Source organism: Streptomyces sp. NPDC002306 (assembly GCF_053593435.1).
Genome location: NZ_JBSFCK010000018.1, coordinates 57,672 through 115,342, shown reverse-complemented (window position 1 = coordinate 115,342; position 57,671 = coordinate 57,672). Strand labels below are relative to the sequence as shown.

Below are 57,671 nucleotides of genomic sequence, written 5' to 3'. Positions count from 1 at the left end.
AATCCGCCGAACCAGTGCGGTCGGCCCTCGACGAGGAAGTGCTCCGCCGTCTCGCTGTTGCGGTAGCGGTCGTCCTCACGCACGAGCAGGCCGAGAGAGGCACAACTGGCCAGAAGCATGCGGGCCGGCCGGTGGTCGAGACCCAGAGCCGCGGTCAGTTCGGCGGCGTTCGCGTCGCCCAGCCCGGACAGGGTGGTGAACAGGCCGAGGTCGACAGCGGCCGCCAGCGCTTTGAACCGCCAGAAGCCGGTGGTGAGTTCCATCAGCGGAATGGGGGTGAGGGCGGGGGCGGGCACTGCGGCGGACGGGCAGGAGGCGGCCGCCAGGGGCATGGTCGACATCGTGGTTTCCGATCGGGGTCGTGGTGGGCCGAAGCACTACGTGTGAACACTTACAGTAGTTGTGTAAACGCAAGACGTGACATTTCGTGTGGGAGATTCTGTGACTCATGGTGCAAAACTTTACGAGTCGACCATGCTCCGGCTGCCGCTCCCCAACGAACTGCCCGCCGGGACAGCCACCGTCGGACGGTCGCTGACCGCGCTGTTGGAACGCGCGCCCGTGGCGTACGAGGCCGCGATGGGCGACGAGCCAGGCGCAGTCGAAGCCCGACGGGCGCTGCTGGACTGGGCGACGACAGCACACGGCGCCGACGGACTGGTTGTCCTCGAGCCGCCGGCCGGCAGCCGCATTCACGACCGGCACTTCGACGTGGAGCGGGTGCGGGGCGACAACGCCGCCCTGCTCGCAACGGCCGTCCTCGTCAGCGACTTGCTCGTGCGGGAGGACCTGGCCACAGCCGGGACCACCCTCGACGCAGAATCCGGCGAGCTGTTGGGCGTCACCGCCTTCCTCACCGGCGGCCTGTCGATGCCCTCCAAGGACCGCGAGTGGGCGCCCGCCGACCCCTCCGCGGCGGCGCACCTGCGCTGGCTGATCGGGCACCAGCGCTTCTTCGTCGTGCTCCAGTTGCTGAGCTCGGCCCTGTCCGGGGTGGACCAGGCGGCCGGCACCGCGCGGGAGGAGGAGGCGGTGCGAGAGTTCACCTGGCTGTGCCGCAATGCCTCGGCCTCCATGCGCTACGCCGCCGACTTCCCCCCGCACTGGTACGGGGAGGTGCGGGACACGATGGTGCCGCCCGCCGTGAACGCCGGATTCAGCGGGCTGCAGACCCGCGACCACCAGCATCTCGTGGCCGTCATGCGCACACTGAAGCGCGGCGGCGGGCTGGACCGCCTGGCGCTCAGGTCGGCCGACGCCGTGCACGCGGGCGTGAGCCAGCTCTACACCGCTCACGTCTGGGTCTGCGACCGATTCGGCGGCTCCACCGAACCCAGTCTCCTGATGGCCCAGACCCGCCAGGGCGTCGACCGGCCCGCCGTCGGCCAGATGCCCGGAACACCGGACTCTCGCGCGCAGGCGGCCGGCGCGCGCACTCGGGCCGAGAACTCAGAATCACGCACCCAGGCCGACATCTTGGAGTCACTCACGCAAACCGAGACCTCGGGATCGCGCACACAGGCCGAGACCTCGGAGTCACTCACACAGGCCGATACCTCAGGGTCGCGCACTCGGCCCCAGGACGGCGTAGCGCCTGAGAGCGGTGTCGTGGCGGCGCGGAAACTCGCCGATCAGCGACTGCGGCAACTCGTGCGCGGGCAGGACTGCGAGCGCTGACCCGGCCCCGACCGCTCTTCGCACGAGAGACCGGAGAAACGGTTCGGGAGACAGAACCGACCAGACCCTCGCCTACGTGCGTCGCCCTCGCCTGAGCCCCGTTGTGTCCGACTCCCCGGCACAGGCGGGGCGGCGCACCTCTTCGTCACGATCCAGGAGACCCAGGTGCCCTCCCCCGAGTCCGACCCCACCATCCTCGTCACGGACAAGCCGTGTCCCTCCTCCGCGCAGGGCACGCCGTCGATGCCCCCGCCCGCTCTGCCCGCCGCAGTGAAATGCGCGTCCTGCGTGCCCACGACCGAAGGGAGTTGCGGGGACGCGGCGCCGCAGCCAGGGTCCGACGTGGAGACGGGACGGTTCAGGCCCCGGAAGGTGGCCGGAGTGCTCCGGCCCACCACCGTCGCGCAGGTGGTGGCGGCAGTGCAGGCAGCCGCCGTCGGCAACTCCGCGCTGCACCCCGTCTCGACCGGCCGGAACTGGGGACTCGGCTCACGCACCCCGGTACGCGACGGCGCCACCGTGCTGGACCTTTCGGGACTGGACCGGATCCGGGAAATTGACATCCGTCGCGGGTACGCGATCGTGGAGCCCGGCGTCACCCAGGGCCGGCTCGCCGCCCACCTCTCCGGGACTCCTCGGATCCTCAACCTCACGGGTTCCTCTCAGCAGACGGCGGTGATCGGCGGCCTGCTGGAGCGGGGCGTCGGTCTGCTGCGGGGGCGCGCGGAGGACCTGGCCGGCCTCGAACTCGTCCTCGCCGACGGCACGATCGCCCGCACGGGCTGGTGGCCGGGCACCGCGGGCACGGTGGTGCGCCCGCACGGACGAGGCCCCTCCCTGAACCATCTGTTCACCCAGTCCGCCTGGGCGGTCATCACCGCGGCCGCCGTCCGCCTCCTCCCCCGCCCAGCCGCCGTGCGCGTACTGCCCCTGCTGCTGGACGAGCGGGAACCGGAACGCGGGGTGGACACCCTGCGAGAGTGGACCGAGCAGAGCCTGATCCCCGCGAACACGAAGATCTACGACCCGGTCGCCGCCCGCACCTACGGGACACCCGGTCGATACCTCGCCCACGTCTGCCTCGCCGGAGACCAGGACATGGTGCGGGCGACGACGGAGATCATCACCGAACGACTACGGGACCGTACGAGGACAGGACTCACCCTCGGCCCGGAGCAGGCCGCCGACCGATGGGTGCAGCAGGCCTACGCGGGCGACGCCGACCCGCACGACACACTCTTCCTGCGGAAAACGGGCCACTGCGCCCACTGTCTGGACCGGGCACGCGGACTGCTGCTTTTCCTGCCCATCGTGCCCTTCGAAGGCACAGCGGTACGCAGGGCGGCCGCACTGACCCGCGCATGCCTCGCGGGCTCGACGACAGCGCCGGGCATCACGATGAACGTGCTGGACTCCCAAGCCCTGGACCACGTCGTCACCCTCGGATTCGCACCGGAGAACCCCACAGCGGTACGGGACGCCCACCACACCCTCGACCAGTTGCACGAAGCCTTCGCAGCCGAGGGATTCGCCGTCTACCGCACCGACATCGACCACCCTGTGACACCGACCGGGCCAGGGCCGGACACGGTCCTCCGCGACCTGCTCGGACACCTACTGGACCCACACGGGGTACTGGCCCCAGGCCGCCACTGAACTCCTGACGAGACGCCGGCACGGCCGACGCGTCAACCGCGCCGGACCGCGCATGAACGGTTCACTGCCCGACGCGTATCACCCGATAGCTCCAGATACCCGCCACTCAGGGCATCGTCCCGCGCACCCCGCCCGGGCGCGGCAAGTCGCAGGTCCCTCCGCCACGGCGCCCCTCCGTTCCAGGCAGCCCATCAACGCACCCGAGTCATCAAGCACGACCAGGAGACCGCAGCCCATGGAGCCCTCTCCCCGCCTCTGCCGCGCCGTCGGACCGGCACACCCGGAGTGGCACACCGTCCACGCGTTCCTCGGATGCGGGTGCACCGACCCCGATCCGGCCGCGTGCACCGGAACTCCCGCCGACCACCCGGGCGCCGGGCCGTGCGGGCCGACCCAGGCCCATCACCAGTGCTCGTGTCACCAGATCCGGACACAAGCCGAGTACCACAAGATCCGCACAGCGGTCGCCGCACGCGAACTCAACGCCTCGCAGGTGCTTTACGACTTCAGCGCTGCCGCGGACCGGTCGCCGCACCCGGACGGCGGCCTGTGGGCTGAAGTCCTGAAGTGGGCGTCCACCCGCATCCGGGGCGGACACGAGAGCATGCTCGCCGACCAGGACTTCGGAGAGCGCTTCGGCACACACCCCTACCGCGCCAGTTGGGCACAGCCTGACCCGCCGCTCTGAACCGCCCCGACCACCGGAGCCGAACATCATCACCGATGATCTGCTGACGGCTTCACAAGGACCATTCCCACAGTGCTCCACTCCGGTCGACGCGGAAGCCCAACGACTCGTTGACATGCAGCATCGCGGAGTTGCCGACCGCGTTCCAGGTCGCCACGGTCGCCAGCTCGGGCTCGTGTTCAACGGTCCACGACAGGTTCGCGCGCTTGAGGACCGCTCCCAATCCGTGGCCCCGGTGCGACGGCAGCACCATCGTGTCCCACTGGCTCGCATGCCGCTGATGCGAGTCGGCCATGCCGAGCGCCGAGTACCCGACCAGCAGACCGGTACGCCGATGCCGTACGGCGGTCAGGTAGGTGCGGTAACCCCATGCGTGCAGAGCCGCGTAGAGCCCCTGGACCTTGTCCTCGTCGAAGTCTTCAGGCACCTCGTCCCCGCCGGAACGCGCAGCCTCTTCGGCGGCGAGACGGGACGACATCGCGGCGAACGCCGCCCGGTGCTCTGCGGGTACGCCGCCTCGCCACTGCAACAGCTCATATCCCGTGCCGGTACCGCTGTCGGCGCTCGACCCGGTCGTGACCGTACGCAGCGACAGCCGCTGATAGCCCAGGCCACGCGCCGCCCTGGTGGCCTCGGCGAACGCATCACCCGGACCGGCGCCGTCCACAGGGCCGGACGTGAAGACCCTCAATTTCTGGACACCAAGTCCCGACAGGTGGCTCGTCGCCGTGGCCAGGAGCCGGCTCCCGACACCCACACGGCGGGCATCCGGATGAACCACGAAGTGCACCACATCCGCTGCCCGTCGCCGGTCGGCTTCCGGCACGCCGATCGCGCACAACCCCACCGGCAGGCCCCCCACCCACGCGCCCCAGGCCAGCACGGAGTTCCCGGGCCGCGGATGGATCATCTCCCCGAGAAAGGCCCTCCCGCAGGACAAAGGACCGTCCGGAAGGTCCACAGCCTGCGCTTGCCGGTGCAGCCGATGGAACTCCCCCAAAGCGTGCTCTTCATCGAGGCGCAACGACTCGATCGAGACGGAATCGCGGGTCATGAACGATGATCTCCTGCCGGGCTGTGCGTGCCTTCCCCAGTCGCCAAGTGAGGCGCGACGGTCCAGTCGCCGACACAACCGCATCGAAGCCCAGTTCACCGCCACGCGCCAAGCGTGGTCGGGATCGGGGTTGGGGTCAGGGCTGGGGAAGGTCTTCCAGAACGGCCACGAGCCTACCCGCTGACGGAACGGAGCCCGGCAGGCCTTGGCGTGATCGTGATCATGTACGCGCAAGGCCGGCCGCCCGTAGCCTGCCGACGTGGCTGATACCTGGGACGAAGAGACACTGATCGCGGACGGGTTCGAGTGTGTGTTCGTCGAGCTGGAATGGTATGACGGCCCTCGCGAGGGCATCGCCGATGTCAACGGCGTCCCGCACTACTTCCACAGCCATGATTACGACCGCCTCGACGACGCTGGCGAGTACTGCGTCTGGCCCGCCAGTGAGGACGCTCTGGCGCTGGAGCAAGAGCAATGGTCGATCTTCGTCAGGTGGAATGAGCGGCACAAGGCGGGGGCAGTCGGACCGGACAGCCACCCCGGGCACGGGGGGATCGACGTGCGATACGACGAACTGACCGCGTTGCTCACACAGCACCGTCAGGCACCCGACGAAGTACGGCAGTTGCTTGCCCAGTGGCGATTCGTCAACGGTGTTCGCTACCGAATCGACGGGGTCGACTATTGGGGCAAATGGAGTCCTTTTGGTGCAGCCGCTGTTGATCATTAGGTGGTAGGCGGACAACCGCCGATCAAGCGGTGGCCTTGGATGCCAGCGTAGGCTCCTGCTCATCGGCAGGAGCCCTTCGACTGCCTGATGAGTCAGGTCGCGGGCGGGTTCAAGGGGATCGAACCCCGGCGTCGGATGCGGCGGCTGGTGCTCGGGCTCTTTCGGACCTGCCGCGCAAGAGCTGCTGGACCATCGCCGAATGGGCCGGGGCCACTACCCCGGACGGTATGCAGCACCTGGTCGGGCGGGCCAAGTGGGACGCCGACGCCGTCCGCGACAACGCGCGGCTACGTGCTGGAGCATCTGCGCGACAACCAGGCGATGCTGGTGGTCGACGAGACCGGTGACGTGAAGAAGGGCGCCGACACGGTCGGCCTCCAGCGCCAGTACACCGGAACTGCGGCAGGATCGAGAATGCTGTCGGCGATCAGGCAATTCCCGGCCCAGACCGGTGTTGGCGTCACGTAATTGGCTCTGGCCGGAGTTTCGTGAAAGGCCAGGTCATTGGACTGGGGGTACGTGGGATCCAGCGCCACTGCGCAGGTCCCTACCCAGCAGCCACCACCTGGCCGGCCGCGACCTGGGGAGGGTTGGGGAGCAGTGAGGCGAGGTTGGCCCGGACGAAGTCCGCCGCCTTCCTGGTCGACTCCTCGGCCCCGGCCTGGTCTTCGAAGACGCCGGTGGAGACCATCACTCCGTCCCCGGCATCGACCCAGTAGTAAGCCACGAATCCGGGGACCTGGCGCAGGATCGCCACGAACCCCTCGTTCACCCGGCGTCCCGCCTCGGCAGGGTCGCTCACCCCTTCGTAGCGCCGAACTACTGCGTACATAGCTGCTCTCCTCATGGGTCCCCGAGGTCACCTTGCGTGACATGGCATACCCCCATCGCGAGTCTCCCGCTCGCGGGACGTCGAAAGAGCGCCCGGGCAGGTGTATTGGTGATCCGGACCGGGTCTCTGCTGTGACCAGGGCTGGGCAGACCGAGGCTTCACGGAACCGCGGGCAGAGCCACGTAATTCCCCACCTTGACGTTCACGGAATTCCCCAGGGGGACGGCGATCGCCGGACGTCGTCCACTGGTACGCGGGCCGCTCGAACCAGGGGTGGCATAAGGTCGCAGCCATGGCCCATCCGCTTCCTTCCCCGGTGTTGAGAGAGTTCCTGGCGACACTCCGTCGCGGGGACGAACGCTCGGGAGTGGTTGCGTCGATCGAGAACTTCGGCGTCTTCGTGGACCTTGATGGAGCCCCCGAGCCTTCGGTGGGCTTCATTCCTCCACCGGAGGTCTCGTGGAAGTGGATCTCTTCCTGCGGAGAGGTCGTGACGATGGGCCAACGGGTGACCGCGGCAGTCCTGGGCGTGGACGCCGAGATGCGCGGGCAGGCTGTCCTGTCCCTCATCGCCCTCCAGCCGAACCCCTGGCTGGCATGGGTCGATCAAGTCGGCAGCGTCCTGCAGGGACGCGTCACGAGGCTGGTCCCCTTCGGAGTGTTCGTGAGCGTTGATGACGGCATGGACGGTCTACTCCACAACTCCGAGTTGTCACAGCTGGGCGGCGACCGCGACATCCAGGTCGGCGACGAGCTGACGGCACGGATCGCCGAAGTAGACCCGGCACGGCGCCGCATCCGCCTCTCACTCCCGACCGAGCACACGGCAGCGGACTGACACGGCGGCTCGCCTGGACCGCCTCAGCCGGACAGCCCCTGGGGAATTGCGTGATCGTCCACAAATACCCAAGCCGTCGCTGTCATGCCTGGTCTACGCAGGTCAGCGAGGGCACGCCGAAGCGAACCCGGAACTGTACGTGCCGCGCTACTGGACTGCCGACCGACCCTGACCGCTGCCTCGCTGCCGGCCTGGTCGAGAAGGCACATCCACTCTCGCGCACGCGATCCTCGCTGTCGTCCGAGGAGCCATGGTCAAGAGTGAGTAAGCTGATTTCAGCTCTCGCTGCGGTGGTTGAGACCGATCCTGGCAGTATTACGGATCCGCTTGGTGCGGCTTGCATCGGCGAGGATCTCGATGGCCGCGATGTTCGTCCCGGCAGCGGTCTTGAGCTGGAGCCAGTTGGATGACGCGAGCAGGTCCTCCGGCTGCCAGGGCAGCTTGAGCGTGATGGCGCGGAAGAGTGACCACTCCCGCAGGCGCTGAGCCAGGAAGGGGTGGTCGATCGTGGCCTGGGTCATCGCCTGCGCCCACCCCTCGTAGGCGGGACCGAGGTAGAGGCCGACGGCTCGACGGTCCAGGTGCCGCAGCACAGCGGACCGGGCCATCGTCCGGTCCGGATCAGTGAGCACACGGCTGACCAGGTCAGCCTCGTTCACGTCGGCAACGTGCTCCAACTTGTCGAGGTAGGCCGCGAAGCGGACGTGCTCGTCCGGGTCCTGCAGGATGTCGTGGACGTTCATGCAGCCCGCTCCTCACGCTCGACCAGGACGCCCTTCTCGAACCGTGCACCGGCGCGGACCAAGGACGCCAGGTGGGCTCCGATGATCGCAGGCCATCGGGCCTGAGCCGACCCGGCCAGCTTGAACACCATCGTCGGGGCGGCCGCCGGGCTGCCCGCGCCGCAGGTGGTCGTGGTGCGGAGCTTGACCGTGGAGAACGTCGACTCGGTGGAATTGGTGGTCCGCAGACACCTCGGTGAGCGCCCGCCACAGGCCCATGACCCCGTCACCGATGACCAGCTCGGGGTCGCGCATGCCGCCTCGGCGGCAGTCGCGCAGCAGGTCGGCCCACGACTCGGTGGACTCGCGCAGGCCTCGACCAGGGCGACCAGCCCCTTCGTACCGCCCAACCGAACCCCGCGCAGGACCAGGACGCACGAATGGGCCTGGCCCAGCCGGACCTTCGGGGTGCACGCCGTCAGCCCGCACGTAGACGAAGCCGCGATCCGGCAAGTCACGATTCTGAAAGGCGGCGTGGCCCTCGCTCCGCTGCCTGGTCAGCCGCGCGAGGTCCAGCGCCTCTTCCCTACACTCGTCCTCAGGCCCGTTCACGACGTCGACCGCCGGCTCGACTGGTCCCATGGGCGACGCCGCCACCAAGCCCGATCGCAGGTCGGCCACTGTCGACTACAAGCCGCCCGAGCGTGAAGATCACGACCTACGGCTGAAGTGGGTCGGCAGGGTGCCCCTGCCACCCGCCTAGGCTGGCGCCATGGACAACCGGCTCGCTCACGAGGGAAGCACCTTCATCAACTTTCGGCACCACATCCCGGATCCGAAGGAGCACGGGTTTCGGTGGGTCGACATCAAGCAGTTCCGCCTCTCTGCTGAGCCCGGGGACGATAGAGGGCTGCTTGCCGCACTGATTGGGCATGAGCAGTTCCGCGACGACTATGCAGGTGGTGGAGTGCTGTCGGAGGGACTCCGGCACGGTCCCTATTGGCTGCGGTTGATCACTCCCTACCTCTATGAGCCCGTCACCCAGGACAAGGCTGTGCAGATCCTGCGGGAGTGGGTGGACCCGCCCCAGGACCTGCCCACCGAGTTGGAGGCAGCTCTGCAGCGGGAGGTGTTCGACCGGCTGACCGCAACTGACGGCATCTACTACCTCAGCGAACTCGGTGATGAGGCGATTCACGACTGGGGGCGTGTACACGAGTACTTCCACGAGTTTGTGCTCATCGACCGCTCAGCTGGGCAGATCACCCTCGTCGTCGCGGCCGACGACTGAGCCAACCAAGCTGAAGTGCGACCCGTCGGCGGCGGACCGCTTTCCCACACGCAGCGCCGCCCGCGCTCCGTTGAGGTGCGCAGCATGACCGCCCAAGCCCCGGCCTGTCCCGAGTGCGGCCAGCCCATGAAATCCGGTGGCTTCGCTCTTTCTGCGCGCGAGGACGAAGGCCTGCGGGCGTGCCGGTCGTTGCGGAGGTGCGCCGGTCGACATCTCTGGTGGCGCTGGGCCGACCGGCCAGAGGAACCCTGGGAAGCATGCCCGGGGCCGCAGTTGTTCCGCTGACATCAACGCCCGCCAGACGGCGACGACATACAGCAGTCACGCATGACACCGGCGCACGAGGCAGGCCCCACCAGCCCGACCTGAGATGGCCTCCTCAACCGATGGCTATTCGCCCACCTGTCGTACGCGGGCGCAGGTGCGGAAGTGGGGTCGCACAGTCCCGGGCCGGCTTCTCCGAGGGAACAGTCCGATCCGAACTGCTCGCGCGAGGTATCCCGCCGCTCCCTTGCCGGCGCGGACCGAGACGGCGCCGCCCGGCGAACCTGCACACGGAGAAGGGCTGCGACGCTGACCGCACGTGCGGTTGGCTCCGCAAGCGGGGCATTCGACACCGCATCGCCCGCTGAGGAATCGAGTCGTGCCATCGGTGTTCGGCCAAGACAAAACTCTGGCGACGGCAATGATCCGGCTGGATACGCTGGCCTTTCATGACCAGCTGAAAGGTGCCGCCGCAATGAGCCAGTACTTCGATATCGGCGACGAGACACTGTGGAATCCGTCCAATGGAGCGTCCCGTATGTTCCAGCGCCACGTAGCAGTCTTCGAAGCGGAGTTGGAACTCCCATCGGGCATCGGACTGATGGAGAACGACGAGTGCCAGATCAGCCCTGCGACCTTCGAAACCTTCGTCAACGCCCTGCTGGCGAAGCACCGAGGAATGAGCCACGCCGTCTGGCTCGCGCTCTCCGAAGGCTTCACTGCCACGGTGTTGGTCCTTGCGGAGCGCGCTGGGATCAAGGTGGACTGGGCACGGCACGGAGCCTCCCCGGAAACCCCGCTCGAAGATGTGCAGGTTTTCACCGTCACTGGGATGTCCACCCCTGCGGAGGGCGCGGCTTGGGCTACGGCCCTGCGCGCGAAGGCACAGGAACTGGGCCGGTGCATGCCCCGCTGACCGCGGCAACCGCGCACGAAACCGCCCGAGGCTGAGAATCATCCGTCAAGCGTCGGATACCTTCGCCATCGATCGATCGGCCGGGAAACCGCTATCCGCTGTTCTCCGCGCGATCTGGTGCGCTTCCTGATGTACTTGTGGTGCGTACCTCTTCGAACCACAGGCGGCAACTACTGGAAGGCACAGTCGCAAACAGCGCTGAAATCTCAGTCGTCGGCTGGTAGGTCGTGTCCCGTCGGCAAGTTCGGATCGTGCATATCCTGGGACAACTGCTCCGCCAACTGGGCGAGTCCCTCACCACGTCCCAGGGCGAAGCATCCGTGAGCCTCGAACCGGGCATGCTCCAAGGCAGCAGCCCGAGCGGCATCCTCGCTTTCGTACCGCGTCAAGTTGCGCCGCTCGTACCCTTCAGGTTTGCCCGGCCTCAAGGGCCCAGCAGCCTTTCCAGCCGTGTAGGCCAGTACCTCCCTGGATGTTGAGCCCAGGAGCCATAGCCACTTCGGCCCCACAGCGACAACGCACCCGCTTTCCGCGATATACGACGGGAATTGCTGCGACCACATACCCACGGGGCTGTAGCTCTCCGCATATCGACGACTCAGCGTGGACGTTTCCTCGGCGGCGTCGACGCAGGCGCTCTCTGTCGGCTTCGAAATCTCCGCCGAGGCACCGGCCCATCCGTCGGGTGCGCGCATCAGCTTCGGTGCCAACCCGGGTGCTGCAATTGTTTGTCAAGGCAGGTGAGTTGGCGCGGAGGTCGATTGACCCGGTGAACGTTACAGGTCCGACGCGTCGATCCAGCAAATCGTCGCTACCAGATCTGGCGCCTTGTCGGTCGCTTCGGCTGCCAGCAGGGCCCAGTCCCGGCAGTCAGCCACGATTCGATCCCAGGGCAGCCGACGGTCAACCTGCCAGTCGATGCCCGGACCGTGGCCTCCGAACGCCCCGCGATCGAGGTTGACCTGCCAAACCTGGAAATAGAGAATCGCCTGACCGTGAACGGCAAGCTCCTCAATGACTTCGGCGAGGTGAACTGTCGGTCAGGCCGGATCCAAGCACTCCACCGACCGTCGCAACGCAGCAGCCCTGGGTGGGAGCACGACGTCACGGGCACCGAGTTCACTCAGCGCCCAGCGAAGGGCCACTCCTTCGCTGTCGTCCGGGGCTTCGCCTCGCCGCCGAAAGGCTTCATTGGTGCGCTGAAGTCCCGGCACTGCACGTTGATTGCCCAGGTCGGCCAAGGCTTCGGCCGCCCATTGGCGAACGGTGGAGTTCTCGCTGTCCAGCAGGTCGACCAGCACGTCACCCGGCTGCGGATCCCGTAGCGCACTGACGACCTCGATCGCACACAGTTGTCCGAAAGGTCCCAGGCCAGGCACTGCTGCGATCAACTCCTCCAGCACTGCTGACCCCATAGCGATCAGCGCATGCTGGGCATCCTCTGCCACCTCGCTCGATTCCGCATCCAGTTCGCCAACCCGCCGGGCAATCATGCCGTCCATCTCCCTGAGTCTGGCTCGGCATCACCCACCATGGCCACTCGATAAACCACCCGTCCCAGGCCCACGACAAGGTGGCCGGCTCGCACCGCGAACGACCGGACGCTCGGTCACAGCATGCAGGGACGGCACGCGACGCGGCTCACACCGTCGGCAGCACAAAACGCAACTCCAAGCAACCATGAAGTGCGAAAAGTCCAGATAACGACCTACGCGTCGGTCAGAATCTCCGCCCGTCATGAGGCAGACCGCAGTCGGCATCGACGCCCGCCCGGCGGTCTTTACGCACATCACAAGGTCGGAGCATCCATGGGCTCGGTTGGAACACAAGGATGTGCGAGCCGATGGGCTTCGGCGGTGACTTCGGCGTCGACCTGTGCCTGTGTTCTGTCGCCGTATTCGAGGATGTCGTACTCGTCGTCCAGTTCGGCGAGTCGTTCGGCCAAGGGCAGCTCGTGCCCGAAGCGCTCGTGGATTCGGAAGGCCAGCCCGCGTGGCGTCAGCTCACCGGCCAGCATCCGGACGGCAAGGGCCCGTACGACAGCTTCCTGTCCGGCATCACTGCCCACTGGGTAGAACGTGAGGCCTAGTTCGTCGAGTGCTGGAGGAAGGAGGTCCGAAACGTCATAGTCCGCCTCGGCACGTGTGCAGGCCGCGAGGATTCTCAAGGCGGGGCTGTCCTGTCCAGCGACGAGCGCGTCACAGGCGGCGTCGACGACGTCGCCGGCACGGATCTCCCCCACGCTCCAGAGAGCGGCACAGTCCTGCAGAATGCTCGCTGCTGATTCGGCCGAGGTCATCTGCAAATGATCAGGGAACAAGGCATCCCGGTCGAGGGGTTTTCACGGAAGCCGCCGCTCAGCTGCTCGCCACAACAGGAATGGCCGACCGTCTGCCAACGTCCGTCGTACGACCCCCGAACTCAAGTCTGTGGGCGGCGCAGCGTCGCAATGGAGACGAGCGGGGAGAATCTCAAACAGCGTCGGTCGTACGACCCCCTCCGGACAGGAGCGGCCACCCACGACAACCTGCACGTCGGCGCGAGGCCCGTAGCCGGAATGCCAACTTCGCATCAACGGACCGCCTTTTGCGAAGCACCCGCGCAATAGCCTCCGCACCCCCAGCCGGACACCGTCCCCCTCCGCCCGAGCCGCGACCCGCTCGGCTTTGCTGCATTCACTCAAGTTTCATCGTTCCGACAGCTCTCCAAGGTCGCCGATATCTCTCACTGCCCCTCGCCAGTGCTCGCGGGGACGTCGCACAGCTTCAGCGCCCACCGCGACACACCACCCCCCGCCGCTCCAGGAACAACGTCACTCTTCGGTCTCGTGCCCCATAGTGGACATCCAGTACAAATAGTAATTAATCATTACAAGCCTGTCTCTTTTTTCCAGGCACTTGACTTATCCCGAGGTGGAGGCGAAGGCTACGGGGAGCCATTCAAACCGGTTTAAACGCCGGCCGGCGCCTCCCACGGCGCCCCGCCGCCGCTCCCGGTCCCCGTGCCGCCCGCGGCGCCCGGACCGCGCGGCCTCGGGATGTCAGGCCCTCTGGGCCGTCCGGGAGGGGCCATGGAGCAGGTCCCGTCGGAAGAAAGCGGTACACGCATGCCTCGTCGTCCCACCATCGCTGATGTGGCGCAGCTGGCCGGTGTGTCCCGCGCGACCGTCTCCTTCGTCCTGAACAACCGGCCCGGTGTCGCCCCGGCGACGCAGGAACGCGTCCGGTCCGCGGCCGAGCGGCTGGGGTGGACGCCGAGCTCCAGCGCCCGGGCACTGTCCACGGGCCGGGCCCGCGCCGTCGGGCTGGTGCTGAGCCGCGAACCCGAGCTCATCGGGACCGACCCGTTCTACCCCGCGTTCATGGCGGGCATCGAATCGGTCATTTCCGAGACCGGCGACGGCCTGATGCTCCAGATGAGCCGTCCGGCCAATGAGGTGAACACCTACCGCAGGCTCGCCGCCGACCGGCGGGTGGACGGTGTGTTCCTCACCGACCTGCGCGGCGACGACGACCGTCCGGCGCTGGTCGCCGAGCTGGGCCTGCCCGCTGTGGCCGTGGGGACGCCGGGGGACGGCGTCGACCTGCCCACGGTCAACCTCGACGACCGGCCGGCCATCCGCGAGGCCGTACGGCACCTGGTCGGCCTGGGCCACCGCGACATCGCCTACGTGGCCGGGCCGGACGAGTTCGTGCACGCCCGGCGCCGCCGTCAGGCCTGGTCGGACGCGCTCGCCGAGGCCGGCCTCGCGCAGGGCGCCTTACTGCCGGGCGGCTTCACCGCGGAGGGCGGGGCACGGGCCACCCGGACACTGCTCGCACGACCCACCCCTCCGACGGCCATCGTGTACGGCAACGACCTCGCGGCCACGGCCGGGATGGCGGTCGCACAGGCAGCCGGACTGCGACTTCCCGACGATCTGTCGGTGGTCGGCTTCGACGACGTGCCCCTCGCCTCCTACACCAGCCCGACGCTGACCACCTGCCGTGCGAACCCCGTCTCCTGGGGCAGGGCGTCCGCCCAGGCCCTGGTCGAGTTGATAAGGACGGGCTCGACCGCCGACGTGGAGCTGGAGCCGGCAGCCCTGGTGGTGCGCGGCACCACTGGGCCCGCGCCGCTGCGCGACAACAGATGACCTGGCGGCACACCGGCGCCTCCGCGCCCCCGGGACGGGGCGGGAGAGGCACACCCCGGCTGTGCCGTTCCGCAAGTGATTCACCCAGCTAGAAACGGAACCTCCAATGAAGAAGGCACTCCTCGCCATGCTGCCGGTGGCGGCCCTGGCGCTCTCCGCATGCGGCAGCGGCGGATCGGACTCGGGCGCTTCCAACGACGCCCGCGGCCCGATCACCATCTGGTACTCCAACAACGCGCAGGAAGTCGCGTGGGGCAAGAAGATGGTGGCCGACTGGAACACCGCTCATCCCAAGGAGAAGGTCACCGCTCAGGAGATCCCCGCGGGCAAGAGCTCGGAAGAGGTCATAGGCGCGGCGATCACCGCCGGCAACGCCCCGTGCCTGGTTCTGAACACCGCTCCGGCGGCCGTGCCCGGCTTCCAGAAGCAGGGCGGTCTCGTGTCGCTGGACGACTTCCCCGACGGCAAGAAGTACCTCGAGGAGCGCGTCGGCGACAGGCTCTCCCAGTACGCGTCGCCGGACGGCAAGTACTACCAGATGCCGTGGAAGAGCAACCCGGTGATGATCTTCTACAACAAGACGCTGTTCAAGAAGGCCGGCCTGGACCCGGAGCACCCCAAGCTCTCCAGCTACCAGGACTTCCTCGCCACCTCGCACAAGCTGGTCGACAGCAAGGCCGCCAAGGCCGCGATCTGGCCGGCGCCGACGTCGGAGTTCTACCAGTCCTGGTTCGACTACTACCCGATGTTCGCGGCGCAGACCGGCAAGCAGCTGGTCGAGGACGGCAAGGCGCAGTTCGCCTCGGCCGACGGCATCAAGGCCGCCCAGCTGTGGAAGACCATGTACGCCGACGGCCTGGCGCCGAACGAGAGCTACAACGGCGACGCCTTCGCCGACGGCAAGTCCGCCATGGCCACCGTGGGCCCGTGGGCCGTCTCCGTGTACGGCGACAAGGTCAAGTGGGGTGCCGTACCGGTGCCCACCTCCGACGGCAGCGCCGGCAAGGGCACCTTCAGCGACGAGAAGTCGATCGGCATGTACACCTCCTGCGAGAACCGCGGGACGGCCTGGGATGTCATGAAGTTCGCCACCGGCAAGGAGCAGGACGGCAAGCTGCTGGAGGCGACCGGCCAGATGCCGATGCGCGCCGACCTGGCGGCCGCCTACCCGGCCTACTTCGCCTCGCACAAGGAGTACGAGGTCTTCGCGCAGCAGGCCGAGCACACCATCGAGGCGCCCAACGTGCCCAACTCCGTCGAGGTCTGGCAGACGCTGCGCGACGCGTACACCAAGTCCGTGATCTTCGGCAAGGGTGACCTCACCGCGTCCCTCAAGGACGCCGCGGCCAAGGTGGACAAGCTCGCGGAAGGCCAGTGAGCACCCGCCATGTCCTCCACCGCCTCTGACACTCGTGGGTCCCGGCGCGCCGCCGGGACCGCGGGCAGGAAGCCGGGGCACCGACAGCCCTGGCGGCTGTGGCTCGGCGGCCACCAGCCCATCGGGATGCTGTTCGTCTCGCCGTACCTGCTCTACCTCGCCGCGATCTTCGTGTATCCCCTCGGCTTCGCCGTGTGGATGTCGTTCCACGACTACTTCTTCGCGGCCCCCGGCGTCCAGGTCGACCGGCCCTTCGTGGGCCTCGACAACTACACGGCGGTGCTCACCGACCCCGCCGTCTGGAACTCCTTCCGCAACATCGCGGTGTTCCTGGTCATCAACGTGCCGCTGACCACGGTCGGCGCTCTGGTCCTGGCGAACGCCCTGAACAAGAAGCTGCCGTTCCGGTCGTTCTTCCGCACGGCGTACTACATCCCCTATGTCACCGCCAGTGTCGCGGTCGTCGGTGTGTGGATGTTCCTGTTCAACTCCGACGGCCTCGTCAACCAAGCGCTCGGACCGATGGCACCGCATCCGTCCTGGCTGGTGAACTCGCACCTCGCCATGCCGCTCGTGGCGGTCTTCGTGGCCTGGAAGCAACTGGGCTTCTTCGTGGTGCTGTACCTGTCGGCGCTGCAGAACGTGCCCCAGGAGCTCTACGAGTCGGCGGCCATCGACGGCGCCGGGCGCCTGCGCACCTTCCTCTCGATCACGATCCCGGCGGTGCGCCCGGCCACACTCCTGGTGCTGATCCTGGCCACCGTGACCGGCGCCAACCTGTTCACGGAGCCCTACCTGCTCACGAGCGGCGGCGGACCCGACGGCGCGACCACCTCGCCCGTGCTGCTGATGTACCAGCGAGGTCTGCAGCAGGGGCACCCGGACGAGGCGGCGGCCATCGGCGTGATCCTCGTCATCCTGATCACCGGCATCTCGCTCGCCTACCGACGACTCGTGGAGAGGGACTGAGATGACCACGGACATCACGCCCGCTCCCACCGAGGAGTCGCGCCCCGTGCAGCACCCCCCGCGAAAGCGTCCGCGGACCATCGGCTCCCGGATCGCGCTGCTCATCGGCGCGTTCGCGTTCCTCTTCCCCTTCTACTACATGATCATCGGCTCGCTGCAGAAGGAGCCCGACTCCAGCCTGTCCGGAGCCTTCCCCAGCCCGGGGAACCTGAGCCTGCACAACTACACGGCGATCAACTCGGCGATCTCGCTGGGACGTTCCCTGGTGAACTCCGGCATCTTCACCGGCGGGGTCATCCTCTGCACCACCGTGTTCGGCCTGCTCGCGGGCTACGCTCTGGCCCGGCTGCAGTTCCGCGGCCGCGGCTCGACGTTCGCGCTGGTGCTGCTGGTCCAGGTCGTGCCCTTCCAGCTGCTGCTGATCCCGCTGTACGTGCTGATCGTGCGGGACTACGGTCTCGCCGACTCCTACATCGGCATGATCCTGCCGTTCGCGATCAACACCAGTGCGGTCTTCATCTTCCGGCAGTTCTTCCTGCAACTGCCGCCCGCGCTGTTCGAGGCGGCCCGCCTGGACGGCGCCGGCGAGCTGCAGATCCTGTTCCGCATCGCGCTGCCGCTGTGCAAGCCGGCCCTGCTGTCGGTCGTCCTGCTCAGCTTCACCGGGCCCTGGAACGAGTTCCTCTGGCCGTTCCTCGTCACCAAGCAGCAGGACATGCAGCCGCTGGCGGTCTCCCTGGCGAACTACATCAGCACGGTCGCCTCCAGCGCCGCCAACCCCTTCGGCGCGATCCTCGCCGGAGCGTGTGTACTCGCCGGGCCGGCGGTCGCGCTCTACATCATCTTCCAGAGCCGCTTCACCTCCACCGACATCGACTCAGCAACGAAGGGCTGACCCCCCGTGTCCCACAGCACCACCACCCCTGTTCCGTACACCCTCACCCGGGTCGGAGTCGTCATGTCCCCGCTGCCCGGCGAGGCCAACGAGACCGAGGGCGTACTCAACCCGGCCTCCGGCCGCACCCCCGACGGCACGCTGCACCTGCTGCCGCGGCTGGTCTCCGAAGGCAACGTCTCCCGCGTCGGCCTCGCCGAAGTCACCCTCGAGGACGGCGTGCCCACCGGCGTCGAGCGCCGCGGCGTGGTCCTCGCCCCCGACGCCGGCTGGGAGCGCGGCAAGAACAACGCCGGCGTCGAGGACCCCCGCACCACCTGGATCGAGGACCTGGGCCGGTACGTCATGTCGTACGTGGCCTACGGACCGCTCGGCCCCAAGCCCGCCCTCGCCGTCTCCGAGGACCTCCTCACCTGGGAACGCCTCGGCCCCATCCAGTTCGCGTACCAGCCCGACCTGGACACCGATCTCAACCTCTTCCCCAACAAGGACGTGGTGCACTTCCCCGAGCCCGTGCCGGGCCCGGACGGCGCGCTGTACTACGCGATGCTGCACCGCCCGATGTGGGACCTCGGCTGGTTCCGGCCGGGCGAGGGCGTGCACCTGCCCGCCGGCGTGACCGACGAACGCCCCGGCATCTGGATCTCGTACGTACCCGTCGACGAGGTGAAGCAGGACCTGAGCGCGCTCACCCGCCCGCGCCACCACCGGCTGGTCGCGCTGTCGGAGCACCCCTGGGAAGACCTCAAGATCGGCGCCGGTCCGGCCCCGATCCGGGTCGACGAGGGCTGGCTGCTCATCCACCACGGTGTCTCCGGCACCATCGAGGACCCCTTCGCGCAGGTCCAGACGGTCAACTACGCGGCCGGTGCCATGATCCTCGACCCCGCCGACCCGGCCCGTGTCATCGCCCGCACCGCCGAACCGCTCATGGCCCCGGAGACCGAGGAGGAACGCTCCGGCACCGTGCCCAACGTGGTCTTCCCGACCGCGATCGAGGAGATCGACGGCGTGCGCTACGTCTTCTACGGCATGGCCGACGCGCACATCGGCGTGGCCCGGCTGGACCGGTCCGAGTGAACCCCGGCCCGACAGGGCCCGCCGTCGCACTGGTCGGCTGCGGCGCCTTCGGTTCGTTCGTGCTGGACGCGATACGCGACATCCCCGCACTGCGTGTCGTCGCGTGCGCCGACGCCGACCGGGGGCGGGCCCAGACGCTCGCCGCCCGCCATGGCGCGGCCGTCCACACGAGCGTGGAGGAGGTGTCCGCGCTCGCGGACGTCGACGTGGTCGTCCTGGCCACCCCGCCGGCCGCGCACGCGGAGGCCGCCGTGACCGCCCTGCGGGCGGGCAAGCACGTCTTCTGCGAGAAGCCCATGGCGCTGACCGTCGAGGACGCCACGCGGGTCGAGGCGGCCGCCCGCGCCTCGCGTGGCGTGTTCGTGGTCGACCACGTACTGCGCTACAACCCCCTCCTGCGCCTGCTCCAGCGCCTGGGGCAGGAGGGTCTGCTCGACCCGCTGCGGCGGTTCGCCTTCGAGAACGACGCCTCCGACGAGGACCTCGGCCCCGACCACTGGTTCTGGGACCCGAAGCACAGCGGCGGCATCCACGTCGAACACGGTGTGCACTTCTTCGACGCCGCCAACGCCCTGATGGGCGCGGGCCCGCTGGAGATCCAGGGCACCGACGTACGGCGGGAGGGCGGCCCGGTCGACATCGTGGTGGCCACGGCCATCCATCCCGGCGGCGCCGTCGCCACCCACACCCACTCCTTCACCCACGCCCACCGCGCCGAGCGCCAGTTGATGCGCCTCGACTACGGCTTCGCCGAGGCCCGGGTCACCGGCTGGATCCCGACGTACGCCACGCTCACCGCGTGGACCGACGACGCGGGCGCCGCCCGCTGGGAGGCGCTGCCCGCGCGGGCAGCCGAACTGCTCGCGGTTCCCGGACTGCGGCCGCACGGCCAGGAACGGATCACGGTGTCGGTGGCACGCGACGCCGGATCGTCCCGGCCCGCCCGCGGCAGGGGGATCACGCGCAGCGTCCCGCACCGGGTCGACTGCGTCGTCGACCTGGGCGGCGAGGCCCGCAAGCCGCACATGTACACCGAGAGCGTGCGGGCCGCGATGACGGACCTCCTGCACTGCGCCGCCCACGGCGGCACACCGCGGGCCGACGCCCACACCGGGCTGACGGCCGTGGCCGCGGCACAGGCCGCGACCCGGTCCGCACAGACCGGCCGTACCGTCACCCTCACCGCGCCGACCCCGGCCGGAGGCGACCGATGACGGCGTCCACGACCCGTGCGGACGGCGGCCGTACCCCGTGGTGGAGGGAAGCCGTCTGCTACGAGATCCATCCGCGTGCCTTCGCCGACGCCGACGGCGACGGCATCGGCGACCTCCCCGGAGCCACCGCCCGCCTGGACCATCTGGCGCACCTGGGCGTCGACGCGGTGTGGATCACCCCGTTCTATCCCTCCCCGCTGGCGGACGGCGGCTACGACATCGCCGACCACACCGGCGTGGCCCCGGACCTCGGGACACCCGCCGACTTCGACGCCCTGGTGGCGAAGGCGCACGCGCTGGGCATCAAGGTCCTGGTCGACGTGGTCCCCAACCACACCTCCCACCGGCATCCGTGGTTCCGCGACGCACTCGCCGCCGGGCCCGGATCCCCGGCCAGAGGCCGCTACATCTTCCGCGAAGGCCGCGGCGAGAAGGGCGAACTGCCGCCCAACGACTGGCAGTCCGCGTTCGGCGGCCCCGCCTGGACCAGAGCCGTCGAGGCGGACGGCCGACCCGGCCAGTGGTACCTGCACCTCCACGCACCCGAGCAGCCCGACCTCGACTGGCGTCACCCCGAGGTGGTCGCGGACTTCGAGCGGATCCTGCGGCACTGGCTGGACCGCGGTGTCGACGGGTTCCGGGTCGACGTCGCCCACACCCTGTTCAAGGCCGAGGGCCTGCCGGACGCGGGCCCCGGCCAGCACCAGGACATCCACCGCAACCACCTGATGCCGTACTACGACCAGGAGGAACTGCATCCGCTGTTCCGCCACTGGCGAGCCCTGCTCGACCGGCACCCCGCCCCCGCCGGAGCGGTGGCACCGGCCGAGCGCGTGATGGTGGCCGAGGCGGGCATCTTCGACCGCGAGCGCCTGGCCCGCTACGTGGCCCCGGGCGAGATGCAGCAGACCTTCAACTTCGCCTTCCTCGAATGCCCTTGGGACGGACGGGCGATGCGCGAGGTCGTCGAGCAGTCGGCGCACGCCATGCAGGCCGTCGGCGCTCCCGTCACCTGGGTGCTCTCCAGCCACGACGCGGTCCGTCCGGTCAGCCGCTACGGCGGCGGCCCGGTCGGTGAACGACGCGCCCGCGCAGCGGCTTTGCTGATGCTGGCGCTGCCCGGCGCGGCCTACGTCTACCAGGGTGAGGAACTGGGCCTGCCCCAGGCCCACATCCCCGACGACCGGATCCGCGACCCCCTGTGGGAGCGCTCCGGTCACGTGCACCGCGGACGCGACGGCTGCCGCGTACCCCTGCCCTGGTCGGGAAGCACACCTCCCTACGGCTTCAGTGACGCCGCCGCGGAGGACTGCTGGTTCCCCCAGCCCACCGACTGGGCTCCGCTCACCGTCGCGGCACAGCGCGAGGACGCGCGGTCCATGCTGGCCCTGTACCGGGCGGCACTGCGGCTGCGACGCGCCCACCCGGCTCCGGACACCGCACTGCGGATCCAGGGCCCCGAGAACGGCGACTGGTTCGCCTTCGAACGATCTGCCGGATTGCGCTGCCTGATCAACTTCGGAGCGCGGCCCGTCCCCCTGGACGACCGCGCCGAGGTACTGCTGGCCAGCGCACCGCTCGACGGCCGCGCGGTCCCCCAGGACACCGCGGTCTGGATGACCTACGAGGAGTACCCGCAGTGAACCCCGCAATGAACCCCACAGTGAACAAGGGATCGGAAGTCGACCTGTCCGGACTGGTCAAGGCGTACGACGTCCGCGGCGTCGTCCCCGACCAGCTCGACGAGAACCTCGCCCGGCTGTTCGGTGCCGCCTTCGTCGAGACGACCGGCGCGGACGCCGTCGTGATCGGACACGACATGCGGCCCAGCTCACCCGCGCTGGCCGAGGCCTTCGCGCGGGGCGCCGCCGGGCAGGGAGCAGACGTCGTCGAGATCGGCCTGTGCTCCACGGACGAGCTGTACTTCGCCAGCGGCGCCCTCGGCCGGGCCGGAGCGATGTTCACCGCCAGCCACAACCCCGCCCGCTACAACGGCATCAAGATGTGCCGGGCCGGAGCGGCACCCGTCGGCCAGGACACCGGACTGCGCGAGATCCGCACCCAGGTGGAGCACTGGGCGGCCGGCGCGCCGCTCCCCACCCCGCGGCGCGCGCCGGGCTCCGTCACCCGCCACGACATGCTCGGGGAGTACGCGGCCCACCTGCTGGGCCTCGTCGACGTCAGCGCCGTACGACCGCTCAGGATCGTGGTGGACGCCGGCAACGGCATGAGCGGACTGACCGTACCGGCCGTCTTCCGCGACGTACCGGTGGAGATCATCCCCCTCTACTTCGAACTGGACGGCACCTTCCCGAACCACGAGGCCAACCCGCTGAACCCGGCCAACATCGTCGACCTGCAACGCGCGGTGCGTGAGTCGCGGGCCGACCTCGGCCTGGCCTTCGACGGGGACGCCGACCGCTGCTTCGTGGTCGACGAACGCGGCGAGGCCGTCGCACCGTCCGCCGTGACCGCGCTGATCGCCGCCCGCCTGCTGGCCGCGCACCCGGGCGGCACCGTCCTGCACAACCTGATCACCTCCCGGGCCGTGCCCGAAGTGATCCGCGAACACGGGGGCGTCCCGGTCCGCACCCGGGTCGGCCACTCCTTCATCAAGGCCGAGATGAACCGCACCGGTGCCATCTTCGGCGGCGAGCACTCGGCGCACTACTACTTCCGCGACTTCTGGAACGCCGACACCGGCATGCTGGCCGCCCTCCACGTGATCGCCGAACTCGGTTCGCAACCGGAGCCGCTGTCCCAGCTGGTCCACCGCTACCAGCGCTACGCGGCCTCGGGAGAGATCAACAGCACCGTCCACGACCAGAGTTCCACCCTCGCCACCGTCCGCGACCTCTTCACGGCACGCCCCGGGGTGAGCACCGACGACATGGACGGCCTGACCGTCTCCGCCGCCGACTGGTGGTTCAACCTGCGCCCCTCCAACACCGAACCACTGCTGCGGCTCAACGTGGAGGCGACGGACACGGACACGTTGGCCCGGGTGCGAGACGAGGTACTGGCACTCGTCCGCGCGTGACGGGGAGAGGGGGGGCGTCGTCGGGGTGCACCAGCATGGGTGACATCTGATCTCGGTGGTGGGGACCGCCCTGAGAAACGCCGAAGCCCCCTGCGGATTTCTGCTGTGCCCGTTCCCGCGGCGCGCACAGCGCTAGCGTGGGGTTCCATGATCGTATGGCTCAACGGGACTCACGGCGCGGGCAAGACGACGACCAGCACGCTGGTGCGGCAGTTGATCCCGGACTCGCGGGTGTTCGACGCCGAGAAGGTCGGCGAGACACTCATGGACATCACACCGGAGCTGCCCTGGACCGGCAATTTCCAGCACTGGCCGCCGTGGCGACCGCTCGTCGTCGAGACCGCTCGCCACGTACTCGAATACACCGGCGGCACTCTGGTGATGCCCATGACCGTCCTGGTCGAGCGGTACTGGCGTGAGATCAGCACCGGCCTCGCCCAACATGACATTCCGGTACGGCACTTCGTTCTTCACGCCGATCAGGACACCCTCCGTGGGCGCATCGAGAACGACGCTGTTCTCGGCCCCTCCCCCTTCCGTCTCCAACACCTCGAGCCCTACGCCGAAGCGGCCCGCACATGGCTCCATGCCGAGGCCGAGGTCGTCGACACCACGCACCGCACGCCGGCCCAGGCCGCGCTGCACATCGCGGAGGCCGTCAGGAGCTGAGGTCCATCCGCCACGCGAAGACAGCCGCGGGCGCGGCGAACGATGCCCTTCGGGTCACCAGGTGTGGGCGACATCGACCACCAGACGGTCGGGGAGCTGGGACACCCGGAACGGCAGCCGGGCCCGGACACCGAGGCCCACCTGCGTGACCCCTTCGAAGCTGGCCCCGAACTTCGCCTCGCGGAAGGTGCGGTAGCCGGTCAGGTCGACGCCCGGAAGCACTTGGCCGCCCCGGCCCGGATAGGTCTCCGCGTGGGTCTCCGGGTCGTAGGCGGGGGCGGACACCATGATCTCGATGATCGCCCCGCCGGCGATCGGAATGCGTGTGCCGGACGGGTCCTGATAGAAGACGTCGACGTAGTGCACGGTGTACCCGATCGGCTCGTCGCCCGCCGAGGGTACGTCGAAGACCATGCGGTCGTAGCAGTCGTGTCGGCCGGTCCTGATGTCGGTCAGCGATCCGGTGTCGATGTCAGCGGCAGTCTTCGGAAGGCTGCCCCACCCGGTCGGGCACACGACAGCCGCCGTGGCCGCTCCCGCCGTCGCGGGCGCGGCCACGCCCACGCCCACGCAGGCCATCGTCAGGGCGGCCAGGACCGCCCCGTATCGACTTGTACGCATCGTTCCCCCTTGTCCTCCAGCTCGTTGTTTCCTGCTATGTGCGACTTGCCGGTCATGAGATTGGTTGTACGGGGCGCCTCGAAAGTGGTGATCCACTGCTCACCGACCGCTCCGGTGCGAACGACGCCGCCGACGACTACGGGGGTGGGACCCGTGCGGCACGGGGGTCAGGCCCGTGCCGCACGGGCGGTCAGTGGCCGCTGTGCGCGGCCTCGCGCGGACGCTCAGAACCGGTGCGCAGGACTCCGGCGGTCACGGCGGTGATCGCGCAGAGCAGCGTCATCAGCAGGAAAGTCTCGTTCAACGGCATCAGGTGGGTCAGCCAGCCGATGACGCCGGGGCCGGCGAGCATGCCCAGGTAGCCGAGCCCGGCGACGCGCGAGACGTTGGCGCCGGCCGCCGAGGGGTCGGCGTGCCCGGCCGCACTGAAGAGTTGGGGGACACAGCCCGACAGGCCCAGGCCGAACAGGGCCCAGCCCGCGAACACGGCCCACACCCACGGTGAGAGGGCGACGACGGTGATGCCGACAGCGGCCGTGACCGAGCCGTAGCGCAGGATCGCCACGGGCCCGAACCGGGCGCTCAGGCGGTCGGCGAGCAGTCGGCCGACGGTCATCGCCGCGGCGAAGGCGCCGTATCCGAAGGCGGCGGTCGTCTCGGGTGCGCCGAGGACGCTCCTGAGGTGGAGCGCGCTCCAGTCGTTGGCGGCGCCCTCGCACAGCATGACCATCAGGGCCAGCGCGGCGAGGACCCAGATCCGGGTACCAGCGGCGCGCTGTGCGGCGGGGGTCCGCGTCTCGGCGTCGGCCGCGTCCGCGGGGGTGAAGGGCAGCAGGCCGCGCGCGGACACCAGGGCGGTCGTGACGCCCGCCGCCGCGACCGCCGTGAATGTCCACGCGGTGGACATTCCGCCGCCGGCGGCCGCGGCTCCGACGACCGCGGCGATGACACCGCCGACGGAGAAGGTGGCGTGGAAGGCAGACATGACGGGACGGGCGTACGCCTTCTCCACGTGTACGGCGTGGGCGTTCATGCTCACGTCCAGGCAGCCGTTGCCGAAGCCGAAGATCAGCAGGGCGGCGGCGAGCATCCAGGGCTCCTGGGCGAGCCCGGGCAGGACCAGTGTCGCGCTGCACAGCACGCCGGCGGCGGGGACCACGACACGCGTCCCGAAGCGGTCGGCCAGTCGGCCGGACACCTGCATGCCGAGGAAGGCTCCGCCGCCCAGCAGTACGAGGAAGCCGCCCAGTGTCGCGTGGCTGATGCCTACGCGCTCCTCGACGGCGGGGATCAGCACCACCCACGTGCCGATCAGGGTGCCGTTGAGGATGAAGTAGACGAACGTGGCCACACGGGCGGCGCGGAGCGAATGATCCATGCCGACCACCGTAACGAACAAATGTTATGTTCGTAAAGACGAGTTTCGAACGGCCTATCTGTTCGTTCAGAGGTGGTGTTCAATCCAGGTATGAGTAACGCAGACCGTCACCGGCTGATCGTCCGGACCGTCAGGGAATCCGGCGGCGCCACGGTCGGGGATCTCGCCGCACTGTCCGGCGCGTCGGAGATGACCATCCGGCGTGACCTCGACGTACTCGCCGCACAAGGCGTCCTCGAACGCGTCCGCGGCGGAGCCCGCATCCTGCAACTCAGGGGCGAGGAAACGCCGTTCGTGCTGCGCGCCCACGAGGCGGCCGACGCGAAGCGCCGCATCGCAGCCGAGGTGAACACGCTCATCGCCGACGGCGAAAGCGTCCTTCTGGACAGCGGCACCACCTGTCTGGAGGTCGCCCGCCTGCTGCGCGGCCGGCCGGTCACCGTGATGCCCCTGTCCCTGCAGGCCATCCACATCCTCAGCGACGCGCCGGGGCGCACCACGCTCATGGTGCCCGGCGGGCGTCCCCGCTCAGCCGAAGGAGCCCTCACCGGGCCCCTCACCCTCGCCTCCCTCGCGGCGCTGCGCTTCGACACCGCCGTCATCGGCTGCTGCGGCATCAGTGCGGCCGAGGGCCTGACCGCCTACGACCTCGACGACGCGGCGGTGAAGAAGGCGGGCATCGCCTCCACGCGCCGCATCGTCGCCGTCGCGGACGGCAGCAAACTCGGCCGCACCGCTTACGCCCACGTCGGCCCGGCCACGCTCCTGGACACCCTCGTCACCGACACCACCGCCCCGGCACACGAGATCAGCGCCTTCGAAGACGCCGGCACCGTCGTCAGGACCGTGTGAGGGCCGCCTGAACAGCTCGGCTCTCGGCGATCACGGAGGTGAGACCCCGTGTCCGCCGGTGCGGGCAGGAGGGAGATCGGGCTCCAGGCGACGGGTGAGGGCCACCCGGGAGCGCACTCCGAGCTGGGTGAAGATGTTGCGCAGGTGGTACTCGACGGTACGGGTGCTGATCGACAGCTGACGTGCCACTTCGCGGTTGGTGGCGCCCTGGGCCACCGAGTGGGCGATGCGCCGCTGCTGTGGAGTGAGCCGGGTCAGCGGTCCCGTCCCGGATTGGGTGGAGGGTACGACGGTGGGCGTCTCCCCGGCTGCTCGGAGCTCGGCGTCGGCCTGGGCGGTCCACACGTCGGCCCCGCAGTGGTCGAACCCCATGACGGCACCGCGCAATGGGGTGCGCGCCTCGACGGGACGACGGCGGCGCCGTAGCCACATCCCGTACGCGAGGTGGGTCCGGGCGTGCTCGTAGGGGCCGTCGACCTTCTCGTGGCGCGCCAGGGCCTCGGTGAAGAGGTCTTCGCTGTCGTCGTTGTTCGCCACCAGGGCCCGGCAGCGCAGGACGACTGCCGGGGCCTGCGGATCCGCGCCCAGAGAGGCCCACTGGGCATACCGGTCGATCAGGCTTTCCACGTCCGCGTCCACCTCGTGGCCGGCGAGGACCGCGGCCTCGACATAGCAGGGGACCGCCATCGCCCACAGCCCGAAGTGGCCCTGGCGCGGCCCGGGTCGGACGAGTGGGGCCAGTCGCGCGGCGGCGCGTTCGGCGTCGCCGTGGCCCAGGTCGGCGCGGGCCCGGGCCCACTCGGCGAGCGTTCTCGCCTGGCTGAGTCCGTGGGCGTGGGCGATGTGCAGGGCCGACTGCGCGTGCGTGTCCACCAGGGCCGGGTCGCCCGCGATGGAGGCGGCCAGGGCGAGGACCGCCGACAGGCCCGCCGTCACATTGCGTTGGGGGTGCGCGCCGGCGGCCTCCAGACCGGTCTCCGCGTGCACGCGGGCCTGGTGGTATCTGCCCTCCCGCAGTTCGGCGTAGGCGAGGTGTTCCAGGATGCGGGGAACGAGCGCCGGTGCCGGTTCGGAGCGGGCGGTGGCCAGCGCGAGGCCGAGGATCTGCCGTCCGGCCGCCAGGTCGCCCAACATGAGCGCGATCGTGCCCGCGGACAGGAGCCGCGAGGCCTCCCGTTGTGCTCTCAGTACGTTCAGTACGGGGCCGAGCAGCGCGTTGGCGCGTGCGAACTCGCCGTGCAGGACACTGTGCATGCCGTCGCGGTAGGCACGCCAGAAGGCCGCGACCGGATCGTGGCCGTCTTCCGCGGGAGATTCCCCGCCGGGGTGTGCGGCTGGAGGGCACAACGCTTCGAGCGCCGTGAGGTATCCGTCGCGGTCGCCGCCGGACCAGGCCGCCAGGGATGCCTGTACTCCCGCCTCGCGCGAGCGGGCCATGTCGTTCGTGCGCAGGGAACCGGAGGCGAGGAGCAGGAGGTTGTGGGCGTCGGCGACGGGACCGTCACGCAACAGACGCAGGCCGAGCGCCATCTCCTGTTGTGCGGGCGGCAGTTGCTCGGCTCGCGCAGCTGGGGCGTCCCGTCGGCCGGGATCCGTGCTGATCACCTCATGCCCCACGCGCACCACCGTTCTCTGTGGTCCTGCTGTGCCGATGGTAGCGAGCGGCCGGCGGGCGCGGACCCGGTTCCGCGGCATTGCCGACCGCCCGTCCACCAGTCCTGCGCCGGTGGTCGACCGGTGATTCCACCGATGCGTGAGAGACGCGGCGCTTCCTACGGTGCTGTTGCGCCCGGCGAACGGATCCCGTCACGAGCGCTCGTACCACCGCTGGAGAAAGAGGAACCCCATGTCCCGTCACTCGTCACGGCGTCGTCGCACCCTCCTGTCCCTCGCGGGCGTCGGCGTTCTCAGCGCGGCCGGCCTCTCCCTGCTGCCCTCCATGGCGTCCGCGGCCCCGTGCTCCGACGTCGAGGTCGTCTTCGCCCGCGGCACCGGAGAGGCCCCTGGCCTCGGCATCACGGGAACCCCGCTCGTGAAGAGCCTCAAGAGTGCCCTGCCGGGCAAGTCCGTGTCGTCGTACGCCGTCGACTACGCGGCGAACTTCTCGCAGACGAGTGCCGGACCCGGCGCCACCGACATGACCGACCGCGTCAAGGCCACCGCGGCCAACTGTCCCGCCACCTCCTTCGTGCTGGGCGGCTACTCGCAGGGCGGCAGCGTCACCGACATCGCTCTGGGGATCCCCACGCGGTTGGGCACCGGCCGCACCATCCCCGCAGGGCTCGCCGTTCGCGTCAAGGCGGTCGTCGTCTTCGGCAATCCGCTGCGGCTGTCGGGCCGCACCATCGCCTCGGCCAGCGAGCTGTTCGGCCCCAGGGCCAAGGAGTTCTGCAACACCGGCGACCCGGTCTGCGGCAACGGCCGCAACAGCGCCGCGCACCTGACCTACCACCTCAACGGCAGTGTCGAGCAGGGTGCCCGGTTCGCCGCCGGGCGGATCGGCCGGGGCTGAGTCGCCATGGGCGCCCCCGCGGCCTCAAGTGGCTGAAATCCTGCCGAACCTGTCTCCCGCAGCCCCCGCCCCGTCGCCGCGGAACCCGGGCTGCGGGAGACCAGGAACAGGTTTAGTGGATGAGCCACTCACCCACCTCTTTACTGAGCCGTAGCCATGCCTCACTCTGTGGTGTGCCAGGCCGCGCCGCGGTCGGGCTTCTTGGCCGTCGCCGCGAGTAAGGCAGGGACCCCTTGACTCGTTCGTCTCACTTCCGTCGCATTGGCATGTACCTGGCAATCGCTGGGTCGTTGTGCGTCACCGCTCTCGTACCGGGAACCGCATCGGCGGCTCCGCGCTCCCCCGCGGTGTCCGAAACAGCGCGCACCGAGTCGCTGATCGGGCCGTTCACCGAACCCTCCTTCGGCGCCACCTGCGACTGGCACCGCTTCGGCGAAGGGGAGACCCCGCCGTGGTGGCTGATGTTCCGCAACCCGCTGTGCGTCGAGTACAGCAAGCGTGACATCACGTTCGACAACGGCGGCGCCTTGCGCTTCCTGATCGCCGAACCCTCACGCTTCGCCCTGGCCATGCTCACGTGCCGCTACTACCAGAAGGACCACTGGAGCGTGCAGACCACCACGGGCTCCACGCCCTGGGTGACATGGGACGGCCAGTACTGGTGGGACAAGTCCGAAGAGCGGGCCGGAGCGAGGCTGAGCGGCTTCCGCGTCCACGGCCAGAGCGTCGGCATCGGAGACGCCGTCGCCGCGCTGCGCCCCGTGTACCCCGACCTGGCCGACGCTCTGGACGATTACGGCACGGAGGCCGGGGAGACGGGCCTGACCACACCCCTGCCGTACTCGCCCCTGTGCTCGTTGGTCGGGTGAGCGCCGTGCCCTCGATCGACCGAAGGGCGGTCCTCAAAGCGCTCGTCGCCACCTCGGGAGCCCTGTCCGCGCTGCCGTTCCCGGCCGTCGCCCGCGCGGCCGGCGCCGACACCGCCGCCGCCGCCGCGGCCGCGGCGAGCTGGACCGTCCAGACGATGGAGGCGTTCGCCGACACCCTGATCCCCGGTGAGCGCCGCTTCACCGGCGACCTTGCCATCGCGGGAGCCGTCACAGGCCCGGGCGCCGTGCAGGCCGGAGTGGTCAGCATCCTCACCTCGCCCGAGCTGCCGCTGGCCCCCGTACTGCCGGAGATCGCGGCCCTGCTCAACGCCCGCGCCATCGCCTACGCCGCCGCCCACCTCATCCTGCTTCCCCTCACCAGCCCGGCCTTCGTGGGACTGTCCTTCCGCGACCGCACCGCCCTGGTACGCGGACTCTTCGGCCCGTCGGACCTCGACCGCCCGATCTGGCAGGTGCTCAGTCTGCTGACCGGCCTCGCCTTCGACACCGCGGCGCACCTCGACACGCGCCAGGCCCTCGCCACCGGCCATCCCGGACTGGCCTGGCTGGACTTCCCCCCGCCCGACCCCGACGGTCTGTGGCGCTTTTCCGCCTACTCCTACGGCAGGGCCCTCGCCGCCCCGCACCCCGCGACCACCGCGTCAGGGAGCCCCGCATGAGCGCGCAGACCACGGATGTCCTCGTGGCCGGAAGCGGCTTCGGCGGAGCGATCCCCGCCTACTACCTCGCCGCCGGGGGCGCACGGGTCACCGTCCTCGAACGCGGTCCCCGCCTGGCGGCGAACGACTTCGTCCACTCGATGCGACTGGGAACCTACAACCGCATCGTCGACGTCGTGCGCGGCGACGGCATCGCCGTCGTCGCCGGCAACTGCGTCGGCGGCGGCAGTGTCTCCTACTTCGCCGCCTCGCTGCGCGCCCCCGCCTTCGTCTTCGAGCGCCGTGGCAGCATCGGCCGGCGCATCTGGCCGGCCGCGCTCACCCGCGCCACGCTCGACCCCTGGTACGACCGGGTCGAGGAGGCCATCCCGGTCACCCGCACCGGCTGGCCGGACGTGTCCTACGCCGGCGGTGTGCTGGCCGCCGCCTGCCAACGCGCGGGCCACACCTGCAATCCCGTACCGGTGGCCGTCGACACCGAACGATGCACCAACTGCAACTGGATGCTGTCCGGCTGCCGCCTCGACGCCAAACGCTCGATGCTGCTCAACTACCTGCCGGCGGCGGAGGCGCACGGCGCGACGATCCGGCCGCTGCACGAAGTGCAGACCATCGCGCCCTCCTTCGAACCGGGCTACCGGTACGCCGTCACCTACACGGTGCTCGACCCCGACGACTACACCTGCACGCTCCAGATCGGCACCATCCACGCCAGGACGGTCGTCCTCGCCGCCGGGGCCGTCGGCACTCCCGTCGTCCTCCAGCGCTCCGCCCCGCTGCTCGGCGGCATGCCGTCGGCGGTGGGACGGTACTTCTCCGGCAACGGCGACCGGGTGAGCGTCGCGGACATGGACGAGGCCAAGGTGAAATCCCTTCTGGGCCTGTCGCGTCCCGACGGCGTCCCGTACGAGGGTCTGCCGATCGGCCGCCCCATCACGGCGGCGACCTACGACTTCCTGGACGCCGCGCAGCCCGAGTTCAGCCGCTTCATGCTCCAGCAGATCTACTTCCCGCCCCTCACCAACGTGCTGGCGCAGGCCGCCGACCCGCCCTACTGGTTCGGCATACCGGGTCGTGTCCTGCGCTCGCGCTGGAAGTCCTGGCTCACCCTGCTCGCCATGACCGAGGACGACAACGAGGGCGTTTTCGCGGCCCTTCCCCCGCCCACCGGCAGCTTCGTGCGTCTCGCTCCCGGGCTCGGACTGGGCACGATGACCTATCGCCCCACCACCCGCACCCGCGACGGCTGGCGCAAGGCCGACGACGCGCTGCGCGCCATCCTCGAGAAGGACGGCCTCGCCCGGGTCCGGCCCTGGCAGGAGGACGTCGCCGGAGGCGTGACCGCCCACCCCATCAGCTCGGCCCGCATGGGAGACGCTCCTGCCACCAGCGCCCTCACCGACACCAACGAACTACGCGGCCACCAGGGCCTGTTCGTCACCGACGGCTCCGCCGTCCCGACCTCCCTGACCGTCAACCCCTCCCTCACCATCGCCGCGCTCGCCGAACGGGCCGCGCCCGCCATCGCCCAGCGCCTGGCCGAGACGGGCGTCCCGGTCCGCTACGGGGCACCCGTGCCCGTCCCCTGAGTCCGCTCAGGTGACGACAACAGGGTGAGCGACTGCGGCAGCCTCAGCCGCTCACCCACGTCGAACAGCGCTTCAGACCCCCCGATCCGGCCCACCCGATGCCGAACACGGAGGCGGCGGAACGGCTCGGGCGACAGCACAGGGTTCTCCGCGACTGCTTCCACCGGCCGCGCCACAACACCCCTGTCCGGTCGCCCGCTACCCCGCACCACGCCCCCGGCGCACACGTGGAAATCCTGTGGCAACGATGTCCGAGGTACCGCCTATGCTGCCTCGAACGATCAAGCAGGACCATGGGGAGGCGCGGGATGTTGGGGAAGCTGTTCGGCAGGGGCGGGGAGAGACCGGCGGCGGATCCGTACGCCCTTCCCGTACCGCGCAAGCACAACGGGATGTACAAGCTCCAGACACTCGGGGACACCCGGGTCATGGCGCTGGTGGTGGCGGCGGAGTCGGGTGACTGGGACGCGGTCAAGATGGCGTCGGCCCCGTTCGATCTCGGCCGCGACCACCAGGTGCTGGGGGAACTCTCCGACGTGGACGGGTTGCAGGACTGGATCGGCCGGGCCGCCGAGGAGGACAAGGAGAACCGGGCGACGGCCCTGCTGATATCCGGCGCGCGTCACATCGTCTGGGGCTGGGAGGCACGCACCTCCGCGCGTGCCTCGAACGTGTCCCGTGAGCAGTGGCGTACCTTCCACCAGCGGCTCCACATCGCCGAGGAGCACCTCCTCGAAGCCGCCGAGCTGCGGCCGGACTGGATCACTCCGTGGCGCCGGCTGCTCACCTCCGGCCGTGGTATGTCGCTGGGTGACGCGGTCAACGAGGCACGGCTCGACGCCGCCCTGCGCCGCGACCCGCTGGACCTGGCGACCCACATCGAGTGGGTGTCGCACCTTCAGCCGCGATGGAACGGCGAGCCCGGCCAGGCCCTGGAGTTCGCGCGCAAGGCGTTCGCCGAAGCCCCCGAAGGCCATCGTCTCGGCTGCGTGGTCGCCCTGGCCCATATCGAGGACTGGGTGGAGTCGGACGACAAGGACTGTCTCGACACCCCGGAGATCCAGCGGGAGTTGAGGGATGCGGCCCAGCGCAGCATTCTCCATCCCGCCTACGAGCGACGCCTGGGCTGGCAGGAGGACTTCAACTACTTCGCCATGGCCCTGTCCCTGGCCGCCGACAGCGTCGTCGCCCCCCGGGTCTACCACGAGCTCGACGGAGCCTTCACCGAGTGGCCCTGGACGTACATGGCTCAACCGGAGAAGTCGTATGCCCGTTTCCGGCGCCGCGGCTGAGCCGGCCGCCGGCACCGGTGCCTCTCGCACCGCCTGACCGGCCGCCTCACACACCTTCCTCTCACCGCCCTTCGATCACCCCACCCCGGACTCCTCGATGACTCTGCCCCATACCCCCGTGAGCCCGGCCGGCGCCGACCGCACCTTTCAGGTGGACCTGCGCGGCCTGGTCGATCTCCTCTCCCACCACCTCTACTCCAGCCCTCGCGTCTACCTGCGCGAACTCCTCCAGAACGCCGTGGACGCGCTCACCGCGCGCCACAGCCTCGACCCGGCGGCCTCCGCCGACGCCTTCGGTATCCGCCTGTTCGCCGACGGCTCGGTGGTCCGCGTCGAGGACGACGGCGTCGGTCTCACCGAGGCCGACGTGCACACCTTCCTCGCCACGATCGGCCGCAGCAGCAAGCGCGCCGTGGGGGTCCCTACGGAGGAGCCCATCCGGGGCTGGGGGCAGATCGCCGAGCAACGCGCCGACTTCATCGGCCAGTTCGGCATCGGCCTGCTCTCCTGCTTCCTGGTCGCGGACGAGATCCACGTCCTGAGCCGGTCCGCCCGCACCCCGGACGCCCCCACCGTGGAGTGGCGAGGGCGCGGCGACGGCAGCTACACCGTCCGTACACTGCCGTCCTCCGCCCGTCCCAGCCCCGGCACCACCGTCACGCTCACCCCGCGCGCGGATGCCGCCGAGTGGACCCGGCCGGCCCAGGTGCACAAGCTGGCCAGGCACTTCGGTTCGCTGCTGCGCCACCCGGTGACCTTCCAGGACGGCACGAGCGGCCCCGGCGCGGCCGTCAACCCCGAGCCCGCGCCGTGGACGCGCACCTACCCCACCCCGGGGTCCCGCTCCCGCGCGCTGGCCGCCTACGGTGAGGAGGTCTTCGGGTTCGCACCGCTGGACACCATCGAGCTGGACCTTCCGGCCGTGGGCCTGAAGGGCATCGCGTGCGTGCTGTCCGAGGCCGTACCGGCGGGCCGGCGCCACGGCCATCGGGTGCACGTCAAGGGCATGCTGCTGTCCGAGCAGGCGGAGGAGATCCTGCCCGAATGGGCGTTCTTCGTGCGCTGTGTCGTGGACGCCGAGAGCCTGCGTCCGACGGCGTCGCGCGAGGCGCTGTACGAGGACGACACCCTCGCCGCGGTCCGTGACGCCCTCGCGGAGTGCCTGCGGGCGTGGATCGCGCGCACCGCGGCCAGCGACCCCGACCTCTTGTCCCGCTTCCTCCAGGTCCACCACCTGGCCGTGAAGTCGCTGGCGGTGCACGACGACGAGATCCTGCGGATGCTGCTGCCCTGGCTGCCGTTCGAGACCACGGACGGGCACGCCACCCTCGACGAGTTCGCCCGCGCCCACCGCACCGTGCTGGTGACCTCCAGCGTGGAGGAGTTCCGGCAGGTCGCCGCGATCGCCTCGGCGGCCGGCCTCGGCGTCGTCAACGGCGGCTACACCTACGACCGTGAACTGGTCCACCGGCTGCCCGAGATCCGGCCCGAGATCAGCGTCGCCGACCTCGACCCGGCCACCCTCACCGCCCACCTCGACCCCGTCGACCGGGAGACCGAGCTGGCCGCCGAGCCCTACCTGGCCCTCGCCCGCGACGCCCTCGCCGTGTTCGACTGCGATGTCGCCCTGCGTACCTTCCAGCCCGCGAGCGCTCCCGCCCTCCTCCTCGACAGCCGCGAGGCCCGTCACGAGCGCACCCGCTCCCAGCTCGCCCGCGAGCAGCAGGGCGGCCTGTGGGGCGACATCCTCGGCCACCTGCGCCAGGAGGCACCCCGGGCCCAGCTGATCCTCAACCAACTCAATCCGCTGGTCCGCACCGCCGTCACCATCGACGAGCCCGAACTGGCCCGCACCAGCGCCGAAGCCCTCTACGGGCAGGCCGCGATGCTGTCGAGGCGTCCGCTCAGGCCCGCCGAATCGAGCCTCATCAACCGCTCCTTCCTCGACCTTCTCGCCCACGCCCTGCGCAAGGACAGCTGACGATGCCGACCACACCCCAGACCACCGACGAGCTGTACGAGGCGCTCCAGGAGAACGACCGGCGCCCCTACGGCCGCACCCGCACCATCACCGCCGAGGAACTCGTCGACGCGGCCGAACAGTTCGCCGAGCCCGTCCCGCTCGTCCACGCGCTCATGGAGCTGCAGGAGGCGTACACCTACGGCGCCGAACCCCGTAAGTCTCCGGTCGTCTTCGCCCGCCTGCTCACCCTCTTCGACGAACAGCCCGACGCCTTCGACCCGCGCCTGCGCCGCACCTTGTTCTGGCGGTTCAAGTGGGTGGCGAACGCCCTGCGCGCGCTGCCCGAGATCCCGCTGGCCAGCCTGCGCCAGTGGCTGACCGAGATGCGCGACCGGTACGAGAAGGCCGACCTCGACCTCCAGCCCTACTACGGGCAGGCATACCAACTCGCCGCCCACACCGGCGAGGACACCACCCTGGCCTACGAGCTGTGGGCGGGGCGCACGCGAAGCGATCTCAGCGACTGCGAGGCGTGCGAGATCTGCGAGCGTGCCCTGTTCCACCTGCGCGCGGGCGACGACGAACGGGCGCTGCGCGTCTGGGGACCCGTGCTGGCCGGCAAGGAGTCCTGCCAGGAGGAACCCGCCCGCTCCATCTCCTACGCGCTGCTGCCGCTGGTACGCACCGGACGCACCGACGAGGCCCGCCTCCTGCACCTCGCCGGGTACCGCGGCTGCCGACGCAACCCGTCGATGTCCGGTGAGGTCGGCCGGCACCTGGAGTTCTGCGCGCTGACCGGCAACGAGGCACGCGGCCTGGAACTCCTCTCCGAGAACCGCGCCCTGTTCGAGGACGTCGACTCGCCCCTGGACCGACTCACCTTCCTCACCGGGGTGGAGGTCCTCCTCCAGCGCGTCGAGGCCCTGGGCCACGGCGCCCTGCCCGCCGCCGGACCCGCGGGCCGCACCTGGACGGTGGCCGCGCTGCGCGCCGAGGTGAGGGAGCGCGCCGCGGAACTCGCCGCCCGGTTCGACAGCCGTAACGGCACCACCAACCACACCGACCGTCGCACGGCCCGCCTCGACCGCGCTCCGCTCCTGGACGCGCTCGAACTGACCCTGCGCACCCGCCACCTCGACGAGGTGACCCCGGCCGGACCCGTGGCCGTACCGAACTCCGTCGCGCCCGCGGGCCTACCCGACGCGTTGCCCGATCTCATCCTTCAGGCACGGGCGTTGGAGATGGACGGGCACCCGGACGCGGCGGCGCACTGGACGCGGCTGCGCGCACTGGTCGCCGCCGCCGACTACACCCACCCCGAGGACACGGCCGTGGGGCCGCTCGCCCGGTTGCGCGCCGACCTGTTGACGGAGGACGCGCACAAGGCCGGTGAGAAGGACGAGTTCACCGTCGCCGCGGCCCTCCTGGAAGAGGCCGCGGGCCTGTACGACGAGGCCGGACAGCCGGCTCACGCGCTGTTCGCCCGGGCCGGCGCGCTGCTCGCGACCGCCGAGGCTCCCCCACAGGACTCCGAGACGCCGGAAGCGCAGACCGCCGCGCTGACCGACGCCTACGCCTCCATAGTCCGTATGCACGAGGAGGCGTCCGGCCTCACCCCGATGTTCGAGGCGCGACTGCTGCGGCTGCGCGCGTCCGCGCTGGGCCTGCGTCTGCAGGGATCGAGGGACAAGGAGTACGCCGCGCCCGCCCTCGCCGAGGCGGACCTCCTGCTCGCGTACGCCGTCGAGCACGACCTCGCCGGACAGATCTCCAGCGCCATGCTGCTGCGGGCCGGCACCTACGCCCTCTCCGGCGAACTCCCCACCGCGGTCGAGGAGATCGACGGTCTCCTCGACCGTCTCAAGACCCAGGGCCCCGCCTGGCACCTGCCGCGTGCTCTCGCGCTCCGGGGCCGGCTCCACCTCGGCCTCCGCGACGCGCAGACGGCCCACGCCGACCAGACCGAAGGCCTGCGCGTGGCCGCCGAATGGCCGGCCGGCACGATCAACACCTCGCGTCTGCACAGCGACTTGGCCGAATCCTCCATGCACCTGGGCCGCCCCGACGAGGCGCTGCGGCACCTGACACGGTCCGCGGAGCTGGACCTGCGCCACGGGAGCCGCACGGACGCGTTCTGCACGTACAGCAACGCGGCCCAGCTCACCCTCGACCTCGGCCGCGTCGAGGACTGCATCGCCCTGCTCGACTCCCTGCTCTCCGAACCGGACGTCACCGCGCGGGAGGTGGACGACCGGCTCACCGCGCAGTTGCGTCTGACCCGCGCTCGCGCCCTGCACACGGGCGAGGACCTCAAGGCCGCCACCGCGGAATTCATCGCCCTGGCCGCCGAGTCGGCCGACTGGGACGACGACCCCGGAAGCCACGCCATGATCGCGGCGGAGACCGCCATACTCCTCGGCGAATCCGGCGAGTTCGGCCGGGCCCGCGAGGTCGTGGACCAGGCACTCGCCGCCCATGCCCGGGAGGCACGCTACGAGGCACTCAGCAACTGTCTGCGTGAACTCGCCCGTCTCCAGGCTCAGCAGGAGGGCCCCGACGGTCTCACCGACGCCCTCGTCTTCCTCACCGACGCGGGCCGCGTCGCCGACGAGGCCCGCGCCGCGGCGTACGAGACCCGCGGCCGATCCCTGGAATCGGCCCTCGCCTACGAGTACGGCCGGGTCAACGCCTACGCGGGTGAGTACGAGGACGCGCTGACCTCCCTGCACAAGGCCCTCGGTCTGCTCGGCGAGCCGGGCCCCGAGGACGACCACATCGGCGAGTGGGCCGAATGCGTCCGCCTGTCCGGTGTCGTCGAGGGCCGCTACCTGGAACGTGCCGCCCCCGCCCTCACCCGACTCGACGCCGCGATCGGCCACCTGACCGCCCTGGGCCACCAGGAGGAGGCCGAAGCGCTGACCTCGCTCGCGGCCCAACTGCGCGACGAGAAGTGACCGAAGGGTGTGGTGCCGGAGCGGACCTTCGCCCCGGCACCACACCCGCGGCCGTCCCGAAGACGGAGAGCCGACGCTCTCGGCACACGAGATCCGACAGCGATCCGTGTTTTGCGCCTTCTTCCCTCATGGCTCCCCGACACCTTCCCGGGGTGGGGTGGTTGGTCCTATGAAGGCGGGCCCCTGTGTGCGATGTGGCGCGCACAGGGGCCCTGGAAGGTCGGGGGTGTGGGTGTCCGTGGGCGGGTGGGTCAGCTGTTGGCGTTGAGGACGGGGTAGAAGCCGGAGGCCTGGCCGGTGGCGGTGGGGTGGTAGGACTCCCAGGTCGGCGAGATGACTATGGAGTGCAGCCAGTTGGCGCCGGAGCACAACTCGTGGCCGTTGAAGGTGTTTCGGACGTCGCCGAAGACGAAGCCGTGCGCGGCGGCCCTGTTCTGGATGACGCTGTCGAGGACGTCGGAGGCTTCGTCGATCTTGCGGTGCTTGGTGTCGCTGAGCCCGATGCAGAAGACGTTGAGGGTGTACAGGCGCGGGTAACCCAGCACGACGACCTTGGCGTTGGGGGCTTTGGCCCGGATCGCGTTGTAGGTGGCGTCGAGGCGGGCGGGCAGCGTGTTCTGCGCGTAGCTCTCGGCCTGGTTGACCCGGCTGACACAGTCGGCGTCCGAATCCGTCGCGCAGGCCGTCATCACGTCGGCGAAGCCCGCGTCATTGCCGCCGACGGTGAGGGAGACCAGGGTGGTGGCGGAGCTCAGCGGGCCGAGCTGGGAGTTCGTCACGTCCGTGGTGACCGCGCCCGAGCAGGCCGTGTCGGCGAAGGATGACGGGGCGTGCGCGTTCTTCCACAGGTAGGGGTAGGCGCTGAGGCTGCGGTGACAGGCGCCGCTCGCGCTGTCGTAGTTGCCCGCACCGTTGCCGGCGGAGTAGGAGTCGCCGAGTGCGACGTACACGGGGCCGGCGGCCTGGGCCGGTGCGGCCAGGCCGAGGCTGAGCAGCACTGCGGCGCCCAGGGCTGCGAGCACGGACAGCGGCTTGGTCGATCTCACGGGACCTCCAGAAGTGGAATGCCACCTTCCGACGGATGCCGGACGGCAGGCGACAGAGCTGCATGAATGGCGTGGGCATGACAGAACAACCCTCTTGCTGGACTCCGCGTTCACACCCTGACCTCACGGGGATGGGGCCAGGGGCGTGCCGAAGGCGGAGGGCCGCCGCGAGAAGGTGGCGGGATGCCCCGGGCAGGCCGATAGGGGCGACATGGGTACCGCGAGGACGTGGTCGACGGACCGTCAGCGCAGGTCGGTGCCGGGCGTGTTCGGCGCCCCGGTCACGGGCGGGAAGCCGAGTGCCAGGGGTGCGCGGCTCGGGCGGCGTTGCCGCCGGGGACTAAGGCGAGCAGTGCGGCATCGCGCGGCGCTGGAACGGACGACCGATCAGCGCGGCCGTCGACGGTCGTCACGGCGTCGAGGACTCCGTACGGGCCGTGGGCGCGGTGCGCGGCGCGGAGGCGGGTCAGCCGGTGCGAGGTGCTGTCGCCGCCGGACGGTTGCTCGGAGGTTCCGCTCGCGCGTTCGGCGCGGGACGTGTTCCCGCAGGGAGCTTCGGCGGCGGATTCGGGTGCGGGCTCGGCGGACGGCGGGTGAATCCGCTGCCGGGACCCTGTCGTGGAGGTGGTCCGAGTGGCGGGGGTCGGGGGCTCGATCGCTACGAACAGGCCGGTCGCTGTGGCGATCGGTCCCGTACGTCTCGCAGTGCTGGGCTTCGTGATCCGCATGCGTTCCTCCTGTGGGGGGATGCGGGTCAGAGGGGCGAGCGGGTACAGCACGAGCCCGCCTGTGGGCGGGTCGGACGTGCTCCTGACAAGTTCAATGCTGAAGTATTGTGAGTTCAGGGGGCATCGGCAAGCCATTGGCGGCAGGAATTTACGCGCGTAACACCTGGCTCGCCGCTCGCCACCTCGGACCGCCGGCCGACTCCGACCACCGGCCGGCTCCGATCGCCGTCGGCCGCCTCTCATCGCCGCGGGCCGCCGGCGGCCGCCGTCGCGGGCGCAGCGGGTCGGGACGCTTGCGGGGCGGTCCTCCGCCAGGCGCGGATCGGCCGAGGTCCGCCCCCGGTCGCGGGAGACCTCGCCTGCGCGGTCACCTCACAGCTACGAGCCGCCCGCCGGACAGGCCGCATGCGGCACCGGCGCGAGCGCTCCAACGGGGCTTATCAGCCAAAGTGGTGAGTGGAACCGCCGTATCCGCGACAGCTTCGAGTGCCGTCGAGGAGACGGAGACCGGCCACACCCGACTCCCGCCCCAGCGCCCCCGCCCGGGCGCACCCAACTCCCCCGCCAGCGCCGCCGACAGCGGCCCCCCCCGGCGCCCAGTCGATCACCGTCGCTCCAGCCGCGTACGGCTGGATGTCGGCGTACCGGGGAACCTCACACGGCACCTCAAACCCCACGCCGCACCCCAACATCATTGTCGACGGGCGCCGTTGGACCGTGGCGAGATGCTGATCTCCCCCGGACGACCGTCGCACACGCGTCCACGGCATGTCCCAACTGGGCTTTCTCCGCAACCAGTCGGGTGATCGTCCGGTCTCTGGCGCACTCTCGCCATAGGCGGTCACCACCCGATGGATCAGGCTTCAAATCTTGAGCACAAATTACACACATCCCTCTCTTCAACCTGGCCCCGATGGTCTAGATTGACCATGCTTCAGCTGTTCGAACACGAGGCGACCAATAATGATCAATAGGTCCGGCGCTACGGAGAGACAGTGGTCTCGTCCGGTGCGCCAGACGTGGGGGTGATCGATTTTTGGGTCCCGAACGGGGCCTTGGGTGCAGGGAGCGCCAAGGGTTTCGACGGGTCTCACGCCTCGAAGGGCCGGCAGGACATTCAAGTCCCTTGCCGGGAGGGTGGGTTGTTCGCGTAGATCTGCAATCGCCGGGATGTCATGCCCAGGGCAGGACTTCCCGCGGAGAGGAACGGTGCGTCGCGGGGCGCAGGGGGCGGGGGTCTCCTGCGGGGGAGCAACAGTGCTGGGCGAACACGTCGAGCCACTGGGGACCTGGGGGGTTCTGTGCGGCAAGGGGGACTGGTCGGCCCGTTTCCGTCAGCGCGCGAGCGCCTGACGGACAACTCAATCAGACAGCCCGCGATCGAATGGGAGCAGCGCTACCGCCGTGCCGTGATCACGAGCGACACGGTGGCCACCGCCTTCGTGGTGGCGGCGATCGGCAACTTCTTCGGAGCCCGGGACGCGGCCAACTGGCATGAGAAGTGGGGGATTCTCGCGTTCGGGACCTGGCTGCTGGTGCTGGGAGCGCTCGCGGTGAGCCGGTCCTGGACGCCGGCCGTGCTCGGCCAGGGCGCCGAGGAATTCCGCCGGCTCGGACGTGCACTGTTCACGGCGACCGTCGTACTGGCGCTCGGCGGGATCGCTCTCACCTCACGCAACATCAAGCTCTGGATCTTCGTCGCGATCCCGGCGATCGCGCTCATCACCATGCCGGCGCGGTATCTGCTGCGGCTCTGGCTGCACAAACAGCGCAAGGAAGGGCGGTGTCTGCGACCGGTGCTCGCCGCTGGAAGCCCGACCACCGTGCGGGACCTGATCAGCAGAACCCGCAAGTTCCCGCACCTCGGCTGGCGGGTGGACGCGGTGTGCACGACGGACGGACTCGGGCTCGACGGTGACCGATTGGACGGAGTGCGCGTCGTCGGCCGGCTGACGGACGTCGCGAGCCACGTCCGCCGCGACGGCTACCGTGTCGTCGCGGTCACACCGGACCCGCACTGGTCACCGGACCGGCTCCAGCGGCTGGCCTGGAACCTCGAAGGCAGCGACGCCGAGATGGTCGTGGCCCCCGTGCTGATGGAGGTGGCCGGTCCACGGCTGCACATCGACGCGGTGCTCGGCATCCCGCTGCTGCGGGTCAGCATGCCGACCTTCACCGGGGGGCGCCGGGCGGTCAAGGGGGTCGTCGACCGGATGGGCGCGGCGATCCTGCTGCTGCTGTTCGCGCCGCTGATGGTGTTCGTCGCGCTGCTCGTGGTGACGGACAGTCGGGGTGGCGCGCTCTACCGCCAGCGCCGGGTCGGCAAGGACGGCCGCGAGTTCACCATGCTGAAGTTCCGCACCATGATCGCCGGGGCTGACGCGGCACGTGCCGCGCTGGCCCACCGCAACGAGGGCGCAGGCCTGTTGTTCAAGCTCCGCCGGGATCCGCGGGTGACCCGGGTGGGGACGGTGTTACGCCGGTACTCGATCGACGAACTCCCGCAGCTCTTCAACGTGCTCGCCGGATCGATGTCACTCGTCGGACCGCGGCCGCCGCTGCCGGAGGAGTCCGCCGCGTACGGCCCGGACATCCGCCGGCGCCTGCTGGTCAAGCCCGGACTGACCGGCCTGTGGCAGATCAGTGGCCGCAGCGACCTGTCGTGGGAGGAAGCGGTCCGGCTGGACCTGAGATACGTGGAGGACTGGTCACTCGCCCTGGACACAGTGATCTTGTGGAAGACGCTGCGTGCGGTGCTCTACGGACAGGGGGCTTACTGATGCGCGGGGGTCATCGTCCGGCCGACGCACGGACCGCAGGCGGCGAAAGCCTGCTCGGGGGGAGGAACGGGTCATGAGAGTCAGCGTTTTCGGGCTCGGCTACGTGGGCTGCGTGTCGGCCGCGTGCCTGGCCAGCATGGGTCACGAGGTCATCGGGGTGGACGTCAACCAGGTGAAGGTCGACCTGGTCAACGACGGCAAGGCCCCGGTGGTGGAGGAACGTATCGGCGAGCTCATCGCCGAGGTGGTGCGGACCGGAGCGTTGCGCGCCACCGCGGACGTCCGTGAGGCGATCATGGCCAGCGAGGTGTCGCTGGTCTGTGTGGGCACCCCGTCGGAGCCCAACGGCAGCCTGTGCACGACCTACTTGGAGCGGGTCACCGCGGAGATCGGTGCCGCACTGGCGGAGGGGGCCAAGCAGGGGGGCAGGCACACCGTCGTGTTCCGCAGCACCATGCTCCCGGGCACCTGCCTGAACCTGCTGGTGCCGATCCTGGAGAAGTACGTCGGCGGCACGGCCGGGGTGGACGTCGGGGTCGCGGTCAACCCGGAGTTCCTGCGCGAGGGCACGAGCGTGCAGGACTTCTTCGATCCGCCCAAGACCGTCATCGGCGAGCTCGACGCGGCGAGCGGCGACACGGTGGCGGCGCTGTACGACGGTTTGCCCGGCGAGGTGTTCCGGGTGCCGGTCCCGACGGCCGAGGCGATCAAGTACGCGGACAACGCGTTCCACGGACTCAAGATCGGCTTCGCGAACGAGCTGGGCGCGGTGTGCCAGGCGCTCGGGGTCGACTCGCACCAGGTGATGGACGTGTTCCTGGCCGACCGCAAGCTGAACATCAGCCCCGCCTACCTGCGGCCCGGCTTCGCCTTCGGCGGCTCCTGCCTGCCCAAGGACCTGCGCAGCCTGGTCCACGCGGCGCAGCGGGCCGATGTCTCGGTGCCCATCCTCTCCCACGTGCTGCCGTCCAACTCCGACCATCTGCAACGGGCGGTGGAGCTGGTCGAGCGCACCGGCAAGCGCCGGGTGGGCCTGTTCGGCCTGTCCTTCAAACCCGGCACCGACGACCTGCGCGAGAGCCCGCTCGTCGAGCTGGCGGAGAGGCTCTTCGGCAAGGGCTACGACCTGCGGATCTACGACGCCAACGTCAGCCTCTCGCGGCTGCTCGGCGCGAACCGCGAATACATCGAGACCCGGCTGCCGCATCTCGCACAGCTCCTCGCGGACTCCGTCGAGGAGGTGCTCGACCACGCCGAGGTGTGCCTGGTCGGGACCAAGGATCAGGCCGTGCTGTCGGCGCTGCCTCCTGGCGGCGACGGCCCGGTGATCGTCGATCTCATCCGCCTTCCCGACGCGGAGACGCGCCGGACCGAACCGGGGTACATGGGCCTTGCTTGGTGAAACGACCAGCGGCGACCGGCCAGACCGGCGTGCGCTGATCCTGGTGGAAAACCTGTCGGTGCCGTTCGACCGACGGGTGTGGCAAGAGTGCACGACACTGCGCGACGCGGGCTGGACGGTGCACGTCATCTGCCCCCAGGGCAGCAAACGGGACACCGAGGCGGAGGCGGAGATCGACGGGGTGCGGATCCACCGCTACCCGTTGCGCGCGGCCACCGGAGGGCCGGCCGGCTACCTGCGGGAGTACGGATCGGCGCTGTGGCACACGATCCGGCTGGCCCGCAAGGTCGGCCGGGTCGACGTGGTCCACGCCTGCAATCCGCCCGACCTGCTGTTCCTGCCCGCCCTGTGGCTGAAGCGACGCGGCGCGCGGTTCGTCTTCGACCAGCACGACCTGGTGCCCGAGCTGTACCTCTCCCGGTTCGGCCGCGGCGAGGATCTGCTCTACCGTGCCGTGTGCGCGCTGGAGCGGCGGACCTACCGGGCCGCGGACGTCGTGCTCGCCACGAACGAGAGCTACCGGGACGTCGCGGTGCGCCGAGGCGGCCGGCGGCCGGAAGACGTCTTCGTGGTGCGCAGCGCGCCCGACGTCGACCGGTTCCACCCCGTCCCGCCCGTGCCCGAGTTGAAGCGCGGCAAGCCTCATCTGCTGTGCTATCTGGGCGTCATGGGCCCGCAGGACGGCGTCGACTACGCCTTGCGGGCCCTCGCGAAGCTGCGTGACGAGCTCGGACGGACCGACTGGCACGCGGTGTTCGTCGGCGCGGGCGACACCTTCGACGCGATGGTGGAGCTGTCCCGACAGCTCGGGCTCGCGGAGCAGGTGGAGTTCACCGGGCGCATACCGGACGCCGATCTGGCGCGCTACCTGTCCACCGCGGACGTCTGCCTCTCCCCCGATCCGCACAATCCGCTCAACGACGTGTCGACCATGAACAAGGTCCTGGAATACATGGTGATGGGCCGTCCGATCGTCTCGTTCGACCTCCGGGAGGCACGGGTCTCCGCCGGTGAGGCAGCCCTCTACGCACCCGCCAACGACGAGGCCGAGTTCGCGAAGCTCGTCGCCCTGCTGCTGGACGACCCGGAGCAGCGGGCCCGGATGGGCAAGATCGGCCAGGAGCGGATCAGCGGGTCGCTCTCCTGGCAGAACTCCCAGCGATCCCTGCTCGCCGCCTACGCCGCCGCCTGCCGTGACGACGTTCCGGCGCCGGCGGACGACCGGACCGGCCAGGGTGGAGGCCGCACCGTTGAGCGATGACACGATACGCCTGGTCACGATCGGGCGGATAATCCGCCGGCGCCGACGGCTGCTCACCATCCTCACTCTGGTGGGTGCGCTCGTCGGCTACGGCACCTCCTTGCTGATTCCGCCGCGGTACACGACGTCGGCATCGGTACTGCTGCCGGGGGCGTGGGAAGAGCGCGAACTGCTGACTCAGGTGGAGGTCGCCACCAGTTCGGTGGTGATCGACCGCGCGGCCGACACACTCGGCTGGACCGGGGTCAGCGGCGGCGAACTGCAGGATCAGGTGAGCGCCAAGGCCGCCGACGGGAACATCATCAAGATCTCGGGCACCGCCGACACTCCGCAGCGCGCACAGCAACTCTCCGACCAGGTGGCCCAGCAGTTCGTCACCTTCGCCGCGCGGATCGTGGACGACAACACCGACCCCGAAGCGGCGGCGCGGCTCGAGGAACTGCAGCAGATGGTGGTGCAGACCAGCCGCCGCATCACCGAGCTCGCCGACGCGACCGATCCGGGACAGACCGTGGAGAGCGTGCAGACCCGCACCGACCTCGAAAAGCTGCGCACCTCGCTGCAGGAGGCCATCAACAAGCTGGATGAGGCCGACCCGGCCGCCACCAAGGCCAACATGGTCGTCATGGGGCCGGCCGCCCGGCCGTCCGGCGAGGCACCGCCGACGCGCGTACAGCTCATCGTCGCCGGGGCCCTGCTGTTCTTCCTGCTCGCGGTCGTCGGCCACCTCACCGCAGCGCGGATGAGCCGCCGGCTGCGCACCCAGGCGGAGATCACCGCGGCGCTGCGCTCGACGCTGCTGGGCAGCGTGGACGTACCCGCCGAACGGGCGGCGCACCGGTCGCAGGACCGTGGACCGCGGGGGGCCTGGCTCCGCCGGCTGCTGGGCGTCGACACCCGGTGGGACATACCGACCCCGCCGGCGTCCGGCGACGAGGCCGCCAGGCAGACCCGCTACCGGCGGGTGTGCGCCCGTCTCCGGGACCAGCTGCCGGCCCCCCGAAAGCTGCTCGTCGTCGTCCCGGACGGCGACGAGATCGCCCGCCGGGCCGCCGGGCAGCTCGTCGCCGCGGCGGAGAGCGATCCGCTGCTGCGACTGGTCGAGGTTTCGGTGTCCCACCCGCTGGTCCCGGACCGCGACCACGAGTCCGGTGTCCTGATCGTGCTCAGTGCGGGCAGCTGGACCGCACCTGAGCTCAACGGCATCGCCGAGGCGTGTACGGACGCCCAGCACGAGGTCGTCGGCATCGTCCTCGCCGGCACGGTCCGAGCCACTTCGACACGGTCCCCCGGCCGTCCCCGGGATGACGCCAAGCCGGCGCTCGCGATCAGCGGCGACGCAACGGGAGGAGCAAGGTGACGACGAGTACATCTGCGGAGTCGTCAGCCGCCGCTCCGCTGCTAGACCTCCAGGCACTGGTGGTGGCGGTGCGCAGGCGGCGCCGACTCTGGTACGCCATGGCGCTGCTCGGGCTGCTCGTCGGCGCGGCGCTGGCGGTCCTGCTGCCACCACCGCCGACCGCGGTGACCAAGGTGCTGGTCGCGCACCAGGAGGACCAGCCGAACGACCCCGGAACGCTGATCCGCACCGACGTCGCGCTGCTGCAGACCACGCGGATCGCCGACACGGCCCTGCGGTCCCTCGACTCCCCCGACAAACCCGAAGACTTCATGCGCGACTACGGGGCACTCGGCCTGACCAACAACCTGCTGCAGATCACCGTGACGGCCGACAGCGACGCGGAAGCGGTGGCCCGCGCCAAGGCCCTGGCCGACGCGTTCGTCGCGGACCACGTCAGGCGGATACAGGAAGCCGCGAACGCCGAGTCCAAGGCCCTGCTCGACCAGCGCGACCGCATGCAGGACGAGCTGGACCAGGTCAACAAGGCGATCGCGGACGGACAGCCGGGGAGCGGGCCGAACGCGTCGGCGGACCTGGAGTCCCTCTTCGCCCGCCGGGCCGAACTCACCTCACGGATCACCGACTTCAGCCAGCGCGCCGCGGAAGCACGCATCGGCACGCCCCAGCTCATCGCCGGCACACAGATCGTGGACGCCCCACGCGCCGTGGACCACTCCCTGCCCAGGACCGCCGCCACCAACGCCGCGGTCGGGCTCCTCCTCGGACTCGTCCTCGGACTCGCGCTGGCCACGGTCGGCACGGTGGTGGCGGACCGTCCCGTTCTGCGCCGGGACATCGCGGCGAACCTCGGCGCCTCCGTCATCACGGAGCTGCCCCGCCGGTCGGGCAAGCTGTGGCAGCGCCGCCGGATCCGGGCGGCACGCGAACGGCTCACCACGTCCCTGGTCCGTACCGTGCGCAATTCCGCGGAACCGATGTCGCTGCTGGAACTGGGCTGTGCGCGCAGCGCCGCCGCGATCGCCCTGGACCTCGCCAGGGCACTCGCCGCGGACGGGCCGGTGGTCGTCGTCGACGCTCTGCCCGGCCGGCAGCTCGCGGGCCGCCGCCCGAAAGCAGGGGACCCGACCGTGGTCACCGGCGAGCGCGCCGCGGCCGAGTCGCCCGGGGAACGCCGGCTCGGCGTCGGCTCGGTGGCGCCCGGCACGGCGTGGACCGATCTCCAGTACCTCGGCACGCAGACCGTTCTCGTCGTACGCGCCGGGCACGGCAACGCCGCCTGGCTGCACACCGTGGCACGCCAGCTCGCGGACCAGCGCATTCCGGTGATCGGTGTGGTGCTGATCGACCCCGATCCGCGTGACCGCACCGACGGCACGCTGTGGGACGGGCTGCACACCGCGCTGCGCGGCGAGAACGAGCGCCTCGCCCGGCAGATCGGGACGGGCCGACGGCGGGCCGAGCAACTGCCGATGCGGGCGGCACGGGTCCCGGACAGCGACCAGGAGGCGCGCTAGACATGTGTGGCATCGCAGGCACTTACCACTGGCCGGACGGGAAGGCCGTGGCCGACCGGCTCACCGACACCCTCGCCCACCGCGGTCCGGACGGGGCGGGCCGCTACAGCCACCCCGCCGGTGACGGCGAAGTCCACCTCGGGCACCGCCGGCTGGCCATCATCGACCTGTCCGAGACCGGCGCGCAGCCGATGCGCTCGGGCGGCCTCGTCCTGACGTACAACGGCGAGCTGTACAACGCGCCCGAGCTGCGGGCCGAGCTGTCGGCCGCCGGGGTGAGCTTCCGCGGCACCTCCGACTCCGAGGTGCTGCTGGAGGCCTGGCGGCGCTGGGGCACGGACTGCCTGCCCCGGCTGCGCGGCATGTTCGCGTTCGGGATCTTCGACGAGCGCACCGGTGAGCTGGTGCTCGCCCGCGACCAGCTCGGCATCAAGCCGCTGTTCCTGCTCCGTCGCGGCGAGGGTCTGGTGTTCGCCTCCGAGCTCAAGGCGCTCGCCGCCGTGACCGGTGGGTCGCTGGAGGTCGACCACGCGGCGCTGGTGGCCTCACTGCTGTACTACTGGGTGCCGGACTCGCGGTGCGCGTTCCGTGAGGCGGAGAAGCTGCCGCCGGGGACCTGGCTCAGGTGCCGGCCCGACGGCCGGGTGGAGCGCGGCCGTTACTGGCACCTGAGGGACGTCGCGGCCGAGGGCCGGGAGCGGATCCGCAGCGGCGAGCAGCCGGATCTGGCCGCCGTCGTCGAGGAGTCGACCCGGCGGCACATGCTCTCCGACGTACCCGTGGCGACCTTCCTCTCCGGCGGTCTCGACTCCAGCTATCTGACCGCGCTCGCGGCACGGCACCAACCGGGGATCTCGGCTTACACGATCGGGTTCCGTCCCGAGGACGCCAAGTTCGAGGCGATGCCGGACGACCTGCGCTACGCCCGGCGGGTGGCCGAGCGGTTCGGCGTCGACCTGCACGAGATCGAGATCGCTCCGAACGTCCTCGACCTGCTGCCGCAGATGACGTACGCCCTGGACGAGCCGATCGGCGACCCGGCCGCGATCAACACGTTCCTGATCTGCTCGGCCGCCCGGGAGGCCGGGGTCAAGGTGATGCTCTCCGGGATGGGTGCCGACGAGCTGTTCGCCGGATATCGCAAGCACCTGGCGAATCTGATCGCGCTGCGCTACCAGCGCGTCCCGCGGCCCCTGCGGCGCGGCCTTTCCAGTGCCGTGGACCGGCTGCCGGTCGCCACGGCCCGCCGGGGCTACCGGTCGGTGCGCTTCGCGAAGCGGTTCCTGTCCTTCGCCGATCTGCCGGAGGAGACCGCGTTCCGGCGCAGCTACACCATGTACGACCAGGACGAGCTGCTCGCCCTCATCGATCCGGACCTGGCCGGGACGGTCGACGACGTGCTGACCGAGCACGCGGACGTCTACCAGGACAACGATCTCGACGACTTCGTCAACCGCATGTGCCTGGGCGATGCCCGGATGTTCCTGCCGGGCCTGAACCTCGCGTACACCGACCGGTCGAGCATGGCCGCGTCGACCGAGGTACGGGTGCCGTACGTGGACGTCGAGGTGGTCAAGGCGGCGTTCGCCGTGCCCGGCGACCGCAAGATCGTCGGCCGGCAGGGCAAGGCCGTCCTCAAGGAGGCGGCCACCTCGGTCCTGCCCCGGGAGATCGTGTACCGGCCGAAGGGCCTGTTCAGCGCCCCGCTGCGGGCCTGGATGAGCCGGGATCTGGCACCGCTGGTGCGCGAGGTGGTCAACGACGGCGTGCTCGTCAACTCAGGGTTCCTGCGCCGCGACGCGCTGGCGCGGATGGTCGCCGAGGACGCCGCCGGACAGCGGGACTTCTCCAAGCATCTGTGGCATGTGCTGACCCTCGAGTACTGGTACCGCGACGCGACCTCCGGGTCCGGCCACACCGCTCGGTCAGCGGCGTAGAAGACGGCGTAGAAACAAGGGGACTTCGGGTGAAGCAGGTTGTGCAGAACTACAAGAGCGGCGAGCTGGCGGTGCTCGACGTGCCGGTCCCGGGGTGCAAGCCGGGCGGGGTGCTGGTCCGCACCGCCTACTCGCTGATATCCACCGGGACCGAGCTCATGAAGGTGTCCGAGGCCGGCATGTCGATGCTGGGCAAGGCCCGCTCCCGGCCGGACCAGGTGGCGAAGGTCATGCAGAGCGTGGCCACCAACGGGGTGCCCGCCACCTACCGCAAGGTGATGGGCAAGCTGGACTCCTACACGCCGCTGGGCTATTCGCTGTGCGGGGTGGTCGAGCAGGTCGGCGCCGGGATCGACGACGTGAAGGTCGGCGACCTCGTGGCATGCGCGGGCAACGAGCACGCGCTGCACGCCGAGTTGAACTGGGTTCCGAAGAACCTCTACACCCCGGTGCCGGACGGTCTCGCGCCGCGGCACGCGGCCTTCGGCACCGTCGGGTCGATCGCGATGCAGGGCGTCCGCCAGGGTGAGCCGCAGCTCGGCGAGGTGGCGCTGGTCATCGGCCTCGGACTGATCGGGCAGCTCGTGGTGCAGCTCCTCGCGGCCGCGGGGGTCCGCGTCGTCGGGGTCGACCCCGACCCGGTGCGCTGCGAGCTCGCCGAGCGTCTGGGTGCCGCGGCCTGCGGCGATCCCGCGTCCGCGGCCGTAGAGGCCGCCGTCGCCGAACTCACCGACGGCCATGGCGTGGACCAGGTGTATCTGGCCGCCGGCGGCGGCAGCAACCAGCCCGTCGAGCTGGCCGCGCGGCTCTGCCGCGACCGCGGCCGGGTCGTCGACATCGGCAAGTGCCGCCTGGACCTGCCGTGGAACGCGTACTACGAGAAGGAGCTCGACGTCCGGTTCTCCCGCAGTTACGGCCCCGGGCGCTACGACCCGGAGTACGAGCTCGAAGGGCGGGACTACCCGATCGGTTACGTGCGCTGGACCGAGCGCCGCAACCTGGCGTGCTTCCTCGATCTCCTCGCCCGCGGCAGCGTCGACGTGGAGCCCTTGGTCTCCCACATCGCCGACTTCGATGACGCCGTGTCGACCTATCAGCGCTTGAAGGACGGCGAACTGAAGGCTGTGGCCGTGCTGTTCCGGTACCCCGGGCAGAAGGAGGAAGCGGCGCGGGCGGAGGCCCCGGCGGTCACCGTGCCGGCGGTGCGAGGCGGCGGCCGGGCGTCCGCCCCGGCCCGGTCCGCCGAGGCGCCGGTGCGGCTGGCGTTCGTCGGCGCGGGCAACTACGCCACGTCGATGCTGCTGCCGCACCTGGCCCGGCGCGAGGGCGTCGAGTTGTCCACGGTCGTCACCACGACGGCACTGTCCGCGGCCAACGCCCAGCGCAAGTTCGGCTTCGCCGAGGCGAGCACCGATCTCGACGCCGTGCTCGGCGACAAGTCCATCGACGCGGTGTTCGTCGTCACCCGGCACAGCTCGCACGCCGAACTGACCCGCAAAGCGCTGCTGGCGGGCAAGGCGGTGTTCGTGGAGAAGCCGTTGGCGCTCACCGAGGACGAGCTGGCCGGCGTGCTCGCGGCGGTCGAGGAGTCCGGCAACGACCGGTTGCAGGTCGGCTTCAACCGCCGGTTCGCGCCCCTGTTGCAGGAGGCCAGGAAGCGGTTCGGCGCCCGGACCGGTCCCGCGAGCCTGCGCTATCTGGTCAACGCAGGCCGGTTGCAGCACGGCAGCTGGTACCTCCGCGGAGATACGGAGGGCTCGCGGTTCGCCGGCGAGGGCGGACACTTCATCGACACGGCGAGCTGGCTGCTGGAGGCCGACCCGGTCTCGGTGTACGCCATCACGACACCCGGCAACGAGGACCTTCAGGTCGTGCTGCGCTACCCGGACGGGTCCACCGCCACCATCAGCTACGTCACCACCGGCGCGCCCAACTTCCCCAAGGAGACGCTGGACCTCGTCGCGGACGGCAAGGTGCTGCGGCTCGACGACTTCGTCCGTGCCTCGGTCCACGACCGCAAGCGCTGGGTGAGTTCGCGGCTGCCCAAGGCCCGGGACAAGGGCCAGTCCGCCGAACTGGCCGCGTTCGTCAAGGCCGTGCGGACCGGCGGCCCGATGCCGGTGCCACTGGAGTCGCTGGTCGCCACCACGGCCGCCACCCTCGCCGTGCAGGCCGGCCTGGCCGGCGGCCTGCCCGTGACGTTGGCGAGGACGCGATGACCATGAGCGCGGGCTGGTACCTGCGACGGCTGTCCCGGATGGGCCCGCGGGAGGTCGGCGGCCGGGTGAGCGACGCGGTGCGCAGGCGGCGGTGGCGGTCGGCGCGGCCGGCCTGCCCGAGCGTGAGCGGCGCCCGGTTCACCGCGGCACTGCCCGCGGGGACGATCGCCGCGGTGCCGCCGGACGCCGCGAAGCGGCTCATCGCCGAGGCGGACCGGCTGATGGCCGGACACGCCGAGTTCTTCGGGGTGGACCGCGACGATCTGGCCGACCCGAACTGGTGGTACGACCCGAAAACCGGGCGCCGCGCTCCGTGGGGCTACGCCTTCGACGTGCCGTACCGCGACGAGGCCGCGGTCGGCGACATCAAGCAGATCTGGGAGCTGTCCCGGCACCAGTACCTCACTGTGCTCGCCGCCGCCTACGCGATCACCGGGGACGAGCGGTACGCCGAGCGGGTGGCCGAGCACCTGCGGTCGTGGTGGACGGCCAACGCGCCGCTGCGCGGAGTGCACTGGACCAGCGGCATCGAGCTGGGCATCCGGCTGCTGTCCTGGGTGTGGATCCGCCGGCTGCTCGACGACTGGCCGGGCGTGGCCGCGCTGTTCGAGGACAATCCGGCGGCGCTGAACCAGATCTGGCACCACCAGCGCTGGCTGGCCGCCTTCCCCAGCCGGGGTTCCTCGGCGAACAACCACGTCGTCGCCGAGGCCGCCGGGCAGTTCGCCGCGGCCTGCGCGTTCGGATGGTTCCCCTCCTCGGCGCGTTGGCGGGCCGACGCGCTGCGGTCGCTGGAGCGGCACCTGCGCGGCAACACCTTCGACTCCGGCCTCAACCGCGAGCTGGCGACCGAGTACCACGGGCTGGTGCTGGAACTCGGCCTGGTCGCGGTGGCCGAGGCGGACGCCGCCGGCGTGCCGGTCCCCGCCTCGATCCGGCTGGTGCTGCTGCGGATGACCGACGCGCTCGCTGCCGTCGTGGACAACCGGCTGCGGCCACCGCGCCAGGGGGACGCGGACGACGGGCACGGGCTGGTCGTGGACGGGGCGGGCACCGACCGCTGGGGCTCACTGCTGGCCACCGGCGAGACCGTGTTCGGCCGGCTCGCCTGGTGGCCGACGGTGACCGGCACCGATGTGCGCACCCCGCTGCTGGCCGCGCTCATCCGGCCGTACGCGCGGGACACCACCGCACCGGCCATGTCCCGCCCGGCGAGCCGGCCGGCCCATTTCGCCGACGCGGGCATGACCATCCTGCGTGGTCCGGCGGAGATCTGGTGCCGCTGCGACGGCGGTCCGCACGGTTTCCTGTCCATCGCCGCGCACGCCCACGCGGACGCGCTGTCCGTGGAGGTCCGGCACGACGGAGTCGACGTCCTCGCCGACCCGGGGACGTTCTGCTACCACGGGCAGCCCGAGTGGCGGCAGTACTTCCGCTCGACTCTCGGCCACAACACGCTGCAACTGGACGGCGGTGACCAGTCCGTCTCCGGCGGCCCGTTCCTGTGGACCCGCCAGGCCCGCAGCACCGTCCTGGTCGCGGACACGGCGGACGCGGCGGACGAGGGAGTGGTCCGCTGGTCCGCCGAGCACGACGGCTACCAGCGCTCCGTGCACCGCCGCCAGGTGGAACTGACTTCCGCGAGCCGTGAGTTGAGGATCGTCGACGAGGTGCGCGGCCCGCGCCGGGCCGTGCGCCTGGCGTTCCACCTCGGCCCGGCGATCAGCGCCGACCTGGTGGGTGACCGGGCGGTGCTCACCTGGACCCGGGACGGCGAGGACCGCTCCGCGGAGTTGGAGCTGCCCGCGCGCCTGAGCTGGCGGGCGCATCGCGGGGAGAGCGACCCGCCCCTGGGCTGGTACTCCCCCGGCTTCGGGCGCAAGGAACCCTCCACCACGCTCGTCGGCAGCGGCTTCGCCGACGGCTCGGAGGGGTTCACCACCGTACTCAGGTTCCACGGCTAGGGAGGACGCTTGCGGATCAAGTGGCGGCACGGGGCGCTGCCGGCGGCACTGCTGGCACTGGCCCTGTCGGCGGCGACCGGCTGCGACAGCACGCCGGACGCACAGCCGAAGCCGACCGCCGCGCCATCCACCTCCGTGGCCCGGATGTGCGCCAAGCCCGCGGCCGGGCCGGCGACGGCGCCGGCGGGCGCGGTGACAGTCGACCCCTCGGTGACAGGTGACCTGGCTGCGAAGACCGAGAGCAACCCCCCGAACACCACGTTCTGGCTCGCACCGGGCAAGCACAGACTCGACCCGAACCGCTACTCCCAGGTCCTCCCGAAGGAGGGCGACCAGTACCTCGGCGCGCCCGGTGCGGTGCTCGACGGCCGCAGGACCAACCAGTACGCGTTCGGCGGCACCGCCTCCGACGTCTCCATCCGCTACCTGACCGTGCAGGGCTTCGTCGCGCCGCGCGACGAGGGCGTGGTCAACCATGATTCGGCCAACGGCTGGGTGATCGAACACGCGACGGTCCAGAACAACTCCGGCGCCGCACTGATGGCCGGGGCCCGCCAGCAGGTGCGCGCCAACTGCCTGCGCGACAACGGCCAATACGGCATCAACGCCTACAAGGCCAGCGGTCGTATCAGCGGCCTGGTGGTCGAGGGCAACGAGATCGTCGGCAACAACACCGACGACTGGGAACGGCGGCGGCCCGGTTGCGGCTGCACCGGAGGCGTCAAGTTCTGGGCCGTCGACGGCGCCGACATCCGCGGCAACTGGGTGCACGACAACCGGGGAGCCGGGTTGTGGGCCGACACCAACAACAACGACTTCCGCATCGAGGGCAACGTGCTCGAGGCCAACGACGGCGCCGCGCTGATCTACGAGACCAGCTACAACGCGGTCATCCGCAAGAACATCATCCGCCACAACAACTGGGTCGAGGGCCGCAAGTACGCCGACAGCGGAGACAGCTTCCCGTTCGCGACCGTCTACCTGTCCGAGTCCGGCGGCGAACCACGCGTGCCGGCCCGCACGGACAAGATCGAGATCTATCGGAACGTGCTGGACGACAACTGGTCCGGGATCACCCTGTGGGAGAACGCCGACCGGTTCTGCAACAGCCCGGCCAACACCTCCTCCGGCGACTGCACGTTGCTGGTGAAGGACACCCACCGCTGCGCACAGCCGGCGATCGCCACCGCACCCCTCTACGCCGACTGCCGGTGGAAGACCCAGCGGGTGGACATCCACGACAACCGCTTCGAACTGGACAAGTCCGTCGTGAACTGCATAGTGAAGTGCGACCGCATGGCGGTGCTGGCCAACTACGGCACCTACCCGGACTGGTCGCCGTACCAGGGCGAACGGGTGGCCGAGGCGATCACCCACGCGCAGGACAACCACTGGCACGACAACGTCTACGTCGGACCCTGGAAGTTCGTCGCCCACGACCCGAGCCGGGTCCTCGACTCCGGGCAGTGGCAGACCGCGCCGTACCAGCAGGACGCGGGCAGCACCTTCCGTACCCGGAACGGTGGTTGAGATGGAAAGGGACCACACGTCGAAGGTCGTCGGGACGGTCTGGGGACTGCTGATCCTCAACACGCTCGGCTCCGCCGGGGCCAAGACCATCGTCCCGCTGCCACGCTCCCTCATCCAGATGGTCACGATGGGCGCACTCGTCGCCGCGTTCGCCCTGGCGCTCGCCGTCAATCTGCAGCTGCGCATCCGCGCCAGCTCCTTCGTGTTCCTGCTCACCCTGCTGCTGGTGCCGAGCGTGATCTCCAGCGCCGACCTGGAGTCCGGGTTCGGGGCGCTGTTCCGCTGCGCCCGGCTGGCTCTCTTCGTCGGCACGCTGTGGCTGCTCAGCCGCTGGTGGGACGGCAGCCCGACCTTCGTCCGGCACCACATCCGGATCTACTTCGTGGTCCTCGGGTCGGTGGCCGCCGGCGCGATCATCTCACCGGGCGCCGCCCTGCCCGACCTCTACGGCGGACGGCTGGTCGGCGCGCTGTGGCCGCTCACCCCGCCGCAGATCGGACAGTACGCGGCGGTGATCATCGGGCTCACGGCGCTGCTCCTGCTGGGCCGCCGGACCGACCGGACCAGCGCGGCGGTGGTCATCGTGCCGTCACTCGTCCTGCTCGCGCTGACCCACACCCGCACGGCGACGCTCGGCCTGCTCATCGGGCTGACGCTGGCGATCAGCTCGCTCGTGCTGACCAGCGCCGCCGCCCGCCGGTTCTTCGCCTGGGCGGTGCTGTGCGCCACCGTGGCCGCGGTCGGGTTCGCCTCGGCGCTGCAGACGTGGTTCCTGCGCGGGCAGAGCCAGGCGAACTTCAGCAGCCTCACCGGACGGGCCAAGGTCTGGCACGCCCTGCTGGCGGCACCCCGTACCACCCTGGAGTACCTGTTCGGGACGGGCCTGGGCGACAAGTCGTTCAACGGGCTGCCGATCGACAACAGTTGGCTGGCCGTCTACAACGAGCAGGGCATGACCGGCGTCGCCCTGGTGGCGGCGATCATCATCGTGCTGGGCGCCGTCGCGTTGCTGCGGCCACCGTCGCTGTCGAGGGCCTGCGCGATCTTCCTGATCAGCTACTGCGCGATCGCGTCGTACACCGAGGCCGGTCTCGGTGACGCCTCGCCCTATCTGCTGCACCTGGCCGTGGCCGCCTCGCTGCTGGCGGTACCCGCCGAGGCCGCTCCCC

At 70.2% G+C, this 57,671-nt stretch carries 43 protein-coding genes and 4 pseudogenes (2 of these 47 cut by a window edge); 36 read left to right on the top strand and 11 right to left on the bottom strand.

Going from position 1 to position 57,671, the window contains the following annotated elements; genetic code table 11:
• Nucleotides 1-341, bottom strand: the 5' portion of a protein-coding gene (locus ACWCQK_RS28470; protein ID WP_451159698.1) for a methyltransferase. It extends 733 nt beyond the left edge of the window; the window shows 341 of its 1,074 coding nt (coding positions 1-341); the start codon lies at nucleotides 339-341; the stop codon falls past the left edge of the window.
• A gap of 133 nt (nucleotides 342-474) precedes the next feature.
• Between ACWCQK_RS28470 and ACWCQK_RS28465 the strand changes: the two genes are divergently transcribed.
• The 3 genes from ACWCQK_RS28465 (at nucleotide 475) to ACWCQK_RS28455 (ending at nucleotide 4,021) form a co-directional block, all read left to right on the top strand.
• Nucleotides 475-1,677, top strand: coding sequence for a hypothetical protein (locus ACWCQK_RS28465; RefSeq protein WP_451159696.1), 1,203 nt, complete (start codon nucleotides 475-477; stop codon nucleotides 1,675-1,677).
• Nucleotides 1,678-1,842: 165 nt separating this feature from the next.
• Nucleotides 1,843-3,333, top strand: a complete 1,491-nt coding sequence (locus tag ACWCQK_RS28460) for an FAD-binding oxidoreductase (protein ID WP_451159694.1) — start codon at nucleotides 1,843-1,845, stop codon at nucleotides 3,331-3,333.
• Nucleotides 3,334-3,568: 235 nt separating this feature from the next.
• Nucleotides 3,569-4,021 (top strand): hypothetical protein, encoded by a 453-nt coding sequence (locus ACWCQK_RS28455; protein ID WP_451159692.1) that lies wholly within the window; start codon nucleotides 3,569-3,571, stop codon nucleotides 4,019-4,021.
• A 52-nt stretch (nucleotides 4,022-4,073) separates the two neighbouring features.
• Here the strand turns inward: ACWCQK_RS28455 and ACWCQK_RS28450 are convergent, their stop codons facing one another.
• Nucleotides 4,074-5,075: a GNAT family N-acetyltransferase gene (locus ACWCQK_RS28450; protein WP_451159690.1), complete on the bottom strand. Its 1,002-nt coding sequence runs from the start codon at nucleotides 5,073-5,075 to the stop codon at nucleotides 4,074-4,076.
• A gap of 259 nt (nucleotides 5,076-5,334) precedes the next feature.
• Here ACWCQK_RS28450 and ACWCQK_RS28445 point away from each other — a divergent pair, with 259 nt between their 5' ends.
• Both ACWCQK_RS28445 and ACWCQK_RS28440 read left to right on the top strand, forming a co-directional pair.
• Nucleotides 5,335-5,805: a hypothetical protein gene (locus ACWCQK_RS28445; protein ID WP_451159688.1), complete on the top strand. Its 471-nt coding sequence runs from the start codon at nucleotides 5,335-5,337 to the stop codon at nucleotides 5,803-5,805.
• Between the two features lie 87 nt (nucleotides 5,806-5,892).
• Nucleotides 5,893-6,207 (top strand): annotated as a pseudogene (locus ACWCQK_RS28440) (transposase); the annotation flags it as partial.
• 145 nt (nucleotides 6,208-6,352) lie between these two features.
• Here ACWCQK_RS28440 and ACWCQK_RS28435 read toward each other — a convergent pair.
• A complete protein-coding gene (locus ACWCQK_RS28435; RefSeq protein WP_365770400.1) occupies nucleotides 6,353-6,637 on the bottom strand; it encodes a hypothetical protein in 285 nt (94 codons plus the stop codon).
• Between the two features lie 292 nt (nucleotides 6,638-6,929).
• Here ACWCQK_RS28435 and ACWCQK_RS28430 point away from each other — a divergent pair, with 292 nt between their 5' ends.
• The gene (locus ACWCQK_RS28430; protein ID WP_451159686.1) at nucleotides 6,930-7,475 is read left to right on the top strand and encodes a S1 RNA-binding domain-containing protein; all 546 of its coding nucleotides are present in this window, start codon (nucleotides 6,930-6,932) and stop codon (nucleotides 7,473-7,475) included.
• A 275-nt stretch (nucleotides 7,476-7,750) separates the two neighbouring features.
• On the opposite strand, the gene ACWCQK_RS28425 is transcribed toward ACWCQK_RS28430, so the two are convergent.
• Both ACWCQK_RS28425 and ACWCQK_RS28420 read right to left on the bottom strand, forming a co-directional pair.
• Entirely contained in the window at nucleotides 7,751-8,218 is a 468-nt protein-coding gene (locus tag ACWCQK_RS28425; protein ID WP_451159684.1) for a hypothetical protein, read from the bottom strand.
• Nucleotides 8,215-8,767 (bottom strand): annotated as a pseudogene (locus ACWCQK_RS28420) (transposase); the annotation flags it as partial. The pseudogene ACWCQK_RS28420 and the gene ACWCQK_RS28425, both read right to left, overlap by 4 nt.
• On the opposite strand from ACWCQK_RS28420, the pseudogene ACWCQK_RS28415 reads away from it, so the two are divergent.
• From ACWCQK_RS28415 to ACWCQK_RS28405, 3 genes and pseudogenes are all read left to right on the top strand, one after another.
• A pseudogene (locus ACWCQK_RS28415) lies at nucleotides 8,765-8,905 on the top strand (IS701 family transposase); the annotation flags it as partial. The pseudogenes ACWCQK_RS28420 and ACWCQK_RS28415 overlap by 3 nt on opposite strands.
• 64 nt (nucleotides 8,906-8,969) lie before the next feature.
• Nucleotides 8,970-9,488: a hypothetical protein gene (locus ACWCQK_RS28410; RefSeq protein WP_451159682.1), complete on the top strand. Its 519-nt coding sequence runs from the start codon at nucleotides 8,970-8,972 to the stop codon at nucleotides 9,486-9,488.
• A 739-nt stretch (nucleotides 9,489-10,227) separates the two neighbouring features.
• Nucleotides 10,228-10,668 (top strand): DUF6086 family protein, encoded by a 441-nt coding sequence (locus tag ACWCQK_RS28405; RefSeq protein WP_451159740.1) that lies wholly within the window; start codon nucleotides 10,228-10,230, stop codon nucleotides 10,666-10,668.
• Between the two features lie 1,040 nt (nucleotides 10,669-11,708).
• Here ACWCQK_RS28405 and ACWCQK_RS28400 read toward each other — a convergent pair.
• Nucleotides 11,709-12,170, bottom strand: a complete 462-nt coding sequence (locus ACWCQK_RS28400) for a HEAT repeat domain-containing protein (protein ID WP_451159680.1) — start codon at nucleotides 12,168-12,170, stop codon at nucleotides 11,709-11,711.
• 287 nt (nucleotides 12,171-12,457) lie between these two features.
• Complete coding sequence (locus ACWCQK_RS28395) at nucleotides 12,458-12,967, bottom strand: hypothetical protein (RefSeq protein ID WP_451159678.1); 510 nt, start codon at nucleotides 12,965-12,967, stop codon at nucleotides 12,458-12,460.
• 807 nt (nucleotides 12,968-13,774) lie between these two features.
• Here ACWCQK_RS28395 and ACWCQK_RS28390 point away from each other — a divergent pair.
• The 9 genes from ACWCQK_RS28390 to ACWCQK_RS28350 all read left to right on the top strand — a co-directional run bounded on the left by ACWCQK_RS28390 (nucleotide 13,775) and on the right by ACWCQK_RS28350 (nucleotide 24,048).
• Nucleotides 13,775-14,803 (top strand): LacI family DNA-binding transcriptional regulator, encoded by a 1,029-nt coding sequence (locus ACWCQK_RS28390; RefSeq protein ID WP_451159676.1) that lies wholly within the window; start codon nucleotides 13,775-13,777, stop codon nucleotides 14,801-14,803.
• Between the two features lie 106 nt (nucleotides 14,804-14,909).
• On the top strand, nucleotides 14,910-16,181 hold the full coding sequence (locus tag ACWCQK_RS28385) for an extracellular solute-binding protein (protein ID WP_451159674.1): 1,272 nt from the start codon (nucleotides 14,910-14,912) through the stop codon (nucleotides 16,179-16,181).
• A gap of 9 nt (nucleotides 16,182-16,190) precedes the next feature.
• Entirely contained in the window at nucleotides 16,191-17,150 is a 960-nt protein-coding gene (locus tag ACWCQK_RS28380) for a carbohydrate ABC transporter permease (protein WP_451159672.1), read from the top strand.
• Between the two features lies 1 nt (nucleotide 17,151).
• The gene (locus ACWCQK_RS28375; RefSeq protein WP_451159670.1) at nucleotides 17,152-18,045 is read left to right on the top strand and encodes a carbohydrate ABC transporter permease; all 894 of its coding nucleotides are present in this window, start codon (nucleotides 17,152-17,154) and stop codon (nucleotides 18,043-18,045) included.
• A gap of 6 nt (nucleotides 18,046-18,051) precedes the next feature.
• Nucleotides 18,052-19,125 (top strand): glycoside hydrolase family 130 protein, encoded by a 1,074-nt coding sequence (locus ACWCQK_RS28370; protein WP_451159668.1) that lies wholly within the window; start codon nucleotides 18,052-18,054, stop codon nucleotides 19,123-19,125.
• Complete coding sequence (locus tag ACWCQK_RS28365) at nucleotides 19,122-20,339, top strand: Gfo/Idh/MocA family protein (protein WP_451159666.1); 1,218 nt, start codon at nucleotides 19,122-19,124, stop codon at nucleotides 20,337-20,339. The genes ACWCQK_RS28370 and ACWCQK_RS28365 overlap by 4 nt, the downstream gene beginning before the upstream one ends.
• Nucleotides 20,336-21,982, top strand: a complete 1,647-nt coding sequence (locus ACWCQK_RS28360) for a glycoside hydrolase family 13 protein (RefSeq protein ID WP_451159664.1) — start codon at nucleotides 20,336-20,338, stop codon at nucleotides 21,980-21,982. Before ACWCQK_RS28365 ends, ACWCQK_RS28360 begins: the two co-directional genes overlap by 4 nt.
• An 8-nt stretch (nucleotides 21,983-21,990) precedes the next feature.
• Complete coding sequence (locus tag ACWCQK_RS28355; RefSeq protein ID WP_451159662.1) at nucleotides 21,991-23,379, top strand: phosphomannomutase/phosphoglucomutase; 1,389 nt, start codon at nucleotides 21,991-21,993, stop codon at nucleotides 23,377-23,379.
• Nucleotides 23,380-23,526: 147 nt separating this feature from the next.
• Complete coding sequence (locus tag ACWCQK_RS28350; RefSeq protein ID WP_451159660.1) at nucleotides 23,527-24,048, top strand: ATP-binding protein; 522 nt, start codon at nucleotides 23,527-23,529, stop codon at nucleotides 24,046-24,048.
• Between the two features lie 54 nt (nucleotides 24,049-24,102).
• Here the strand turns inward: ACWCQK_RS28350 and ACWCQK_RS28345 are convergent, their stop codons facing one another.
• The gene (locus tag ACWCQK_RS28345) at nucleotides 24,103-24,669 is read right to left on the bottom strand and encodes an AMIN-like domain-containing (lipo)protein (protein WP_451159658.1); all 567 of its coding nucleotides are present in this window, start codon (nucleotides 24,667-24,669) and stop codon (nucleotides 24,103-24,105) included.
• 190 nt (nucleotides 24,670-24,859) lie between these two features.
• Entirely contained in the window at nucleotides 24,860-26,047 is a 1,188-nt protein-coding gene (locus tag ACWCQK_RS28340; RefSeq protein ID WP_451159656.1) for an MFS transporter, read from the bottom strand.
• 90 nt (nucleotides 26,048-26,137) lie between these two features.
• Here ACWCQK_RS28340 and ACWCQK_RS28335 point away from each other — a divergent pair, with 90 nt between their 5' ends.
• Nucleotides 26,138-26,899 (top strand): DeoR/GlpR family DNA-binding transcription regulator, encoded by a 762-nt coding sequence (locus ACWCQK_RS28335; RefSeq protein ID WP_451159654.1) that lies wholly within the window; start codon nucleotides 26,138-26,140, stop codon nucleotides 26,897-26,899.
• A 30-nt stretch (nucleotides 26,900-26,929) separates the two neighbouring features.
• On the opposite strand, the gene ACWCQK_RS28330 is transcribed toward ACWCQK_RS28335, so the two are convergent.
• Entirely contained in the window at nucleotides 26,930-28,516 is a 1,587-nt protein-coding gene (locus ACWCQK_RS28330; RefSeq protein ID WP_451159652.1) for a helix-turn-helix transcriptional regulator, read from the bottom strand.
• Nucleotides 28,517-28,745: 229 nt separating this feature from the next.
• On the opposite strand from ACWCQK_RS28330, the gene ACWCQK_RS28325 reads away from it, so the two are divergent.
• The 7 genes from ACWCQK_RS28325 (at nucleotide 28,746) to ACWCQK_RS28295 (ending at nucleotide 38,758) form a co-directional block, all read left to right on the top strand.
• Nucleotides 28,746-29,411: a cutinase family protein gene (locus tag ACWCQK_RS28325; RefSeq protein ID WP_451159650.1), complete on the top strand. Its 666-nt coding sequence runs from the start codon at nucleotides 28,746-28,748 to the stop codon at nucleotides 29,409-29,411.
• A 347-nt stretch (nucleotides 29,412-29,758) separates the two neighbouring features.
• On the top strand, nucleotides 29,759-30,280 hold the full coding sequence (locus ACWCQK_RS28320) for a hypothetical protein (protein WP_451159648.1): 522 nt from the start codon (nucleotides 29,759-29,761) through the stop codon (nucleotides 30,278-30,280).
• Nucleotides 30,281-30,285: 5 nt separating this feature from the next.
• Nucleotides 30,286-30,960: a DUF5987 family protein gene (locus ACWCQK_RS28315; protein ID WP_451159646.1), complete on the top strand. Its 675-nt coding sequence runs from the start codon at nucleotides 30,286-30,288 to the stop codon at nucleotides 30,958-30,960.
• Nucleotides 30,957-32,549 carry a GMC family oxidoreductase N-terminal domain-containing protein gene (locus tag ACWCQK_RS28310; RefSeq protein WP_451159644.1) on the top strand — a complete coding sequence of 531 codons (1,593 nt, stop codon included), beginning with the start codon at nucleotides 30,957-30,959 and terminating at the stop codon, nucleotides 32,547-32,549. The genes ACWCQK_RS28315 and ACWCQK_RS28310 overlap by 4 nt, the downstream gene beginning before the upstream one ends.
• Before the next feature lie 308 nt (nucleotides 32,550-32,857).
• The gene (locus tag ACWCQK_RS28305; protein ID WP_451159642.1) at nucleotides 32,858-33,841 is read left to right on the top strand and encodes a hypothetical protein; all 984 of its coding nucleotides are present in this window, start codon (nucleotides 32,858-32,860) and stop codon (nucleotides 33,839-33,841) included.
• A gap of 97 nt (nucleotides 33,842-33,938) precedes the next feature.
• Nucleotides 33,939-35,822 (top strand): HSP90 family protein, encoded by a 1,884-nt coding sequence (locus ACWCQK_RS28300; RefSeq protein ID WP_451159640.1) that lies wholly within the window; start codon nucleotides 33,939-33,941, stop codon nucleotides 35,820-35,822.
• Nucleotides 35,823-35,824: 2 nt separating this feature from the next.
• Nucleotides 35,825-38,758 (top strand): hypothetical protein, encoded by a 2,934-nt coding sequence (locus ACWCQK_RS28295; protein ID WP_451159638.1) that lies wholly within the window; start codon nucleotides 35,825-35,827, stop codon nucleotides 38,756-38,758.
• Nucleotides 38,759-39,009: 251 nt separating this feature from the next.
• On the opposite strand, the gene ACWCQK_RS28290 is transcribed toward ACWCQK_RS28295, so the two are convergent.
• Complete coding sequence (locus tag ACWCQK_RS28290; RefSeq protein WP_451159636.1) at nucleotides 39,010-39,804, bottom strand: SGNH/GDSL hydrolase family protein; 795 nt, start codon at nucleotides 39,802-39,804, stop codon at nucleotides 39,010-39,012.
• Between the two features lie 2,029 nt (nucleotides 39,805-41,833).
• Here ACWCQK_RS28290 and ACWCQK_RS28285 point away from each other — a divergent pair.
• The 10 genes and pseudogenes from ACWCQK_RS28285 to ACWCQK_RS28240 all read left to right on the top strand — a co-directional run.
• The gene (locus ACWCQK_RS28285; RefSeq protein ID WP_451159634.1) at nucleotides 41,834-43,312 is read left to right on the top strand and encodes a sugar transferase; all 1,479 of its coding nucleotides are present in this window, start codon (nucleotides 41,834-41,836) and stop codon (nucleotides 43,310-43,312) included.
• Nucleotides 43,313-43,385: 73 nt separating this feature from the next.
• Complete coding sequence (locus ACWCQK_RS28280) at nucleotides 43,386-44,714, top strand: nucleotide sugar dehydrogenase (protein WP_451159632.1); 1,329 nt, start codon at nucleotides 43,386-43,388, stop codon at nucleotides 44,712-44,714.
• Nucleotides 44,704-45,968 (top strand): annotated as a pseudogene (locus ACWCQK_RS28275) (glycosyltransferase family 4 protein). The gene ACWCQK_RS28280 and the pseudogene ACWCQK_RS28275 overlap by 11 nt, the downstream one beginning before the upstream one ends.
• Nucleotides 45,965-47,335: a Wzz/FepE/Etk N-terminal domain-containing protein gene (locus ACWCQK_RS28270; protein ID WP_451159630.1), complete on the top strand. Its 1,371-nt coding sequence runs from the start codon at nucleotides 45,965-45,967 to the stop codon at nucleotides 47,333-47,335. Before ACWCQK_RS28275 ends, ACWCQK_RS28270 begins: the two are co-directional and overlap by 4 nt.
• The gene (locus ACWCQK_RS28265) at nucleotides 47,332-48,852 is read left to right on the top strand and encodes a Wzz/FepE/Etk N-terminal domain-containing protein (protein WP_451159628.1); all 1,521 of its coding nucleotides are present in this window, start codon (nucleotides 47,332-47,334) and stop codon (nucleotides 48,850-48,852) included. Before ACWCQK_RS28270 ends, ACWCQK_RS28265 begins: the two co-directional genes overlap by 4 nt.
• Nucleotides 48,853-48,854: 2 nt before the next feature.
• Nucleotides 48,855-50,789, top strand: coding sequence for an asparagine synthase (glutamine-hydrolyzing) (asnB, locus tag ACWCQK_RS28260; protein WP_451159626.1), 1,935 nt, complete (start codon nucleotides 48,855-48,857; stop codon nucleotides 50,787-50,789).
• Nucleotides 50,790-50,818: 29 nt separating this feature from the next.
• Nucleotides 50,819-53,008 (top strand): bi-domain-containing oxidoreductase, encoded by a 2,190-nt coding sequence (locus tag ACWCQK_RS28255; RefSeq protein ID WP_451159624.1) that lies wholly within the window; start codon nucleotides 50,819-50,821, stop codon nucleotides 53,006-53,008.
• Entirely contained in the window at nucleotides 53,005-54,972 is a 1,968-nt protein-coding gene (locus ACWCQK_RS28250; protein WP_451159622.1) for an alginate lyase family protein, read from the top strand. Before ACWCQK_RS28255 ends, ACWCQK_RS28250 begins: the two co-directional genes overlap by 4 nt.
• A 9-nt stretch (nucleotides 54,973-54,981) precedes the next feature.
• Entirely contained in the window at nucleotides 54,982-56,502 is a 1,521-nt protein-coding gene (locus ACWCQK_RS28245) for a right-handed parallel beta-helix repeat-containing protein (RefSeq protein WP_451159620.1), read from the top strand.
• Between the two features lies 1 nt (nucleotide 56,503).
• On the top strand, nucleotides 56,504-57,671 hold the 5' portion of the coding sequence (locus tag ACWCQK_RS28240) for an O-antigen ligase domain-containing protein (RefSeq protein ID WP_451159618.1). The gene runs 65 nt beyond the window's last position; only the first 1,168 of its 1,233 coding nucleotides appear in the window; its start codon is at nucleotides 56,504-56,506; its stop codon lies off the right edge, out of view.

Bases quoted from the DNA above. Each gene is read 5' to 3' on its own strand.
- ACWCQK_RS28310 (WP_451159644.1), top strand. From the start codon at position 30,957: ATGAGCGCGCAGACCACGGATGTCCTCGTGGCCGGAAGCGGCTTCGGC.
- ACWCQK_RS28355 (WP_451159662.1), top strand. From the start codon at position 21,991: ATGAACCCCACAGTGAACAAGGGATCGGAAGTCGACCTGTCCGGACTG.
- ACWCQK_RS28410 (WP_451159682.1), top strand. From the start codon at position 8,970: ATGGACAACCGGCTCGCTCACGAGGGAAGCACCTTCATCAACTTTCGG.
- asnB (WP_451159626.1), top strand. From the start codon at position 48,855: ATGTGTGGCATCGCAGGCACTTACCACTGGCCGGACGGGAAGGCCGTG.
- ACWCQK_RS28325 (WP_451159650.1), top strand. From the start codon at position 28,746: ATGTCCCGTCACTCGTCACGGCGTCGTCGCACCCTCCTGTCCCTCGCG.
- ACWCQK_RS28435 (WP_365770400.1), bottom strand. From the start codon at position 6,637: ATGTACGCAGTAGTTCGGCGCTACGAAGGGGTGAGCGACCCTGCCGAG.
- ACWCQK_RS28465 (WP_451159696.1), top strand. From the start codon at position 475: ATGCTCCGGCTGCCGCTCCCCAACGAACTGCCCGCCGGGACAGCCACC.
- ACWCQK_RS28430 (WP_451159686.1), top strand. From the start codon at position 6,930: ATGGCCCATCCGCTTCCTTCCCCGGTGTTGAGAGAGTTCCTGGCGACA.
- ACWCQK_RS28280 (WP_451159632.1), top strand. From the start codon at position 43,386: ATGAGAGTCAGCGTTTTCGGGCTCGGCTACGTGGGCTGCGTGTCGGCC.
- ACWCQK_RS28380 (WP_451159672.1), top strand. From the start codon at position 16,191: ATGTCCTCCACCGCCTCTGACACTCGTGGGTCCCGGCGCGCCGCCGGG.
- ACWCQK_RS28305 (WP_451159642.1), top strand. From the start codon at position 32,858: ATGTTGGGGAAGCTGTTCGGCAGGGGCGGGGAGAGACCGGCGGCGGAT.
- ACWCQK_RS28350 (WP_451159660.1), top strand. From the start codon at position 23,527: ATGATCGTATGGCTCAACGGGACTCACGGCGCGGGCAAGACGACGACC.
- ACWCQK_RS28335 (WP_451159654.1), top strand. From the start codon at position 26,138: ATGAGTAACGCAGACCGTCACCGGCTGATCGTCCGGACCGTCAGGGAA.
- ACWCQK_RS28345 (WP_451159658.1), bottom strand. From the start codon at position 24,669: ATGCGTACAAGTCGATACGGGGCGGTCCTGGCCGCCCTGACGATGGCC.
- ACWCQK_RS28405 (WP_451159740.1), top strand. From the start codon at position 10,228: ATGAGCCAGTACTTCGATATCGGCGACGAGACACTGTGGAATCCGTCC.
- ACWCQK_RS28400 (WP_451159680.1), bottom strand. From the start codon at position 12,170: ATGGACGGCATGATTGCCCGGCGGGTTGGCGAACTGGATGCGGAATCG.
- ACWCQK_RS28395 (WP_451159678.1), bottom strand. From the start codon at position 12,967: ATGACCTCGGCCGAATCAGCAGCGAGCATTCTGCAGGACTGTGCCGCT.
- ACWCQK_RS28300 (WP_451159640.1), top strand. From the start codon at position 33,939: ATGACTCTGCCCCATACCCCCGTGAGCCCGGCCGGCGCCGACCGCACC.
- ACWCQK_RS28390 (WP_451159676.1), top strand. From the start codon at position 13,775: ATGCCTCGTCGTCCCACCATCGCTGATGTGGCGCAGCTGGCCGGTGTG.
- ACWCQK_RS28425 (WP_451159684.1), bottom strand. From the start codon at position 8,218: ATGAACGTCCACGACATCCTGCAGGACCCGGACGAGCACGTCCGCTTC.
- ACWCQK_RS28455 (WP_451159692.1), top strand. From the start codon at position 3,569: ATGGAGCCCTCTCCCCGCCTCTGCCGCGCCGTCGGACCGGCACACCCG.
- ACWCQK_RS28250 (WP_451159622.1), top strand. From the start codon at position 53,005: ATGACCATGAGCGCGGGCTGGTACCTGCGACGGCTGTCCCGGATGGGC.
- ACWCQK_RS28385 (WP_451159674.1), top strand. From the start codon at position 14,910: ATGAAGAAGGCACTCCTCGCCATGCTGCCGGTGGCGGCCCTGGCGCTC.
- ACWCQK_RS28295 (WP_451159638.1), top strand. From the start codon at position 35,825: ATGCCGACCACACCCCAGACCACCGACGAGCTGTACGAGGCGCTCCAG.
- ACWCQK_RS28360 (WP_451159664.1), top strand. From the start codon at position 20,336: ATGACGGCGTCCACGACCCGTGCGGACGGCGGCCGTACCCCGTGGTGG.
- ACWCQK_RS28450 (WP_451159690.1), bottom strand. From the start codon at position 5,075: ATGACCCGCGATTCCGTCTCGATCGAGTCGTTGCGCCTCGATGAAGAG.
- ACWCQK_RS28375 (WP_451159670.1), top strand. From the start codon at position 17,152: ATGACCACGGACATCACGCCCGCTCCCACCGAGGAGTCGCGCCCCGTG.
- ACWCQK_RS28340 (WP_451159656.1), bottom strand. From the start codon at position 26,047: ATGGATCATTCGCTCCGCGCCGCCCGTGTGGCCACGTTCGTCTACTTC.